The organism is Nocardiopsis sp. CNS-639 (assembly GCF_000381685.1).
Lineage (GTDB): Bacteria > Actinomycetota > Actinomycetes > Streptosporangiales > Streptosporangiaceae > Nocardiopsis > Nocardiopsis dassonvillei.
Genome location: NZ_KB906860.1, coordinates 115,344 through 173,014 on the forward strand (window position 1 = coordinate 115,344; position 57,671 = coordinate 173,014).

46 protein-coding genes and 2 pseudogenes (2 of these 48 cut by a window edge) are annotated in these 57,671 nt (G+C 69.4%); 29 read left to right on the top strand and 19 right to left on the bottom strand.

The genetic code is table 11. From position 1 onward, the window contains the following. Positions 1–1,870, top strand: partial view of a lantibiotic dehydratase gene (locus G011_RS0113195; RefSeq protein ID WP_231391472.1) — the 3' portion only. 1,076 nt of this gene lie to the left of the window's left edge; only the last 1,870 of its 2,946 coding nucleotides appear in the window; its start codon lies off the left edge, out of view; its stop codon occupies positions 1,868–1,870. Then, complete coding sequence (locus G011_RS0113200) at positions 1,857–2,993, top strand: lanthionine synthetase C family protein (RefSeq protein WP_019608872.1); 1,137 nt, start codon at positions 1,857–1,859, stop codon at positions 2,991–2,993. The genes G011_RS0113195 and G011_RS0113200 overlap by 14 nt, the downstream gene beginning before the upstream one ends. Positions 2,994–3,048: 55 nt before the next feature. On the opposite strand, the gene G011_RS0113205 is transcribed toward G011_RS0113200, so the two are convergent. Next, positions 3,049–3,639 carry an NUDIX hydrolase gene (locus G011_RS0113205; RefSeq protein WP_231391446.1) on the bottom strand — a complete coding sequence of 197 codons (591 nt, stop codon included), beginning with the start codon at positions 3,637–3,639 and terminating at the stop codon, positions 3,049–3,051. A 273-nt stretch (positions 3,640–3,912) separates the two neighbouring features. Between G011_RS0113205 and G011_RS0113210 the strand changes: the two genes are divergently transcribed. Further along, positions 3,913–5,214, top strand: a complete 1,302-nt coding sequence (locus G011_RS0113210; protein WP_026338266.1) for an aminotransferase class I/II-fold pyridoxal phosphate-dependent enzyme — start codon at positions 3,913–3,915, stop codon at positions 5,212–5,214. A 19-nt stretch (positions 5,215–5,233) separates the two neighbouring features. On the opposite strand, the gene G011_RS0113215 is transcribed toward G011_RS0113210, so the two are convergent. Next, positions 5,234–6,442, bottom strand: coding sequence for an IS110 family transposase (locus G011_RS0113215; RefSeq protein WP_026338267.1), 1,209 nt, complete (start codon positions 6,440–6,442; stop codon positions 5,234–5,236). 222 nt (positions 6,443–6,664) lie between these two features. Between G011_RS0113215 and G011_RS0113220 the strand changes: the two genes are divergently transcribed. Further along, positions 6,665–7,555 (top strand): dihydrodipicolinate synthase family protein, encoded by an 891-nt coding sequence (locus tag G011_RS0113220; RefSeq protein ID WP_019608876.1) that lies wholly within the window; start codon positions 6,665–6,667, stop codon positions 7,553–7,555. After that, entirely contained in the window at positions 7,552–8,796 is a 1,245-nt protein-coding gene (locus G011_RS0113225) for a hypothetical protein (RefSeq protein WP_019608877.1), read from the top strand. Before G011_RS0113220 ends, G011_RS0113225 begins: the two co-directional genes overlap by 4 nt. 384 nt (positions 8,797–9,180) lie before the next feature. Here G011_RS0113225 and G011_RS32450 read toward each other — a convergent pair whose 3' ends face one another. The 5 genes from G011_RS32450 to G011_RS0113250 all read right to left on the bottom strand — a co-directional run bounded on the left by G011_RS32450 (position 9,181) and on the right by G011_RS0113250 (position 14,241). Continuing rightward, positions 9,181–10,008: a hypothetical protein gene (locus G011_RS32450; RefSeq protein ID WP_036552666.1), complete on the bottom strand. Its 828-nt coding sequence runs from the start codon at positions 10,006–10,008 to the stop codon at positions 9,181–9,183. Between the two features lie 179 nt (positions 10,009–10,187). Then, on the bottom strand, positions 10,188–10,895 hold the full coding sequence (locus G011_RS0113235) for a 5-formyltetrahydrofolate cyclo-ligase (protein WP_019608879.1): 708 nt from the start codon (positions 10,893–10,895) through the stop codon (positions 10,188–10,190). Positions 10,896–10,910: 15 nt separating this feature from the next. After that, the gene (locus tag G011_RS31715; RefSeq protein WP_019608880.1) at positions 10,911–12,041 is read right to left on the bottom strand and encodes a helix-turn-helix transcriptional regulator; all 1,131 of its coding nucleotides are present in this window, start codon (positions 12,039–12,041) and stop codon (positions 10,911–10,913) included. A gap of 113 nt (positions 12,042–12,154) precedes the next feature. After that, a complete protein-coding gene (locus G011_RS0113245) occupies positions 12,155–13,036 on the bottom strand; it encodes a phosphotransferase enzyme family protein (protein ID WP_026338268.1) in 882 nt (293 codons plus the stop codon). 5 nt (positions 13,037–13,041) lie between these two features. Next, the gene (locus G011_RS0113250) at positions 13,042–14,241 is read right to left on the bottom strand and encodes a helix-turn-helix transcriptional regulator (RefSeq protein ID WP_155979761.1); all 1,200 of its coding nucleotides are present in this window, start codon (positions 14,239–14,241) and stop codon (positions 13,042–13,044) included. A gap of 278 nt (positions 14,242–14,519) precedes the next feature. Here G011_RS0113250 and G011_RS29810 point away from each other — a divergent pair, with 278 nt between their 5' ends. From G011_RS29810 to G011_RS0113345, 20 genes are all read left to right on the top strand, one after another. Next, complete coding sequence (locus G011_RS29810) at positions 14,520–14,930, top strand: roadblock/LC7 domain-containing protein (protein WP_081642961.1); 411 nt, start codon at positions 14,520–14,522, stop codon at positions 14,928–14,930. Then, a complete protein-coding gene (locus G011_RS0113260; RefSeq protein WP_019608884.1) occupies positions 14,927–15,295 on the top strand; it encodes a hypothetical protein in 369 nt (122 codons plus the stop codon). The genes G011_RS29810 and G011_RS0113260 overlap by 4 nt, the downstream gene beginning before the upstream one ends. Continuing rightward, complete coding sequence (locus tag G011_RS0113265; protein WP_019608885.1) at positions 15,279–15,890, top strand: hypothetical protein; 612 nt, start codon at positions 15,279–15,281, stop codon at positions 15,888–15,890. The genes G011_RS0113260 and G011_RS0113265 overlap by 17 nt, the downstream gene beginning before the upstream one ends. Further along, entirely contained in the window at positions 15,887–17,140 is a 1,254-nt protein-coding gene (locus G011_RS0113270; RefSeq protein ID WP_019608886.1) for a styrene monooxygenase/indole monooxygenase family protein, read from the top strand. Before G011_RS0113265 ends, G011_RS0113270 begins: the two co-directional genes overlap by 4 nt. Before the next feature lie 45 nt (positions 17,141–17,185). After that, positions 17,186–17,896 (top strand): class I SAM-dependent methyltransferase, encoded by a 711-nt coding sequence (locus G011_RS0113275; protein ID WP_026338269.1) that lies wholly within the window; start codon positions 17,186–17,188, stop codon positions 17,894–17,896. Further along, positions 17,893–20,784 (top strand): type I polyketide synthase, encoded by a 2,892-nt coding sequence (locus G011_RS0113280; RefSeq protein ID WP_026338270.1) that lies wholly within the window; start codon positions 17,893–17,895, stop codon positions 20,782–20,784. The genes G011_RS0113275 and G011_RS0113280 overlap by 4 nt, the downstream gene beginning before the upstream one ends. Position 20,785: 1 nt before the next feature. Then, positions 20,786–23,248 carry an acyltransferase domain-containing protein gene (locus G011_RS0113285; protein ID WP_019608889.1) on the top strand — a complete coding sequence of 821 codons (2,463 nt, stop codon included), beginning with the start codon at positions 20,786–20,788 and terminating at the stop codon, positions 23,246–23,248. A 133-nt stretch (positions 23,249–23,381) separates the two neighbouring features. Further along, positions 23,382–24,104: an HAD family hydrolase gene (locus tag G011_RS0113290; RefSeq protein ID WP_019608890.1), complete on the top strand. Its 723-nt coding sequence runs from the start codon at positions 23,382–23,384 to the stop codon at positions 24,102–24,104. Positions 24,105–24,140: 36 nt separating this feature from the next. Next, the gene (locus G011_RS0113295; protein WP_019608891.1) at positions 24,141–24,458 is read left to right on the top strand and encodes a WhiB family transcriptional regulator; all 318 of its coding nucleotides are present in this window, start codon (positions 24,141–24,143) and stop codon (positions 24,456–24,458) included. A 331-nt stretch (positions 24,459–24,789) separates the two neighbouring features. Further along, the gene (locus G011_RS0113300) at positions 24,790–25,080 is read left to right on the top strand and encodes a hypothetical protein (RefSeq protein ID WP_019608892.1); all 291 of its coding nucleotides are present in this window, start codon (positions 24,790–24,792) and stop codon (positions 25,078–25,080) included. A 183-nt stretch (positions 25,081–25,263) separates the two neighbouring features. Continuing rightward, positions 25,264–26,046, top strand: coding sequence for an SAM-dependent methyltransferase (locus G011_RS0113305; RefSeq protein ID WP_036552669.1), 783 nt, complete (start codon positions 25,264–25,266; stop codon positions 26,044–26,046). Next, positions 26,043–27,176 carry a Scr1 family TA system antitoxin-like transcriptional regulator gene (locus G011_RS0113310; protein ID WP_019608893.1) on the top strand — a complete coding sequence of 378 codons (1,134 nt, stop codon included), beginning with the start codon at positions 26,043–26,045 and terminating at the stop codon, positions 27,174–27,176. Before G011_RS0113305 ends, G011_RS0113310 begins: the two co-directional genes overlap by 4 nt. A gap of 52 nt (positions 27,177–27,228) precedes the next feature. After that, positions 27,229–27,945: a hypothetical protein gene (locus G011_RS0113315; protein WP_019608894.1), complete on the top strand. Its 717-nt coding sequence runs from the start codon at positions 27,229–27,231 to the stop codon at positions 27,943–27,945. A gap of 65 nt (positions 27,946–28,010) precedes the next feature. Next, on the top strand, positions 28,011–28,400 hold the full coding sequence (locus G011_RS0113320; RefSeq protein ID WP_231391447.1) for a hypothetical protein: 390 nt from the start codon (positions 28,011–28,013) through the stop codon (positions 28,398–28,400). Between the two features lie 72 nt (positions 28,401–28,472). Then, positions 28,473–29,786 (top strand): hypothetical protein, encoded by a 1,314-nt coding sequence (locus tag G011_RS0113325; protein ID WP_019608896.1) that lies wholly within the window; start codon positions 28,473–28,475, stop codon positions 29,784–29,786. 38 nt (positions 29,787–29,824) lie between these two features. Then, positions 29,825–31,057: a hypothetical protein gene (locus tag G011_RS0113330; protein ID WP_019608897.1), complete on the top strand. Its 1,233-nt coding sequence runs from the start codon at positions 29,825–29,827 to the stop codon at positions 31,055–31,057. Positions 31,058–31,062: 5 nt separating this feature from the next. Next, positions 31,063–31,605 carry a helix-turn-helix domain-containing protein gene (locus G011_RS32980; protein ID WP_369757360.1) on the top strand — a complete coding sequence of 181 codons (543 nt, stop codon included), beginning with the start codon at positions 31,063–31,065 and terminating at the stop codon, positions 31,603–31,605. After that, complete coding sequence (locus G011_RS0113335) at positions 31,605–32,420, top strand: type II CAAX prenyl endopeptidase Rce1 family protein (protein WP_231391448.1); 816 nt, start codon at positions 31,605–31,607, stop codon at positions 32,418–32,420. The genes G011_RS32980 and G011_RS0113335 overlap by 1 nt, the downstream gene beginning before the upstream one ends. A gap of 53 nt (positions 32,421–32,473) precedes the next feature. After that, positions 32,474–33,406, top strand: coding sequence for a hypothetical protein (locus G011_RS0113340; RefSeq protein WP_019608899.1), 933 nt, complete (start codon positions 32,474–32,476; stop codon positions 33,404–33,406). Between the two features lie 514 nt (positions 33,407–33,920). Continuing rightward, complete coding sequence (locus G011_RS0113345) at positions 33,921–34,265, top strand: hypothetical protein (protein WP_155979763.1); 345 nt, start codon at positions 33,921–33,923, stop codon at positions 34,263–34,265. A 234-nt stretch (positions 34,266–34,499) separates the two neighbouring features. Here G011_RS0113345 and G011_RS0113350 read toward each other — a convergent pair whose 3' ends face one another. Both G011_RS0113350 and G011_RS32780 read right to left on the bottom strand, forming a co-directional pair. Then, positions 34,500–35,411: a hypothetical protein gene (locus G011_RS0113350; RefSeq protein ID WP_155979764.1), complete on the bottom strand. Its 912-nt coding sequence runs from the start codon at positions 35,409–35,411 to the stop codon at positions 34,500–34,502. Between the two features lie 63 nt (positions 35,412–35,474). Continuing rightward, positions 35,475–41,252, bottom strand: a complete 5,778-nt coding sequence (locus G011_RS32780) for a DUF11 domain-containing protein (protein WP_155979765.1) — start codon at positions 41,250–41,252, stop codon at positions 35,475–35,477. A 675-nt stretch (positions 41,253–41,927) separates the two neighbouring features. Here G011_RS32780 and G011_RS32985 point away from each other — a divergent pair. The 3 genes from G011_RS32985 (at position 41,928) to G011_RS31730 (ending at position 44,368) form a co-directional block, all read left to right on the top strand. Next, positions 41,928–42,158: a winged helix-turn-helix domain-containing protein gene (locus G011_RS32985; RefSeq protein ID WP_369757361.1), complete on the top strand. Its 231-nt coding sequence runs from the start codon at positions 41,928–41,930 to the stop codon at positions 42,156–42,158. 250 nt (positions 42,159–42,408) lie between these two features. Continuing rightward, entirely contained in the window at positions 42,409–42,747 is a 339-nt protein-coding gene (locus G011_RS32990; protein WP_369757362.1) for a transposase, read from the top strand. A 106-nt stretch (positions 42,748–42,853) separates the two neighbouring features. Further along, positions 42,854–44,368, top strand: a complete 1,515-nt coding sequence (locus G011_RS31730) for a hypothetical protein (protein WP_155979766.1) — start codon at positions 42,854–42,856, stop codon at positions 44,366–44,368. 70 nt (positions 44,369–44,438) lie between these two features. Here the strand turns inward: G011_RS31730 and G011_RS0113380 are convergent, their stop codons facing one another. After that, positions 44,439–45,389, bottom strand: a complete 951-nt coding sequence (locus G011_RS0113380; protein ID WP_196808517.1) for an IS481 family transposase — start codon at positions 45,387–45,389, stop codon at positions 44,439–44,441. 46 nt (positions 45,390–45,435) lie between these two features. Further along, positions 45,436–45,771, bottom strand: a pseudogene (locus G011_RS32995) (transposase); the annotation flags it as partial. 128 nt (positions 45,772–45,899) lie between these two features. Between G011_RS32995 and G011_RS30600 the strand changes: the two are divergent. After that, positions 45,900–46,740 (top strand): annotated as a pseudogene (locus G011_RS30600) (IS5 family transposase). Between the two features lie 17 nt (positions 46,741–46,757). Here G011_RS30600 and G011_RS0113390 read toward each other — a convergent pair. The 8 genes from G011_RS0113390 to G011_RS0113425 all read right to left on the bottom strand — a co-directional run. Continuing rightward, positions 46,758–47,213 (bottom strand): hypothetical protein, encoded by a 456-nt coding sequence (locus G011_RS0113390; protein ID WP_019608909.1) that lies wholly within the window; start codon positions 47,211–47,213, stop codon positions 46,758–46,760. A 15-nt stretch (positions 47,214–47,228) separates the two neighbouring features. Then, positions 47,229–49,379 carry a hypothetical protein gene (locus G011_RS0113395; protein ID WP_019608910.1) on the bottom strand — a complete coding sequence of 717 codons (2,151 nt, stop codon included), beginning with the start codon at positions 49,377–49,379 and terminating at the stop codon, positions 47,229–47,231. Between the two features lies 1 nt (position 49,380). After that, positions 49,381–51,915: a hypothetical protein gene (locus tag G011_RS0113400; protein WP_155979767.1), complete on the bottom strand. Its 2,535-nt coding sequence runs from the start codon at positions 51,913–51,915 to the stop codon at positions 49,381–49,383. Between the two features lie 62 nt (positions 51,916–51,977). Then, positions 51,978–52,322 carry a hypothetical protein gene (locus G011_RS0113405; RefSeq protein ID WP_019608911.1) on the bottom strand — a complete coding sequence of 115 codons (345 nt, stop codon included), beginning with the start codon at positions 52,320–52,322 and terminating at the stop codon, positions 51,978–51,980. Next, positions 52,319–53,446, bottom strand: a complete 1,128-nt coding sequence (locus G011_RS0113410; RefSeq protein WP_019608912.1) for a DUF4417 domain-containing protein — start codon at positions 53,444–53,446, stop codon at positions 52,319–52,321. Before G011_RS0113410 ends, G011_RS0113405 begins: the two co-directional genes overlap by 4 nt. Further along, positions 53,443–54,717 (bottom strand): ParB/RepB/Spo0J family partition protein, encoded by a 1,275-nt coding sequence (locus G011_RS0113415; RefSeq protein WP_231391449.1) that lies wholly within the window; start codon positions 54,715–54,717, stop codon positions 53,443–53,445. The genes G011_RS0113410 and G011_RS0113415 overlap by 4 nt, the downstream gene beginning before the upstream one ends. 174 nt (positions 54,718–54,891) lie before the next feature. Beyond that, positions 54,892–55,806 (bottom strand): replication-relaxation family protein, encoded by a 915-nt coding sequence (locus G011_RS0113420; RefSeq protein ID WP_019608914.1) that lies wholly within the window; start codon positions 55,804–55,806, stop codon positions 54,892–54,894. Further along, on the bottom strand, positions 55,803–57,671 hold the 3' portion of the coding sequence (locus tag G011_RS0113425; RefSeq protein WP_231391450.1) for a hypothetical protein. The gene runs 399 nt beyond the window's last position; only the last 1,869 of its 2,268 coding nucleotides appear in the window; the start codon falls outside the window, past its right edge; its stop codon occupies positions 55,803–55,805. The genes G011_RS0113420 and G011_RS0113425 overlap by 4 nt, the downstream gene beginning before the upstream one ends.

The window sequence follows — 57,671 nt, forward strand, 5'->3', positions numbered from 1 at the left end:
GCTCACTCTGACCGGCCCCGCCGGGCTGGGTTGGCCCTCCTCCTTCACCGGCACCCGCCTGCCCCCGCCCGCCTCAGACATGGCACCCGATCAGGACCAAGAACTGGTCGCCGCAGCCCAGAGCGCTGCCCTGCGCGGCCAGGTGGAGGTGGACCTGGACGCTCCGGTCTGGGCACATCTGACCGCCCGAGCTCCCGAGCGGACACCCACGCACGCCGAGGTCCGCGCCCACCTGCTGGCCGATTCCGCTGCCGCGGTCGACGCGGGCGACTACCAACTGTGGATCACCGGGCTGTCCAAGGGGGTGGGAACCCTCACCGGCCGGTTCGCTCACCTGGACGGCATGGTGCCCACCGAGCCAGTGGACGCACACCTGCCCACCCTGACCGAAAGCGCGGTGCCTGTACAGGTCTTGGCCCCACCCCTGGCGCACAGCGCCGCCCACGTGGCGCGCACCCCGGTGATGGCCTCCCGGGTTCTGGTCATCGACACCCACCCGCCCGCGCGGCCTGATGTTGAGGTCATCGATCCCCGCGAGGTGGGTGTGCGCATCGACCCCGACCACCTACGCCTGGTGCATACCCCCACGGAAAGGATCCTGGAGCCCTTCCACCCCAGCGCACTGGACACCCGCCACTACACCCACCCCCTGGCCCGGTTCGTGACCGAACTGCCCCAGGCACGCACCAGCCTCTACCTCACCCCTCACCTATGGCCCCAGGCCACCGCACGCACCCCGTTCCTACCGCGGCTGCGCACCGGACGCGTGATCTTGTCCCCCGCCCAGTGGCGCCTGACCCGCGCCAACTGGCCCGTGGCGCGCACCCGCCCCCACCTGCCGCTCCCCCAACGCGTGTTACTGGCCGACGGTGAACGGCACCTACCACTGGACCTGGATCAGCAGGCCCACCAGTTCCTGCTGCGCGAGCACCTGGACCGGCACGGCACCGCTGTGCTCACCGAGGCACCTGACCCAGCCGGGTTCGCCTGGTGCGATGGCCACGCCCACGAGCTCGTCCTTCCCATGGGCACCACCACACCCCCCACGCCCCGACCCGGGCCCCCGCCTTCTCCGATAGCCCTGGGGAGCCGCGACCTGGAAAAGGCTGGCAGCGACACATGGCTGTCCGCTCACCTGTACACCGACGCGTCCCTGTTCCTCCACGTCCTGGCCGCCCTGCCCGACCTGCGCGAGCACTCGGACGCCCCGGTCAAGGCGTGGTTCGTGCGCTACCGCGACCACAACGGCCCCCACCTGCGGCTACGCCTGCAGGCTACGGCTCCGGCCGGCACCCTGGAATCGGCTCTGGGCCTGTGGGGGCAGGAGCTGCGCGCGTCGGGTCTGCTCCACACGCTGGTGGTGCACACCTACCGGCCCGAGTACGCCCGCTACGGGCCGGGCCCGGCCATGGACGCCGCCGAGACAGTCTTCGTCCACGACAGCCACACCGCGCTCGCACAACTGGACGCTGCGAACGAGCACCCCCACCAGCACCGAGCCTTGGCCGCTCTCTCCCTGCTGCGGATCAGTAAGACGATGGGCGCCTCCCCTGCCTGGCTCACCGAGCATCTGCCCCGCTCCACCCAGCCTGTGGACCGCGACGCCCTGGCGTTGGCCCGCCACCTGCGCGCCCACCCCGACGAACTCCCCCCAGACCTTGCCGCCGCGTGGGAGCAGCGAGACCGGGCCTTGGCCGCCTACCGCCGCCACCTGGACCACCCGCGAGCGGTCCTGCCGTCGCTGTGGCACATGCACCACAACCGTGTGCACGGCCCCGACCGCGAGGACGAACACCACCTGCTCGCGCTCACCCGCAGCCTGGTCCTATCCCAGCTCCACCACCGCCGGAGCACCCATGCCCTCACCTGACCCGCACTCCACACCGCAGAGCAGCGGCCACGCCCCCTTGTCCCTGGCCCAAGGCGACCTGGGGATCGCGCTGGCGCACCTGGCCCAAGGCAGCCCGCCTGAGATCGTGCACACCTGGCTGAGCAGGTCCCTGGCCGGTGGGGTCACCGACCCCACGGGCCGCGCCGGGCTCTTCCATGGCCTCCCCGCAGTGGCCTTCACCCTCGCCCACACCCCGCCTGGCCACTACCAGCAGGCTCGCGCCGCCGTCCGCGATTACCTGCACCAGATGACTGTTCAGCGGCTGGAGGCCGCACACCAGCGAATCGACCGGGGTGACCTCGCCTCTTTCACCGAGTACGACCTCGTCAGCGGCCTCACCGGGGTGGGGGTGGCGGTGTGGGCCATCGACCCAAGTTCCTCACTGCTGGAGCGCGTGCTGTCCTACCTGGTCCGCCTCACCAGACCGGTGCGTCACCGGGGCCGTTCCTACCCCGGTTGGTGGGTGCACCACGACCCGTGGGGCCGCCTCGACCCCGGCTTCCCCCATGGTCACGCCAACACCGGCATGGCACATGGCCTCGGCGGGATCTTGAGCTTGCTCGCACTCACCTACCGCAGCGGCCGCGCCGTGCCCGCACACCGGGAAGCGATGGAAACCCTGTGCGCAGCGCTGGACGACAACCAGCGCCGCGACGAGACAGGCACCTGGTGGCCCCGTTGGTTCGTCAGCAACAGCTCACGCACAGACATCCACTCTGGCCCTCCGTCCTGGTGCTACGGAACTCCAGGGTTGGCACGCGCCCAACATTTGGCCGCTCTCGCCTTGGCCGACGAGGTTCGACGTCGGGCGGTGGAAGATACCTTCGTGCGGACCCTGAGCAACCCGACCGCCCTGGGAAAGATCAGTGACGCCTCGCTCTGCCACGGCTGGGCCGGGCTGGTGAACCTCGCCCGCGCCGTCGCCGCTGATAGCCGCACCCCACAGCGGTTCGCCCCGCTGATCGAGGATCTACGCACACGCTTGACCGCCGAGATGGAGCAGCTGCTCGAACCCGGGCTTCTGGAAGGCCACGCTGGCACACACCTGGCCCTGAAAGACACCTACACCACCGGCTGGTCCCGGGTCCTGCTGCTCACCTGACACGACCCCGCCCCATGAACCGGAGCACCCCCAGAGCGTGTGCTTGAGGGACGGTTCACGCCAACGCGTGCACCACTCGCGCGATACGAGGCCCGACCAGACGCTCTGCCACCGGAAGCGGGTACCAGCCAGCACCGGTGACCTCGGACTCCTGGATGCGTCCGATCTCAGCGTGGACGGTCGTGAAGGCGTATCCGAAGTCGAGGTGGTAGTGCTCTGGCTCGTCCTTGTCGGGTCGTGCCGGGACCTGGCCGTACTCGACGTAGATGGGAGGCTGCGCCAGGGAGGAGACCGCGTCGGCTTCCACTCCGGTCTCCTCCACCAGTTCGCGCATGGCCGCCTCAACCAGCGTGGTGTCTTCGGGTTCGAGATGGCCCTCAGGCTGCAACAGCAACCCATAGGCGCGGTGCTCGATCAACAAGACCTCGGCCTCATCACGGACCAGGAGCGCGCCAACGGTCACGTGCATGGGGAAAGTACGCCGCGCGGCGAAATCCCGGCCCTGGCGCAACAACCGTGCTGGCTCGGCAAGCGCTGCGGCTTCTTCGGGATAGCGCTTGAGGTAGGTGGCCAGGGTGGCCCTGATGTGCGCGTCAGTGACCGCCACCGGCCACCTCCACACCAGTCCGGGGGCCACGTTCTCCATGGTCAAAGGCTCGCAGGCGAAAGCGAGGAAGGGGCACAGGTCAGCTCCAGAGGACGCGTGTGGCTGCTTGCCGCTGGTTCGCAGCTTACAAGCGGTATCTGTTCAACGAGCGCGTATTACACGGAACAGTCTCTCCCCATGGGAGTGGTCGGCCAACGAAGCAGCGCCATGTCCGGACCGGGATTCGCGCCCGGCGCAGAGCGTCGGGTCTGACCGCACCCGACCAGACACCCCCTTTTTTTGTCCTAGGACATAAATATGTAGGGTGGAGGCATGCCTGAAGAGCCGTCCATCACCGGAGACACCGCCGCCGCGATCGCCGACTCGGTACGCGCTCTGATCGCACAAGGGGAGCTGCGCCCGGGGGAGGTCCTGCCTTCGGTCCGTGGACTTGCAGCCCGGAGAGGGGTCAACCGCAACACCGTCGCAGCCGCCTACGCCGGACTGGCAGCCGCAGGTGTGGTCGAGACCCGCCGCCGCGGGGGCACGGTGGTGCGCGACGTCGTCTCCGTCCCCGGTGAAGGCGCTTCAGCGCCCGTGAACACGGTCAACCTCGCTGACGGCAATCCCGACCCGGCGCTCCTGCCGCCGCTGCCCGATCTTCAGGGGTACGAGACCGTCCTGTACGGTGCTCCCGGTATCGATAGGTCGCTGGACCACTGGGCTCGGCGGCGCATGCTCCCCGACACCGAAAACTCGGGGGCCCTCGTGCTGACCCACGGGGCCGTGGACGCGGTGGAGCGTCTGCTGAGCGCGCACCTGACACGCGGGGACGCCGTCGCGGTCGAGGACCCGTGCTTCTTGTCGAGCATCGGCACGTTCCGCCTCAACGGCTACCGTGCTCTGCCAGTGCCGATGGACGAACACGGCATGAGCGCCGAGGGGTTGCGGACCGCCCTGGAGACCGGGGCGCGGGCGATGGTGTGCACGCCTCGGGCACACAACCCGACCGGTGCGAGCCTGACCGAGCAGCGCGCCCGGGAGTTGCGCGCCGTGTTGGCCGATCACCCGCACGTGCTGGTGATCGAGGACGACCACTTCTCGGCGCTGGCCCGCACCCCTTACTGGCGCATCACCCCGCCCGAATCCACACGGTGGGCGCTGGTGCGTTCGGTGTCGAAGTTCCTGGGCCCGGACCTGCGTCTGGGCCTGACCGTGTGCGACGCCGACACCGCGGCCCGGTTGCAGGCCCGCCTGGAGGCGGCCACGTGGGTCAGCCACCTCCTGCAACACCTGGTCGCCAGGGTTCTCACCGACCCCGCCACACCGGCACGTCTGGACCACGCCGCCCAGGTGTACACACGTCGCCGTCGGCTGCTGACCGACGCGCTTCACGCTCACAGCGTGCCCTGGCTGGCCGGTCCGGACGGTCTCAACGTGTGGGTCCCGCTGGCCGAGGACGCGGAGGCGGCCGTGGTGCAGGAGCTGGCCGCACACGGGTGGGCCGTGCGCCCCGGATCACTGTTCACCCTGACCCACCGACCGGCCATCCGCATCACCACCGCGACCCTGGCCCCCGAGCACGCCGAGGCCTTCGCCGCACGCCTGTCCACCACCCTTGCCTCGATCAACTAGGAGAATCTCAATGACCGTGTCAAGCCGCCACGGGCCTGACCGGTGCCGTGCGCTCGAAGAGCCTCCCATCGCGCAGCAACGCCCACAGCACGTCCACAAGCTTGCGCGCCAGGGCGAGCAGGGCCTGCTTGTGCAGCATCCGCTCCCCGCGCTTCTTGCCGTAGAAGGCCCGCGAGGGTCCATCGGCCTTGATCGAGGACAACGCAGCCAGGTAGAACACCCTGCGCAGGCGCCGGTTATAGCGCTTGGGGCGTCTGAGGTTGCCGCTCACCCGCCCCGAGTCCTTGCTCACCGGCGCCAGCCCGGCGTAGGAGGCCAGGCGGCCCGCGTGGGCGAACGCGGCCAGGTCCCCGCCGGTGACCGTGATGAACTCCGCTCCCAGGATCGGCCCCATCCCGGGCAGGGACTCGATGATCTCGGCCTGGGGGTTGGAGCGGAACACCCCGGTGATGGTCTTGTCCAGGTCCTTGCGCTCGCGGTCCAGCTCCAGCAGCTTGGCGGCCAGGCGCTTGACCAGGGCCGCGGTGCTGGCCTCGCCCGGAAGCACGATGGTCTGGGCCTGGGCGGCCTCGGTCGCGGTGGCGGCGATCTTGGCCAGGCTGGGCCGGTGCGCACCGTGCCCGCGCAGGTGGGCGAGGAGCCCGTCCTCGCCCGCGTCGCGGATCTCGGCCGGGGTGGCGAAGCCGGTGAGCAGGATCAGCGGGGACCGCTGGGTGTAGTCCAAGGCCCGTTCCAGGCCGGGGAAGATCGCTCCGAGCAGGTCGCGGAGCCGGTTCACGCCGCGCACCCAGTCCGCGGCCAGGTCCGCTCGGTGGGCGGTGAGCCGGGCCAGCTCGGCCACCTGCTCCGGCGGGGTGGTGACCGTGGACAGATCCGGGCGCATGCGGGCGGTCTGGGCGATGACCAGGGCGTCCTTGGCGTCGGTCTTGGACTCGCCGAACGTGCTGGTCATGGTGTTGACCATCCGGCCCGGAACGTAGACCACCGTCTGGCCGGCGGCTCCGAGCACGGCCAGGAGCAGAGCGGCGTAGCTGTTGGTCAGGTCCACCGCCCAGTGGACCTGGGCGCCGGTGGCGGTGGCGGTGGCCTTGTCGATGAGGGTCTCGATGGCGGCCTGATCGTTGCGGACCTGCTTGGACCAGACCACCTCACCGATGCTGTTGATAGCGGTGGCGTGGTGGTTGGTCTTGCCCGCGTCGATCCCGATCCACATCGGCCCTGTGCTCATGCGATGCCGCTCCTCGCTGTCGGTGGTCCCCGTGGACAGCCCCGCCACCAGGTCCCTAAACAGCGACTTCTTCGCAGATCTCAATCAGAGGTCGGGGAGTCCCGGACGGTGGGGCGGCCATTCTCCTCGAGCCATCTGGGCAAACACCCCATCAGCCACACCCCACCGTCCTGGGCATCCAGAACATCCCGTCCTGAACAACTACAACCTTAGGGAACCCCCATGTTCACCGGACTGAGCGCCTTCCCTCTGACCCCGCTCAACGCCGACCGCTTCGACGAAGCCGCACACGCCCGGCTCATCACCCGCCTGGTCGACGCCGGTGTCGACTCGATCGGTGCGCTGGGATCGACCGGCTCCTACGCCTACCTCGACCGCGACGAGCGCCGCCAGGTCGCCCGGGCCAGTGTGCGCGAGGCAGGTGGGGTGCCGGTGGTGGTCGGTATCGGCGCGCTGCGCACCTCCCACGTGCAGGCTCTGGCCGAGGACGCCCAACAAGCCGGGGCATCGGCCGTGTTGTTGGCCCCGATGAGCTACCAGCCGCTCACCGACGAGGACGTGTTCGGACTCTATGAGGACGTCACCGCAGGGCTGTCGGTGCCGTTGGTGGTCTACGACAACCCGGGCACGACGCACTTCACCTTCTCGACCGAGCTGTACGCGCGCATCGCCGCCCTGCCTAACGTGGCCGCGATCAAGATCCCCCCGGTCCCGCTGGACGAGACCGCCGCTCGTAGCCACGTCGAGGCGATCCGCGCGGTCGTGCCCGACCATGTGAGCATCGGCGTGTCCGGGGACAGCGCCGCCGCCACCGGTCTGAACGCCGGCTGCCAGGCGTGGTTCTCCGTCGTGGGCGGCACCGTGCCCGAGGCGGTGTTGCCGATCGTGCGCGCCGCACGCCAGGGCGACCCCGAGGGCGCCCTGGCCCACTCCGAGCGCCTGCGGCCGTTGTGGGAGTTGTTCGCCGCCCACGGCAGCCTGCGGGTGACGGCGGTCATCGCTGAACACCTGGGGTTGGTCGCCCCGTCCTGCCTGCCCCGTCCACTTCTGGGGCTGACCGCTTCCCAGCGGGAGCAGGTTGTGCGCGTGGTGGAGGAGCTGCACCTGTCATGAGCCAGGCCACCGCGCCTCCCAGAGGGGGCCTCGCACGCTACGTCGTGGCCGCGGCGCTGGCCCGCTCGGCCGATGCCGGGGGCGTGGTCGCCGTGGTGCTCATCGTGAGTTCCGGCGGCGGACCGGCCTGGGTGGGCGGGCTGCTGGGGGCGTGCATCACCGCCCCGCATCTGCTCGGTCCCTTCGTGGCTCGCCCCCTGGACACCGCCGCCGACGGGCGAAAGGTCATCGCCCTGGCGGCCCTGGTGCACGGGGCGGCCCTGGCCGCTGCGGTGCTGGCCTACCCCCACACCCCCATAGCGGTACCGGCTCTGCTGCTGATCGCCTCCGGTCTGGTGGGCCCCTTCCTGACCGGCGGGATCAGCAGCAGGCTCCCAGCGATCGCCGGGACCACCCGGCGCGGCCAAAGGCGCGCCCAGGGCTGGGACGTGGCCACCTACGGGCTCAGCGGGACCCTGGGGCCGACCATCGTCGCGCTCATCTCGGCCTGGTCCTCCCCGACGGTCGCGGCGCTGGTGCTGGCCGCAGCGACGTTCGCAGCCGCCGGCCTGGTGTTCCTGCTGCCGTTCGCACCCCCCGCCGTCCAGGACACCCAGGTGCCGCGCCCGCTGCGGACCCTGCGCATCATGCTGGTCTCGGGGCGGTTGCGCCGCACCCTGTACCTGACCATCGTGGTCGCCTGGGCGGTCGCGGTCCTGCCCATCACCGCGGTCCACTCCACCACAGGGCTGGGTGCTGCCGCTGCCGCCGCCGGAGCCCTGACCGCCGCCTACGGCGCCGGAAACCTCGTCGGCTCCGCGGGGGTGATGCTTCGTCCCCCGCGTGGGGAGGCCGATCGCCTCATGAGCCTTCTGGCCTTGGCCGTGGCCGTTGCCCTGGCCTTCGCGCTGGCGGCGCCGAACCTGTGGGCGGCGGTACTCTGTTACGCGGCCGTGGGGGTCGCCAACGCCTACTTTTTTGCCGCGACGCTGGCTGCCCGCACCGAGTACTCCCCGCCCCAGGCGCGCGGGCAGATCTTCGTGTGGATCGGCGCGCTCAAGATCACCGCTGGATCGGCTGGGACAGCGTTGGCTGGGGCGATCATCGGCGTGTGGGTACACCTGCCCTTGGTGTTGGCCACCGCATTCACACTCCTGGCCGCCCTGGTCTCCCAACTCGACCGTCTCGCCCACCGTCCCGCCGCCTCAGCGGAGAAGCGCGGCACACCTGCGGACCCCGACCATGGACGACACCGTCCCTGACGGCGGGTGCTCGAACACGAAACACAGATCTCATGCCTGGGTTTGGCACCCGTGGTCGTGTCGTTCACTCATGCCCTCCCCGATGGAGCCGTTGCTGAATCTCATCGACATCTCCGGGCCGATGGCATGGACGCTGTTGCGCGAACCCGTGAACAAGCGTTCCTGCTTCTGATCGACGTAATCAACCAAGCGTAGACGCGCTGCCCCGGGTTTGGTGAAGTTCGTCGATCCAGCCACGGTCCTGGTAGGTGAGCAGGAGGGTCATCGTTATGCCCCTCAGCGGCGCTGCCGTGGAAATGGCCTTGTTTCGGCTGGCTGCACCCACCCGGCTGAGTCGGTGTGCCCCCGGGCGCTGGGCGGGCCCAGCCGTGGGTGAAGGCGGGGTCAGTCGGCGAGCAGGTCGAGCGCGAACGCGCGCGCATGCGGGGCCAGGCGTGCGTGCAGTGCGTCCCGTGGGGCAGCTTGGATGATCTCGGCGCAGATGACCAGGTGCGCGAGCCTGCCGTCGGCGGTGTCGAGCACGTCCGCGAAGACCTCGCGGACCTCGGCCGCGGTCTCGGGGTGGGTGAGGGCGTAGGCGTGCAGGACCGCGGCATCGTACCCCAGCGGTGCCGCAGCCCACCCCTCCCAGTCCAGCAGGGTCAGCGGGGTGCGGGTGAGGTTGGCCCAGTGCAGGTCCGCGTGCGAGGTCACCCAGGTGCGAACGGCCAGGTCCACTCCTGCTCGGCCGACTTCGGGAAGGTGGGTGGGCAGGCGTTCGATGAACCCGGGGGTATGGCTGTGTCGGCCCGCAGGGGCGGGGACCTGTCGGAGCTGGTGCAGGGTTGTGCGCAGGACACTCCACCAGGCGGAGTCGACGGCGGGCGGACCTTGCAGGTCCGGTGTCGGGGACACCGCGAACGCGTTCAGACGGGAGAACACCAGCGCTTGGAACACCGGCCCCGAGCCCCACTCGTGTGCGGCCAGCAACCGGGGTCGGGGAATGTGGGCGGGCAGGGTCTTCTCAGCCACGAGGTTGCCCTTCCACATCCGGCCGCCCGGCCGGGGCGCTGACGCCACACGCAGCCACGCCGGAGACCCGTCAGTACGGGTGACGGGGCCGCTCAGGGTCCGGCCGCCCACACCCTGACTCGGTGTGTGCGCAGGCGGTGTGGTCAGCTCCAGGGCGCTGAGCGCGTCCTGCCAGGCCTGGTGCAGGTCGGGTGAGGTCACTGGTGCACTTCGCCTTCTGTGTTTCGACTGGCTGAAACTCCGGCTGAGGTAACAGCCGCGCCCGGCCGAAGCAGGTCAGCAAGTACCCGTCGGCGAAGCGGCCCACCGTCATCGAGATGGAGAAGACAGCGTCGGGATAGTTCAGGGCAGAGGACGAGCACGTGCACCCGTGCCGCGTCTCACTGGGCTTGGAGGTAGGGGCGCAGCGCCGGGATGGTCGTTTTCTGCTTGGTGTTCAACGCGTCAACGAAGATGCCCTGGGGGCGGCGTCGGGGTGGGCAGGTGATGGTGCGGGTCGGTGTCACGATGAGGTCGACGCTGGCGTCATGGGGCCCTTCGGGCAGGTCTTCGTCGAGGACTTGAAGATCGTGCACGGTAGTAACGATCAACGTCTCAGGGCCCAGGAGCCCGACGTCGGCGAGCAGGCCCATCTCGATGTCGCTGTAGCCAGCGCCCTTACCGAGGCGGACCCCTGCGGAATTGACGGCCACGCTTCCGCACACGACCACATCCACGGGACGCATCTGGGGCACCGTGACCCGCGGGGCGTGTTCAGCGGCCCACGCCTTCGTCGCGGAAACACGCCCTGGCACTCCCAGGGCAAGGTCCAGGGAGTAGAAGGGCTGGAGGCTGGCCAGGCGGGGCACGGCCATGTACACCTGCTTGCCCGCGTCGATCGCGGCCTCTCGTACTTCGGCCTGGGCTTTGTCGGGGTTGGACTTGACCACGTGCGCGGCGCGCCACCGTTCATGCTCGCTCAGGCGTTGAGCGGCTTGCGGTGCGCCGTGGAAGTCGGGGATCTTGCCTTGGACGCTACCGGTCCGGCCGGCACCTGCGGTGTCCATGCGTTCCCAGACGCGCTGGCGCACCTGCTCCTTGGTGTTCATGTGCTGCTTTCGGTGTCAGGAAGCGAGGAAGGTGAACAGCCGGTCGTGGACGTCAGCGACCCAGGGCTCGCGGCGCCACGGTCGCAGTTCGCGTGAGGCTGTGGCGACCAGGGGGAGGGCACCGCCAGCCCGGGTGCTTTCGACCATGCCCAAGGCCTGTTGGAGGGACTGTACTGCGTGATCGGGGCGACGTTGGCGTATGTGGGCCAAGGCGAGGTTGGCGACCACGATGGCTTGGGATTTGACACGCCCATGCAGTAGAGGAACGGCCTGCTCCAGAAGGGCTTGAGCCCGGTCAGGACAGTTCAGGGCGAGGTAAATGGAGCCGGCCATGCGCAGACGGCGCCCCGACCATTCGTCGGTGTCGAGGTCGGCTCGTTGCGCGTAGGTGTCGGCGGCGTCCAAGTGGTGTTCGGCCTCGGCTCGGTTGCCCATGCGGGCGTGGGCCTCGCTGATGTGCAGGGCCACCGAGGCTTGGGTCGCGGGGTGGCCCTCGGCAGCGTGGGAGGCGCGTTGCGCGCTGGCCAGGGCTTCGTGAAGGTCTCCGCCGCTGCTGTAGAGAGGAATGAATGCGCGTCGCAGAAGCGCTTTCGCGGCAACCGTGCGGTCCCTGCTCTCTTGGGCTGCCAGGACCGCTTCGTTTAGATACATGGCTGCGGTGGAGCCGTCCTTGCGGTGGGAAGCATCCCAGACGAGTTGTCCCATGAGCAGGGCTGACCTGCCTCTGAGACCCAGCAGCGTGTGAAGTTGGGACGCAGAACTGGTGCTGGTCCTGATGAGGGCACCGTGGAGCTGTCCGGCCTCGGCGAGCACGGAGGCGGAAGGCAGCACGTCGTAGTCGCGTTCCAGGCGTTGGAGTTCGCTACTGAGCCAGCCCACAGTGCCGGTATCGGAAGCCAGAGGCTCCCGGACAGGGCCGCGCTGCTGGGACCGAGACAGTTGCGGGGAAAACGCAACGTGGTCCCAGGCGCCGAGTCCTTCAAGGGCACGATGGATACGGTCGATGCTCTTCAGCCCTGGCTTGTGGCTGATGATGTTGGAGATCATCGCCTGGGACACCCAGGTCATCCGCGCCAGGGCGTGCTGGGACAAGTCGGTGTGGCGCCGGACCAACCGGATGAGGGCGTCGACGTCCTTGGCCTGCACAGCCTGCCGCGTCTCGGGCAGTTCCCACAGCCACGTCGGGATGCACCCGCACCCGGTGCTGGACAGAACTTCTCGGGGTCTTCCGCAGTTGCGGCACAACGGGCTCATCTGGGTTACCGGGTGATCCAGCTGGTGGTGGTCTCGTCCAGAGTGGCGATGCGGTGCAGCAGCTGGTCGCGGGCAGCAGTGTCCCCGCGGTCGGCGGCGCGCACGTAGGAGCCCAAGGTGTGCAGGTCGCGGATCCGGATCAGGACGTCCATGCCCTCCCAGGCCGACAGGTCGTAGCCGTAGGCGCGGGAGAAGGCATCGAGTTCGGCCGGGGTGCGGCCGAAGCGGCGCCCCTGCCAGAGGTTGGCCAGGTCGAGTTCGCGGGGCCCGTGGGCGCATTCGTCCCAGTCGCCCAGGATGGGGGTGCCCTGGTTGTTGTAAAGCACGTTGCCCAGCCAGGCATCGCCGTGGATGAGCCCGGCCCCCAGTGGGAAGGTGAGTTCGGCGTAGGCCGCCAGCAGGTCCTTGATGCGTGCCTTGAGGTCGGCGGTCAGCTCCGGTGGGAGCGTCGTGGTGTGGTCCAAGGTGGCGTTCAGGGGGGCCAGAGGGGCGAACTCGGGCAGCGTGGTGCTCAGGGAGGGCGGCGGGGTGCCGAGCCGGTGCAGCTGGGCCAGCAGGTGGCCCAGGTCGGCCGGGGTGGGGGCGGCCTCGGCGGGCTGAGCGTAGTAGTGCCAGACGGTGGCGACCTGGTCCTGGTGAGCAAAGAGGGTGTCGACCAAGGGTTCGGTGACGGGCAGGCCCTGGTCGTGGAGCCAACGTGTGAGGGTCAGCGCCCTTTGTGCGGCGTCGGTGTGGGCGGTGGCCATGATGCGGACGATGGCGTGGGGGCGGGGCAGGAGCCAGACCTGGGTGCCGTGGTGGCGCACGAGCGTGCCGTCAGCGACGGGGGTATCCAGGTGGGCAGCAACCGCGGTCAGGAGGGCCGGCGGGGTCGTGGGGGCGCTCATGGCCTTCACGGTATCCGCAGCTGCGCCAGCGCGTCCTGAATCTGGCGGGACTCGGCCGCGGTGACTGGTGCCCTCGCCAGGAGGCGGACGCAGGAGGCCACGGCGGAGCGCAGTTGTTGGATGCGCGCGGGCGAGGGTGTGCGGGCCAGGTCGTCCAGGACGGCCAAGGCCGAGCTGGCGTCTCCCAGGAGCAGGTGGGCGCTGATCAGGTCGGCGCGGGCCAAGGTCAGGTCGCCGTAGCTGCGGGCCGCGGTCGGGCCGCTTTCGTAGGCGGCGATCGCCGCGTGGGCGTGGTGCAGGGCTGGTTCGGCGTCGCCGAGCAGGACGAGGGTGGAGGCGGTGTAGTAGTCGCGTTTGGGGGTGGGGAAGGTGAAGATGCCTCCGACCTTGACGCTGAGGTCCTCGGGATCCTCGGGGGCGTGCAGGGGGTGGCTCTGGAGCTGGTCCAGGGCGGTGCGGGCGGTGGCCTGGTCGCCGCGTCGGGCGGCGGCGCGGGCCTTGATGGCGGTGATGCGCGCCAAGGCCTGCGGCCCGTGTGCCAGGCGTTCGACGTGGTCGGCCAACTCCAGGGCTTGGGGGGTGGGCTGCCAGTCGGCGATGAGGGTGCGGGTGCCCGCGGCCCAGCTGTGCAGGTGGAGGTGTTCGGTGTAGTCGGCGCACTGGTGGGCGCGTTCCAGGTGGGTTCGTGCGGCGGCGCTGTTGCCGCTGTCGTGGGCGGCGTAGGCGAGCAGGAGTTCGCAGGTGCCGACCATGACCAGCAGGTCGCGGGCGTGGCGGGGGCGGGCGCCGGCCTGGTAATGGCCCAGGGCGGTGTCGCGCAGGGCGTGCACGCGGGGCAGGAGGGGAGCTGAGGGACTGCTGACGTAGGCGCTGGCCAGGCGGGCGAGTTGGTGTTCCAGGGTGGCCAGTGCGTAGTCGTCGGCGCTGTCGGTGAGCAGTGCGGCCAAGTCCGTGGCCGGTGCCCGAGGCGCTGACGGAGCAGCTGGGGCGGGTGTGTGCGTCGTGGGTGAGGAGTGGTCGTGCTCAGGTGCTCCCAGGCCCGCCAGGGCCTCGTGATTGCGTTTGACCGAAGCGAGCGTGCCGCCTTTTTCAATGTCGCTCACTTTGGGTTGGGAGATCCCGGCCATACGGGCGATGGGGACCTGGCCCAAGTTGGTGTGCTTGCGCAGGGCGCGGATCACCGCGGCGGCGTCGTGGTCAGCCACGGCCTGCCTTACGTCGGCAAGCCCCCAGAAGTAACCGGGAATACACCCACATGCACCTTTTGGCCTATTGTGTCCGCAGTTGCGGCAGAGCGTCATCGGCGACCATCCTTTCCGTGCCCAGTCATGGTCTACCGGCGCAGGTGAGGCCGCATATCAGAAAACTAATATTCTTTATCACGTATCTGATTGGTTGGTGTTGTACCAGGTCGTCACGCTGAAGATATGAACAACAGCCCTTCGCTGGGAGCGTTTCTTCCTTCGAGAAGGACGAAACGCCGATGACAACTCTTCTTGCGACCGCACCCCTGGCCACCACGCCCGTGACCAGTCCGCTGCTGGATGAGGTGCTCACCCGCCTGCCCGGCGCTCGGCAGGTGGTGGTGTGCACCGACGCTGGTCTGGTGCACACCCTGGCCCCTGGCGCCGACCGCCGCCAGGCCGACCAGCTCTCCGCGCTCGGCGCCCAGCTGATCAGCCTGTCCGGCCAGTTGGGCAAGCTCGGCTATGGTTCCACCCGGCGTTTCCTGACCCGCGTGCCCGACGGGTGGCTGCTGGTCTTTCCCATCGACTCCCGCCTGTGTGCGGTGCTCGTGGCCGACGCCGCTACCAAGCTCAAGGACGCCCGCGCCCAACTGGACCAGCTCGTGGCCCGCTTCCTGACCCTCTACCTGGGTGGAGGCCAGCTGTGAACGCCCCGACCGATCCCCGGCGCGGCCGGCGGGCGGTGCCGCCGTTTCGTTCCCCGGACGACCCGTGCCCGCGCCTGCTCGTGGCCGACCACGCCCTGGTCCTGTGTACCCCCTCCCCCTCCCCTGAGGCGCTGGAGGGGTTGGACGACGTCGCGCACGCCATCTACCGGCTGTGCGCCGAACAGGCCCGAGGGGCGGCGCCGCTGGTGGCCATGGAGATCGCCGCCCGGCTGAGCTACCCACGAGCGGCGACCGCCACCCACCTGGAGCGTCTGGCGCGCCTGGGCCTGGTGCGGCTGACCAACCCGCACGCGGCCACCACCCCCCACCACCTGCAGGAGGTGCTCGATGCCCTGCGCGCCTGAGCCCGAAGCCAGCCCGAAGACCCGCGCCCCCCACCTCCAGGGCCTGGGCCAGCCCGCGTCCGTGGACTACGCCCCCGGGCCCTGGACCAGCAGCAAGGTCCTGGTCACCGGAGCCGCCCGCGTGGGCAAGACCGCGTTCATCGGCGCGGCCAGCGACATCGCGCCGGTGCGCACCATCGAGACCATCCCCAGCCCGCGCGGCGAACAGGCCCTCGTGCTGGACCTGGGCCGTATCGCCATCAGCGACCACCACATCCTGACCCTGGTCGGGGCGCCGCTGCCCACGGTGTGGGACGGGCTGTGGCCGGACGTAGCCCGCGGCGCCCTAGGCGCGGTGGTGCTGGTCCGCCCCGACGCTCCTGAGGACGGCTTCCCCGCGGTGGAGGCCTTGGAGGAGGCGCACGTGCCCTTCCAGATCGTCATCGCCCACCTGCACGGCACCACCCCGGACGCGAACAAGGTCGGCCAGGTGCTGGAGGTGGAGCCGCAGCGCATCACGGTGTGCGACCCGCGCAGCCGCGTCGCGGCCCGCTTCGCCATCGGTGACGTGGTGCGCTGCGCGCTGACCCAGATGTCGGGGCAGGTGGCGCTGTGAGCCTCAAATGCCTGATCGTGGGCGCGGGCCAGTCCGGGCTGGTGCTGGCGCACGCCCTGCTCTCGGCCGGCGCGGACGTGACCGTGGTTTCCGGCCGCAGCTCCATGGACCTGCGCAAGGGCCGGGCCCAGATCACCCAGCTGACCCTGCCGCACGGGCTGGCCGTGGAGTCCTCCCACAACCTGTCGCTGTGGACCGGCATCGCGCCCAGATTCGACCAGGTGTCGCTGTCGGTGGTGACCGACGGCGGCGGTCAGGTCGGCTTCACCGGGGCCCTGCCCGGCATCGGTCTGGCGGTGGACCCGCGGGTCAAGCTCGCGGACTGGCTGGAGTTCTTCGAGGACCGGGGCGGCAAGGTCGTCATCCACGGGCTGACCGTCACCGATCTGGAGTACTTCACCCGACCCGGCATGTACGACGTGGTGCTGCTGGCCGTGGGCGATGGCGAACTCGGCCAGATCCTGGACGATGACCACACCCGCGCCGCCGGTACCCGCCGCGGGCGCAACGTCACCCAGGCCTACGTCACCGGCCTCCAAGCCCCCGAGGATCAGGTGGGGGTCTACTCCGGCGAGAAGGGCGAGGTCTACGCGGTGCCCACCCTGACCGCTCAGGGCCAGGTCCACTCGGTCATGCTCATCGGCCGCGCCGCTGCCCCCTCCTTCGACGGTAGGACGCCCACCCTGGACGCCGTCGCTCTGGGGAAAGACCACGCCTCAATCCACCATCCCAAGATGCTCCTGCATCGAATGTGCGACATGCTGCGCCTGAACCACATCCCCCTCTGGGAGCAGCTACGCGAGGCCGAGCTGCTGGACCCCTTCTCCGTCCTGATCAAGGGCGTCACACCCAAGGTGCGCCGCCCGGTCTACACCTTCGACCACGGCGGATCCCTGCTGGGTGTGGCAGACACGGTCATCACCGTGCCCCCGCAGTGCGGGCAAGGCTGGGAAGCCTCGGTGCGCTCAGCGCAGGTCTACGCCGACCGCATCCTGGCCCACGCCCAGACCGGCAGAGCGTTCGACGCCAGCGTGCTCAACTCCATCTTCACCGCCTACATGGAGCACAGCGGCGCTTACATCGACGTGTTCGAGCAGTATGTCGACAACTTCTGGACCGGCCAGCTCAGCGAAGCCGAGCAGGACTTGTTCCAGCGCGCATGCGCCGACCAGGCCGTGGCCGACGACTACGTGGCCGGATTCGCCAACCCCGAACGGCTCGTGCGCATGCTCCGCCCCACCCACACCTGACCCCACCTGCGCTTTCTCCCCCTGACGCGAAGGGCTTGGTTCGTCATGCCTGAGAACACCCCCCCAACCGCCTCCTGGGTGTCCGCACCCAACCCGAAGTTGTACAGCCCCGACAACATCGACCGCTACTCCCGGCTGGTCGTGGACAAGTCCCACCGCTACGCCTGGAAGCTCGACAACGACGCCCTGCAGGACCCGTACCTGAAGCACGTTTCGGACCGCCACCTGGAGATTGGTCCTGCCGATCTGTACTTCCTGCACCACACTCCCGCGCCAACCCTGGCGCACCTGTGGCACGTGGACGTGCTCGACATCAACTCGGCCCCCTTGGCGGCGGCCAAGGTCAGGCTCGCCGGGCGGGCCCAGGTGCACACGCACGAGCACGACATCCTCGTCGCCCCGTGGCCTCTGGCCGACCAGTCGGTCGGCTCGCTGGCGTGTGGCAACGTGCTGCATTGCCTGCCCGGAGCCGGGTTTCGCGCCAAGGCCGCAGTGTTCGACGAGATGGCGCGCGTCCTGACCGATGACGGTGTGGCCTGGGGCTACACCCTGCTGGGAGCCAAGGACCCGGCGATCTCCCCCAACCCGCTGGCCCGCCTGCTGATGCGCTCCTACAACAGGGCCGACAACGTCTTCCACAACACCGGCGACCGCTACGCCGACCTGAAGCGTGAGCTGGGCCTGCGCTTCGCCGAGGTGGAGCTGTCGGTGATGGGCTGCGCGGCGGTGTTCGTGCTGCGGGGGCCCATCCGATGAGCGCCCACAGAGTCGCCCTGCTGGGCATGGGGCTGCGCCTGCCCGGCGGCATCACCACCCCCGCCGACCTCGCCCACGCCCTGGAGCAGTGCCGCAGCGTCGTGGGGCCCGTGCCCGAGCCGCGGTGGCAGCGCATGCGCCAGGACCTGCACCCCGGCGATGTCCCCGACCAGCCCTGGACGCTCGGGCTCGTGGACGACATCGACGCCTTCGACTCCGCCTTCTTCTCCATCTCGGCCGACGAGGTCTCCGAGATGGACCCCCAGCAGAAGAAGCTGCTGGAGGTCGTCGTCGAGGCCCTGCAGGACGCCGGGATCCGCCCCTCGTCCCTGGCTGGAACCCGCACGGGCGTCTACACCGGAGCCGCCTCCTTCGACCAGGCCGCCCGCGCGTTCGCCGCCGGGTCGCGCTCCTCGGTGCACGCCGGGTCGGGTGCGTCCATGTCGGTGATGGCCAACCGGATCAGCTTCTACCTGGACGTGCACGGGCCGTCGCTGAACTTCGACTCGGCCTGCTCGGCCTCAGGCAGCGCGGTGCACTACGCGCTGCGCGACCTGCGCTCGGGCGCGGTGGACACCGCCATCGTGGCCGGGGCCAACAGCCTGGACGCCGCCCCCATCACCGCGGGCTTCCACAAGCTCGGCGTCTTGGCCCCCGACGGGATCTGTGCTCCCTTCGACACCGATGCCCACGGGTACGTGCGCTCCGAAGGCATGGTCGCGGTGGTGCTGCGCCGCGCCGCCGAGGTCGACCCGCGCGCGCATCGCGTCTACGCCCACCTGGTGGGCAGCGGCCTCGCCCACGGAGGACGCGCCCGGCACCTGGTGGCACCCCGCGCCGCCTACCAGGCGCGTGCTATCGCCGACGCCCTGGCCGACGCCGGACTCACACCCTCTGAGGTGGGGGCGGTCCACGCTCACGGCACCGGCACCAAGGCCGGGGACCTGGAGGAGGCCCGCGGCCTGGCCCAGGGCTACACCGATCACCGCCCCGACACTCCCGCCCTGCTGATCGGCTCTTCCAAGGCGGCGCTGGGTCACACCGAGGGCGCCGCTGCTCTGGTGGGGGTGTGCGTGATGGCGCTGGGCCTGCACCAGCGAAAGGTCTGGTCCACCGTGCACCACACCCACCCGTTGCCGCTGCTGGACAAGCGCGGCATGCGGGTGCCCACCCGCATCGAGCCCTGGCCGCAGACGGAAGGCAACGCGCTGGCGGGTGGGGTGTCCGCGTTCGGGTTCGGCGGCTCCAGCGCCCACATCCTCCTCGCCCCCGCACCCCAGTCGCCCACCCGCACCAGGCCGTCCTCACACGGCCTGGTTCCGGCGCTGCTGCCCCTCTCGGCGCACACCCGCCCCGCGCTGGCCGACACCGCCCGCCGCTGGGCCCAGAACATCAACGGCCTCGACGCGCACTCCCTGGCCGCCGCCGCGTTGGAAGGACGCGACCACCACCGCCACCGCGCTGTCGTCGTCGCCACCGACCCGGCCACCGCCGCCCACGCGTTGGCCAGCCTGGCCGCCGGTGCCCCGCACCCGGCATTGGTGGGCCCCTACACCACGACCGCGATGGTGCCCGAACGCCTGGCGTTCGTGTTCAACGGGCACGGCTCCCACCACGCGCGCATGGCCGTTGAACTCGCCGCCGCCCTGCCCGAGTTCGCCGAGGCCATCGAAGGGGCCCGGCGCGCGCTCAGCGTCTGGGTGGGGCGACCGGTGTGGGCACCCGGCGACGCGCTGGAGGGCTTCGAGACCATCCAGCACGCCGGATGGATCGTGCAGGTGGCGCTGACCGACACCCTGGCCGCATTCGGTATCCGCCCGGCCGCGGTGGTCGGCCACTCGGCCGGGGAGGTCGCCGCCGCCTACGCCGCCGGCGCCTTGGACCTGGAGCAGTCCGCTCGCGTCATGGCCGCCCGCAGCGCCCAGTTGGCCACGCTGTCCGGTGCCGGGGGCATGCTCGCCGTGGCCCTGGGCGCCCAGCAGGCCCACCAGGTCGCCTCGCAGGCGGGGTTGGAGGTGGCCGTGGCCAACAGCCCGCACCTGTCGGTGCTCTCTGGCCCGCCGCCGGGGCTGGAGCGCGCCGCCACCCAGTTGGCCGCACAGCAGGTGTGGTGCAAACCCATCGCCGACGTCATCCCCGCGCACAGCCGCGCCGTCGAACCCCTCCAACCCGTCTTGGCCACCGCGCTGGCCGACCTGGCCCCCTCCCCCGGCCACGCCCTGTTCGTCTCCACCGCCACCGGCGCCCTGATGCAGGGTCAGAACCTGACCAGTGCTTACTGGGCCGAGCAGATACGCCTCCCCGTGCGCTTCAGCGACGCCATCACCGCCCTGACCCGCGACCAGGTGACCGGGTGCGTAGAGATCGGTGCCCGCTCCGTCGTCGCCGGACACATCACCGACGCCGCTCCCGGCACCGCCATGGCCACCGCCACCACCGACCCTGGCCTGTTCGTGCGGGCCCTGGCAGGACTGTACGTACACGGCCACACCCCCATCCGGCCCGTGTTCCCCAGCATCATGCCGACCATTCCCCCGCCACACTCCTGGCACCACCGCTCCGACACCGCAGCCCTCGCTCCGGTGCCCGCCATGCCTGAGCAGACCACGGCCGAAGACGCCCTGGCCCTGCTCACCACGCTGATCACCCGCACCAGCGGGGTCCACATCGACCCCGACCGCGACGCCACCGCCGACCTGGGAGCGCTCGGTGTGACCTCGCTAGACCTGGTGGCCATCACCGGACAGCTGCGAGGAGCCCACCCTGGCTGGGCGCACCTGACCCACACCGACCTGGTCCAGGCCCGCACCCTGACCGGGATCTGCGACCTGCTCACCCACCCCACGACACCCGCCCCGAGCACCCTCGTGAACTGGAAGAACGCCTGAGATGACGTCCCGGGTTCAGCAGCAGACCGCCACCAACGCGGCGCTCATCGGCATGAGTGCGCGTCTGCCCGGCGCGGGCACCCCGGCCGGGCTGTGGCGGCTGCTGCTGGACCCCACCCAGGCGCACCAGCCGGGGGTGGCGCACGGGCCCATCACCGCCGAGCTGTTGCGCCAGGTGATCGCCGAAGCGCTCGCTGATGCCTCCCTGCCCACGCGCACACTGAAGGGCTCCCCCACCGGGGTGTACGTGTGCACCCACCCCGACTCCTACGCCGACCCCGACCTGGCCGCATCCCTGCGCGACTACCTGGGCCTGGCCGGGCAGGCGCGCACCGTCTCCGCCACCACCGCGGTGCCGTTGCTCCACCAGGCCCACTACGACCTGCGCGTCCACGCCGTGGACCGGGCCATCGTCGTCGCCCTCGACGAACGCGACGACCTCACCCGCGCGATCGCGCTGGTGTTCACCGCCACACCCCTGGTCGCTCGGCACCGGGCCTACGCACACATCACCGGCACGTGGAACACCGCCACCCCGCTCCAGGACGGTGGGCACGTGCAGGTGATCAGCCACGCCCTGTACCAGGCCCGGCACGGCTTCGACCGGGTGTGGTTCTGGCACTCCCCCACCACCGACCCCCTGCTTCCCGGTTCGGTCGTCTTGGCATCCGACCAGCGCGGGCGCCGCCCCCAGCTGTGCGCCCTGCCCGAAGCACTGTCCACCCCGGGCAGCATGTCCGGCTTGGTCTCGGTGGCGGCCACAGCGCTGGCTCTGCACCACCGCGGTCTGCCCGTTCCCGACGGCGCGGTCGACGGTGCCGTGCCCCCTTTCGATCCCTGTGAGGTGCATGTGGCCGGGTCCTACGACAACGCCGACCCGCGGCTGTCCGCGACCGTGCTCACCAGCGCACCCCGCCTGCCTCTGCCCGCCCACCACGATCCGGTGTCTCTGCCTCGAATGTGTCCCGTCTCCGCTTCCTCCCTGACCGCCCTGACCCAGGCCGCCCGTGCGCGCGCCGAAACCACCCCAGCCGCAGGCAACATGGCCGCGCTGGCCGACACCGCCCTGGAGCACACCGACCACCACCCCCTGCGTGCGGCCGTGATCAGCGACAACCTCGGCACCGCGATGCAGGGCTTCCGCTCGATCGAGGACGGCGCCCCGAACACGGACGTGATCGGCCCGCGGGCGGTGCCTGCGGTGCCGCCGCGGCTGGTCTACGTCCTGACCGGACTGGCAAACGTGTATCCCAACGCCGGCACCGAACTCATGCGGCTGAGCGAGTACGCCGAGGCGGTGGAGGAGGCCCGTGCGGCGCTGGCCGAGCACACCAACGCGCCGGTGTGGGGCCCAGGTGAGCGCATGACCACGGTGCAGCACCGCCACCAGGCCACCTTCCTCAGCCAACTGGCGCTCACCGCGGCCTGGCAGGCGCGCGGCCTGGCTCCGGACGCGGTGGTGGGGTGCGGCGCCGGGGAACCGGCCGCCGCCGTGGTGGCCGGGGCGCTGTCGGTGCGCGACGCCGCCCGGGTCGTGGTGGCGCGCAGCACTGCCCTGGCCAGCCTGTCCGCAGCCTCGGTGCTGCTGGTGTACGCCTCGCGGGAAACGGTCGCGTCCCTGCTCGCGCCGGTGCGCGAGCGGGTCCATGTGGCGCTGCATCTGCACGCCCGGGCCTGGTGCCTGGCCGGTCCCGCCACCGACCTGACCGCGCTGGCGCACACGCTCCAGGGCCGGGGCGATCACGCCCGGCTGCTGCGCGGGGATGCGGCCCACACCCCGGCCGCTCTGGGGCTCGGCCCTCGGGTGCGGCAAGCCCTACGCGGGCTGCGCCCCCGCCTGGCCGACCGAGCCCACCTGGTCACCGCGACCCCGCGCCCGGCCGGACGCCTCGTGCTGGACGCCGCCTACTGGGCCAGTCAGGTCGCCGCTCCCGCGCACCTGGGCGCGGCGCTGGGCCTGGCCACCGAGGCCGAGCACCCCAGCTTGCTGGTGGAGGTCGCCGCCCGGCCCACCCTGTCCCGCGCCGTGCTGGACACCGTCGAGGCCCGCCACGACGTCACCGCGTTGACATGCGACCCGGGCCAATTCGCGCACGCCCTCGGCGAGCTCTACACCCGCGGGCACATGCCCCAGCCCGCGCACAGCCGCGCCAACGCCCACCTCGTCTTGCCCCCCGAACCCGGCGCAGCCGACGAAGACGCTCCGCTCCTGGGCGCGCCCGCCCCCGAGCACACGCAGGACCATCTGCTGGACCTGATCAGCCGCATCGCCGACGCCGACGGAACGGTCACCCCGGCTCGGACCTGGGCCGGGCTGGCGCTGGGCGAGTACGACCTGGTGCGACTCGTCTGCGACCTGCGCCAAGTCTGGGCCTGGCGTGATCTGACCACCGCCGACCTGGACCCCCACCAGCCGCTGGCGGTGTGGGCCAAGGACCTGGCCACTCGCCTGGAGGCAGCGTGAGAACACCCCTGACCACCTCTGAGAGGGCGCTGACCGTTCTCCCGTGACCCCGGACGGCGCCCCGGGTGTCCTCGCCCCGACGTGGGATCCCGGGGCGAGGACACCCACCACCCACTCCCGCTGGAGGTAGACCATGACCCGGCCCCTGGCCGTGAACACGCTCGTGTTCGGCTACGACCGCACCCTGAGCGCAAAGACCGACCACGACTACCGACCACACGGCGGCCACCTGCGCGCGGTGCTGGCCGCGCACGACGTGGACCTGCCCGCCCAGGTGCTCTCCGACTACGACCAGCACCTGGTCATCTGGCAGCGCCTGGCCAACGCCACCGCTCTCACCGACCTGATCGGCCTGGTGTTCACCCGCCACGGCATCGCCTGCCCCCTGCCGGTCGCGGAGCTGGCGGTGCAGGTGTGGGAGCGGTCCGGAGACGCCCCGGTCACCCCGCAGGCCGCCTACCTGCTCGCCCGGCTGGCCGAGCAGGGCTACCAGGTGCTGGTGGCGACCAACACCTGCCGCCCCCACACCCAGCGCTCCAAGTCCCTGGCTGACGCCGGGCTGGGTGACCTGGCCCTGATCACCTCCAGCCAGCTCGGCGTGGCCTCCCCCGACCAGGCGTTCTACGAGCACGTCCTGCGCCGCTGCTCCTCGGCGCCGTCGCGGGCGGTGTGGGTGGGCGCCGACCCCATGCACGACGTGGCCGGGCCCCGCGCCCACGGCATGCACGCCATAGCCCTCCTGCCAGCGGACGCCACCGCCGAGCGCCAGCAGGCGATGCGCTGCGGCGCCCACACGGTCCTGACCGACCTGGCCCACCTGCCGGACCTGCTCCTGCCGCACCCGGCACGCCCCTAACCCCCGAGCCCCTTCTCCCCCAGGATCTGGACAGCCATGGACGCACCCTTCACCGCAGAGGCCAAGTGCAAGGACCTGGACCCCGACGCCCTGTTCGTGCGGGGAGCACGCCAACACGATCTCAAGCCCTTGTGCCGCAGATGCCCCGTGCAGACCGACTGCCTGGCCGAGGCGCTGGACGGGCGGGTCGAGTTCGGTGTGTGGGGCGGCATGACCGAGCGCGAGCGCCGCGCCCTGCTGCGCCGCCGCCCCGAGGTGGCCAGCTGGCAAAACCTGCTGGAGCGGGCACGGTCGGCCTACGAGCAGACCCACCCGGCCCAGACCCGCAGTCCGCTCTCCGCCACCGCTGTCTGAGAGGAGCCGAAGCCGTGACGCCGCGCCCTACCACCAGGACCCACGTCCGCCGCGTTCCCTCCCGGGGGAGCGCACGCTCGATGCCGACCAGTACCACCACGCCGAAGACCTGGGTGCCGAGTACCCGCACTGGTGGATCCTGTGGGCTCCCTACCAGCGCGCCTACCTCGCCTTCTTCCTCGGCCCCCACCCCGTGCACCCGGTGGACGCTGCCGCGGTCGAGGCGCTACGCGAGCAGTTGGCGCGCGCTGAGCACCAAGCAGCCCTACCACCGGCGGCTGTGTGGCGCTTCGGCCCACAACAACCGTTCGTCGAGGGTGGGTGAGTGGTGATGGCCGGCTTCAACCAACCCCAACGGCACCCCACGACTCCACTGGCCTCCGCCGCCTACCGAGCCGGACTGACCCTGCACCAGGACGGCGGCCAGTTGTTCTTGTCGCGGTTCGGACACCACGTGCGCATCCGCCAGAACGCGGGCCAGTGGTGGATCGACGCTCCCGACGCCCCGAACGGTAAGGCTGTTGGCCCGATCCAGGACGAGGACGCGCTCATGGTCGCCGCCTCTGAAGAGCTCGCCGCCGCCAGCGCGCGCTCGCGCCAGTCGCTGGTACAGGGCCGGTGACCCCATGACCACGTCTCCTGCGCCCGCATCCGGGAGCGCCCACGATCGCCGCGCGGCGGCCCACCAACCCCTTGTCGGGTTGCCGCGCGGCCTCCAACCTGCCCCGGCGGTCGCCTGCCGAGCCGTCCTGGAGGATGCGCGCACGGTGTGGGGCCGCCCTGGCTACACCGAGGCGGCGCCCCGGTGAACGCGCACACAACCGCACCCGAGCCCTGCAGCGTCGCCGAGGTACAGGCAGCGCTGCTTGGCGCCTCCACCACACCACGCGCCGAGGCCTACGCCCGCATGATGCACCAGGCTGTGCCGCGGGCATGGGGCCTGGCCCATGCCGGACGCGACTGGGTCGGCGCCCTCCTGACCCAGCTCCGCCCCTGGGGCCTGACCCAGGTCGCTGATCTGGGATGCGGGATGCCCCGCCGCACTCCGGCGACCGCGCCGCACCCGGTCGACACCCACGAGTACGCGCTCGCAGTCCGGATGCGCCGGTGCGCCTACCTGGACATCGACCCAGCCGTGGTTGAACACCGTCGATCAGGCGTTGCCCACTACCAGGGCGGCGCCGCGCTGGCCGACCTCACCGATCCCGCCCAGGTGCGGGCCGGGCTGGCCGCCTGCGGCATCGACACGCATCAGCCGACCGTGCTCATCCTGGGGTGGGTGCTGGCCCTGCTCGACGACGACCAGGCACTCAGCGTGTTGGCGTCCCTGCCCACCCTGGTGGCCCCCGACAGCTACGTGGCCGTGTCCCATCCCACGGGACGGGGGCCGTGGTCGGCGCTGATGACCCGCACCACCGGCGCGCGCGTGCAGTTCCGCTCCGCCCCGCACCTGCTCGATTTGATGGTGCGAGCTGGGCTGGCCCCACACCAAGGGCCCACCCCGGTGGCGGCCTGGCCAACGCCCGCCTGCCCGACACCAGGCACCGACGTGCTGTGCGCCCTGGCCCGGATCGGAGACCGGCGGTGATCGACGAACGAAGGCTCAGCCAGGCCTTGGCCGGGTTGCACCGCAACAGCACCGCCACGGAGTTGCGACTCGTCTACGAACAGGGCGCCACCACAATCCAGGTAGCCGCTGCCACGGGCCGCTCCCTGGGATGGGTGCACAAGCGGCTGCACGCGGCGAAAACACGGATGCGTCCGAGCGGGCCGCAGGGACGAAACCGCCCGCTCCCCCACTCCGCCCACACGCCTGCGGAGCAGGGCCACACCGATTCCCTCGCCGGGCCCTCGGCCACGGTGCAGCACCATGTGCTCACCCACCGACTTCGTGAGCTACGCACCCAGGCCGATCTGACCCAGGTCCACGCCGCCCGCGCTGTGGGCGTCTCGCACGCCACCCTCATGCGGGCCGAGAACCCGCAGGCGTCCGTGACCTTGGACGTGCTGCGCTCGCTGTGCGCCTGCTACGAGGTGCCCCAGCAGGTGCGCGAGGAGCTCATCCGGCTCTGGTGGGGCAGTCGTGCCCCCCAATGGTGGGAGGTGCAGCGCCTGCACGTGCCCGAGGGTGAGCGCGCCGCGGTGGGGTTGCGGGGCGATGCCCGCCAGGTCTACGGCTGGGCCGACCTGCTCATTCCCGAGCTGATGCAGACCGAGGGGTATGCGCGCGCCATCGAGCGCTTTTTCCACGACGACCCGGCACACGTGGAGATGGCGGTGTCGGTGCGCCTGGCCCTGCAGCGGCACGTGCGCCGACGCGGTATCGACCAGCGCTACGTCGTCGACGAAGGCGTGTTGCGCCGCTGGGTGGGCGGAGCCCAGGTGATGGCCGAACAGCTCATCGCCCTGCGGGGCCTGGCCGAGCGCGGTCGGCTGCGGGTGCTCTCCGACGCTGGCGGCCATGTGCCCTTCAACGGGGCCTTCGAGGTGTGCGAAATCCCCTCTCTCCCTGACACGGCTCTGTACTTCCCCCGCGGTAGGGACATCTACGTCGGCGATCCGCCACCGCCCACCTACTCCACGGGCTTCCTCAAAGAGGTCATGGCACGGCTGTGGGGGTGGGCCGAGGACACCACCACCAGCGTCGCCCTGATCAACGACGCCCTGGCCCGGCTACTCGCCACCCCAGCGCCTACGACCCAGGACGCGCCGACCTGACCAGACCTTGTCCTGGCCCTGATTATCTTCGCGACAACGAACGGCACCAACGATGAGCACCGAGTTTCCCCGCGGCCCTTGGTGGCTGCCCCAGCCCTCACCGGTCAAGGCCATCACCCCGCCCTGGTACCTACCGGCGTGGGTGGCCTACAGCCTCATCGCCCTGCTGTGGACCATCAGTGGCGGTTACCTGGTGGCCTTGGCCTGGCTCGACCTGAGCGATGTGCCTGGCCTAGCTCTCCTGCCGTTCGCGGGAATCACCTTGGCCACGATGATCATGGCGCTGCTCATCACCAGCCACGGCCACTCGGGGTTCACCGCCCTGGGCATCCTGCCCTCCTGGCCCGCCACCCACCGCCACCAGGGACGCTGGCGCCTGCAGTGGTGGCTGGTACTGGCCTACGGCACACTCGCCGTCCTGGCGGGCAACGCGCTCTACGCCCTGGCGGCACCGGTGCTTCCCGCAGCTGTGCCCATGAGCCACTTCTTCACGCGCGAGCCGTTCATACACGCCATCACCGTGGGCGCCGTGGTCGTACTCGCCGGTGCCGCACGACGCCCCGGCTGGGAGAAGTACGTGGTCGCGGCGACGCTGACCGCGGCGTCGTTCCTCGTCCCCTTCGGAGCAGGAGCCGTGATCGCCGCCCTCCCGGCTCTGGCGCTGGTGTGGCTGTACGAGCGCACCCGCCGACTCACCCCACTCCTGCTCGGTCAGCTCATCGCAGCCCTGGCCAGCACAGCCCTGGCCGACAGGGTCTTCCTGCACTGACCCGGCGACATAGCACCACACCTACACATCCGCTTGGCCCTGACCGACCGCCCGTTCGCGACCCGATGAGAACGATGCACTCCTCCCAGCACCGCACCTTTGCCCCCGCGACCGAGTCCCCCGCCGACATCGCCGCGTACACGCACACCACCCTGACCCGATGGTGCCTGCCCGCACCGCAGGCCGAACTCCTCACCGCGCGGGTGCGCACCCTGGCCACCCTCCTGATCGCGTGCTCGGCCACCGAGGTGCGCCTGCACCTGCTCTGGGCCGACGACCGCGTCCGCGCCGAGATCACCACCCCCGCCATGGTGCTCTGCCACCGACTGCCCGCATGGCAGGGACGCCCTGGTCAGGCGCACACGCGCTACGCCACCCAGGTGGACTCCCAGACGCGAACCCGCAAGGGCACCGAGCCCGCTCCCCCACTCGCCCAAGACCTCAGGAGCGCGTGAACCACCGCGACGACGCCCGAGACGCAGATCCCGCCAGGCGCCCGAGCGCCCCGTACCAAGGACTCCTCCACCATGACCCAACCGCCACCCGCGCCGGACGCCGACAGCGCGGCCCGCCTCATCCGCCACCTGGTCACCACCGACCGTGACGCGGCCGTGCTGCTCACCGCACACCCGGGCCCGCACTGGACCCTCGACCTGGCCGCCGCCGTGTGGGCCCTGCCCGTTCCCGAGACCCGGGCTCGGCTCGACCGGCTGGTCCATTCCGGTGTGCTCACCCACCATGACGACGGCCGCCACACCATGCCCGTTCAGGTGCGCGCCGGTCTGGAGCGCACCGCGTCAACGGTGCTGTTGCCCGGGTGCCGTCGTGCTCGCGCCCGTGTGGTGAGCCACTACGCCGAGCACGCCATCGCCGCCGACCTGGTCCTGGACCCGGGCCGGTGGCGGTGGCACCCGCCCGCGGCCGAGCAGGTGCGCCTCGCCACGCAGAGCCGGTTCCCTTCCCTGGCCCAGGCCCAAGCCTGGTTCGAAGGCGAACTGGCCAACTTGCGCGCGGTGACTGACCTGGCTCATCGCACCTCCCACCACCAGCAGGCTGTGCTGATCGCCGAGACCCTCAGCGCCTGGGACGAACTGCACCATCCCCGCGGTACACGCACCATCATCGACCTGGGTCTGGCCTCGGCCGAATCCCTGGGTGATAGCGGCGCCCAAGCCGCGATGCACCAGGCGCAAGCCTCCTGGTTCCTGCGCCGTGGCGAGCACAGCGAAGCGAGGTCCCTGGCCCACTACGCGTTCGCGCTGTGGGCCAGCGACGAGCCCCGGCGCGCCCACCCCTACCACGGGCGGGGGCTGGCCCACCTCTACCTCCTGCTCGGTGAGATCTACAGCCAGGGCTTCGCTCCCCTGTTCCTGGCTGTCCGGTACGCCGACCTGGCCCTGGCGGTGAGCGAAAGGCTCGACGACCGCCGCGACATCGCCCTGGCCCGGTACCGGCACGCTCTGGCTCTGAGCGTGAACGAACACTGGAGTGAGGCCGCCGCCCTGCTGCGTTCGGCCCTGCCTGCGCTGATCGAGGGTGGTGAGCAGCTGTGGACGGCGCGCGTACACCGCCAACTGTGCGAAGTACTGCTGAATCTGGGCCACTACGAGGCCGCACACGAGCACGGCCACGCCGCCCTCGCCCTAGCCCCGCAGGAACAGGCGCCGCTGGTGTGCGGGCAGGCCCACGAGTCGTTGGCCTGGGTGGCCCACCAGCAAGGTCGCCTCGGCCAGGCCCGTGAGCACTTCGAGCGGGCACGGTCCTGCTACACCCCTTTGGACCCGGCGCGTGCCGAGCACATGCGCGCGGCCAGCCGCGAGCGTCTGCACCCCTCCCCATGAGCTCCCACTCATCCCACCGGCCCTGACAGGACCCTGCTGTGACCCCATCACGCGCCTACGCCGCGCTGTCTCCTGCCGCCCGCACCCTGCACCAACTCCTCACCCTGCTGCCCGGTGAGTCCTTCACCGCGGAGGCTGCCGCTGCCCTGGCAGGCACGCCCAACGCACGCACCCATCTGCTGCTGGACGACCTCGCCGCCCAGGGCCTGCTCACCCGCGCCGCGGGCCGCTACCGCCAGCACGCCCAAGCGCGTGCGCACGCGCTTGGCGCGCGCCATGACCCGCACGCCTCCGACGCCGGCGCGGCCCTGCTGCGGTTCCTGGACTGGTACCTGCGCACCGCCAGGGCCGCCGCCCAGGCCCTGGATCCACACCACTGGCACACCGAGCTGTCCCCACCTGCGGCACCACCCCGGGTGTTCACCGCCCACCGCGCCCGCACGTGGTTTGCCGAGGAACTGGACGCGCTGCACCTGGCGGTGCGGTTGGCCGCCGGCACTGGCCACCTTCGGCTGTGCTGGCACCTGCACGAGGCGCTGGAGCCCTACCTACAGCTGCGCCGAGCCCACACCCTGTGGGGGGAGACGCTCTCCTGGGCCCGCAGCGCCGCCCGCACGGCCGCCGACCCGGTAGGCCTGGCGGTGACCGCCACCAGCCAGGCCACCCTGTCGCGGTACCTGCGCCACCTGGAGGGCGCGGCGCAGCACTACGCCCACGCCCTGGAGCTGTGGGAGGCCACCGCGCACCTGCCGGGCTACACCAACGCGCTGATCGAGTACGGGCACCTGGAGTTGCACGCCGACCGCAACAGCCGAGCCCAGACGAAGTTCACCGCCGCGCACGAGTACAGCCGTTCTCTTCCTCAGGACATGCGCACGAACCTGGCGTTGCGGGCGCGGGCGGGGCTGGGGCAGGCCGCCTTGGGCCAGGGCCGACCCGGCGTTGCGCTGGACCATTTCCACAGCGTCATCGAAAACCCCGCCGCCTGCCCGGATCTGCGGCTGCAGGCGCTGACCGGCATGGCCAGCGCCCACCTGCTGCGCGCCGATCCGATCGCCACCGCGCAGGCCCTGCAACGCGCCGACCTGCTGATCCCGCTGGTCGCGGACCCGGTCGCCTCCGCCGAGCTGAACTTGGTGCGTGCCCATCTGCACGCCCACGACCCCGCGCGTCGGCGCACCCACCTGGTACGCGCCCACAGTGTGCTGCGCAGCGTCGGTGACTGGCGCGCGCACGCCATCCAAGCCCAGCTCGACACGTTGGATGTGTGATGCCGATGCCGCCCTTGGCTCCCACCGGCCAAAACTTCGAGCTGCACCACACCACCGCGAAGGCCCCACCAGTCTCGGCGCTCCCACCGTGGGCTGGGTACTGCACTCTGGCCCAGGCCTGCGCCCGGCTCGGTATCTCCCGAGACCAGGTCATCACCTGGGAGCGCCAAGGTCTGGTGCGGTGCGCCCGCGATGCCCGCGGTCACCGCCGCGTGCGGGTGGCCGACCTCGACACCCTGGCCGACCACCACCCCGGACCGCTGCTGGCTCCGGCCCAGGCCGCGCTCATCGTGGGAGTACAGGTCGAGTCTCTGACCCGCATGGCCCGCCGCGGCCTCGTCGGCTGTGTGGTGCTGCCCAGCGGCCAGCGCCGGTACTGCCCCGACGAACTTCAACAGCTGGTCACACACCGCTCAACCTCTCCCACGCAGGCACGTCACACCCCGCAGGAACCCCTCTCACCTGCGTCACTAGGTGAACTCACCCGTCCCACGCCGAGGCTGGTCCCTGCACCAAAGGCCCGGGCCACGTCGAGAAAGGCCAGTTGATGCGTGCCCGCCGCCCCGCCTTGAGTACCTACGGGCTGCTGCTGGCCACGCTCGCGGTGGTGTTCTTCCCGGCCTGGGCTCTGGGGGTGTGGGGAGTGCTGGTCACCGGCGGCTCCACCACCCTCTACCCCCCGATCCGTGAAGAGGCCTGGCGCGTGCTCGTGCCGTTGTGGACGAGCGAACTCCTCATGGGTCTGTTCGCCGCAAGCGCGATCTGGTGGTGGTGCCAACGCCTGGGCATCGGTGTGCGTGATGGGCTCGGCCTGCTACGTCGACGCTCCCCCCATCTGCCCGACTACAGCCGTTTGCGCGCCGAGATTGAGATCGGCGCGTCCTTTCTCGCGATGCTCGTGGCCTTCGCGTTGAGCTGGGCCGCCTTGGTCGTGGCCGCGTCCTGGTGGCCTGAACTGGTGCGCATCGGGTTCACCATCGACACCACCCACGAGGCGTTGTGGACGCTGGCTATCACCGGGCCTGTGCAGGTGATCACCGCAGCGGTGGAAGAGACCGTGCTCGTGGGCCTGGTGGTGGTCGTTCTCGGCGCCACACGCCGCCCCGCCTGGGAGGTCTACACCGTCGCCGTGCTGGCCCGGATGCTGCTGTATGCCCCCTACGGGTGGGGGCTGGTGTTGTTCGCCCCGGTGGCGGTGGTGGGCGTATGGGTCTACCGGCGCACCCGACGTCTGGTTCCGCTCATCCTCGCTCACCTGTGTGCTGGCCTGTTCTACGCCGTGATGGTCGCTTGGTGGCACTGGATGACGGCCGCACTCGCCCCCTGGCCCCTCGCCCTGGCCCGCCTGCTGCACGTGCTGTGAGGTCCAGCGCCTGCGAGTCCTTCTCACCCGACCCACCCCTCAGGAGGGAATCCATGTCCACCACCCGTGCGCCGTTGCGGATCGCCACCATCAACGTCCAAAACGGCGGCACCAGAAACCCCCAGGGGATCGAGCACGTCATCACCGAGCTGTTCGCGCCCGTGGAGAACGCGCCGGGCCTGATCGTGGTCAACGAGGCCAAGCACTGGAAGCGCGACGCGTACCAGGCCGGGCTGGGCGTTGCCGCGCTGTTGTCCGACATGTACGGGCCCTCCTACCAGATCAAGGTCGGCCACATGGGCCGGGCTCCGGCTCCGCCTGCGATCATCTGGGATCCGGATCTGCTGACCCTCACCCGATGGGACAGCCCCGAGACCGCACCCGACAACGCCGACACGTGGAACAGGGCCCTGTTCCGAACCCCGTGGTGGAGCGATCCGGTGACGGTCATGCCGTTCCACTGGCACCCCTGGGACCGCGCCGACCGGATGCGGGCAGCTCGTATCTTGTCCGGGCTCCTGGGCGGGCAAGAGTTGGTCATCGCCGCGGGGGACGCGAACTGCCAACCTTCCGGCCCCCACTACCCCACCGTCGACTTCACCCGCCTGCCCGTCCACCGCCGCCACCACAAGGCCTGGCAACCCGATGGGGCGGCCGGCCCCTGGGTGGCAGACACCGCCCCGCTGGACCACCTGCTCGGCGTCGCCGACTCGATCACCGGGGCGCGCACCGGCGGCATCGGGTGGGAGAGCGCGATCGAGGCCGCATGGCGGGCTCAGGGGTGCCCCGACACGGTGTTCCCTGCGACCGTCAACGCAGGCATCGACAACGGTGCGGAGCTAGTCATAGACCAGATCCTCCTGTCCGAGCGGCTGGCCGACATGGTGGTACCCGCAGAAACCGAGATCCTCGTGCCCCCGAGGCCGCCAGTCTCCGATCACAGGGTGGTCATCACCGCTCTGGACACCGGAGCCGACGCGTCATGACCGACCCCACGCACCCGATCGCGGTCGGGGTCGCCGTCGCTGCGCATGTGTCCGGCACCTGGACGTGGAGCGTGCACACCGACGCCACCCGCTGGTGCGGCAACCACCCGGACGCACGACAGGTCAGCGACCTCGCGCCCCACATCCTGGACCAGATCCACGACCGCCTCGACGAGCAGGTCTGCATCGTCGACCCGCCCGAGCTGGGTCTAGCGCTGCCCACCGGGCGGGAGGAGACCTTGCGCCGAGCCGCCGAGCACGCCCGCCGCCCAGGATCTGACCACCGGACACCTGTGCACCCTGGCAATACGCCGCCTGCCCGCAGAGCACCACCTACTACCCGGCCAGGAGTGGACGGTGAGCGTGCACGCCGTGGTGGACGATGAGGGCTCGGACTGGGCCTGGGTCACCGGCGCGGGCTGGTACGCCACCGGCCGCTCCTCCTCCCCTGGCCTGACGCAGGTGGCGTTCGAGGCCATCGACGCCGCGGCCACCGTTTCCCCGTTGGGTGAGCGTGGAATGCGACGAGCCCGTCGCCGTCAAACGGGCCCAAGCCCTGCTGGAGGCCATGCGTCAGGCCCAGCGCAGCGCCACCACCGGCATCGTGCCCGACCAGGTCGAGATCACCCATGTCCAGGTCGGCTCCACCCCGCGCCATCGGGCCGTGGTGGATCTGTGCGCCCAAGCCCTCGACCTTGCGCTGGTCAGCGACCGTCCCGGAGAGCTACGCCCCTACCAGCAACGCAGCGTGGACGCACTCATCCGTGTCTGGGAGAGCGGCGACCGCGGCCAGCACGTCGCTTCGGGTATTGGTCGCCCCGTCGGTAAGCACTGTGGCGTACCGGCGCCCCTCGCGTAGGGCGAAGTCGTCCACCCCAGCACCGACGAGCTGGGTGGGGGGGCAGGCGCCTCAGCGCCCGCGGCGCGGTCTTCTTCGAGGCCCGCACGGCCACCTGGTGCCCGCCCGGACAGCCAGCTCCCGCACCAGAGCGCCGATATGGGCGGCCGTTGCGGGGCAAGGGTTACCGTGGCCGTGCCAGCGGGATTCCAGGCCCGGTATGCGCACATACGGTTGGGCGCCAGGCTAACGGTGTCATAGGCCGATTCCGCAGTAGGCCACCGCATAGTGGTCGGACGCGATGTCTTCGTCGACGATCCCGGCGACGGGATCCGATAGCGGGTCGCGCACCATGTAGTCGAGTTGCCGGTCAGGACTGGCCGTTAGCGGGTTTTTGGCTTTGGATTGCTTGCTGGGGTGTGTGTGGGAGTTGGGTGGGCACGAGACGGCGTCTAGTCGCTCGTCTGGGGGCAGGCTCTCATCTCCCAGGAGTCCATCGGTCCAGCGCCGTGGCGGATTGCCCCGGGTGGAGTCCGGGGTCCGGTTGAAGTCCCCCAGGGCGGCCCAGTGCACATCGTCGGCGTATTCATCGATCGCCCGGATGAGGAAAGGACTGTTGAAGCCACCCCCAGAGGCGGCGTGGATGGAGTAGAAGCGCATGTCGTCTTCGTAGAGGCCAGCAGTGTTGCGCTTTTGGACGCGTATGCCCAGTGCCGGCCGAAGATCGGTGCTGTTGTGGGTGTAACGCAGGGGTGTAGCGATGAGGTCGATGTCGGTGACGCGTATGTCCTTGGTGGCGATGATCGCGATGTCGACGCGGTGCCGGTCGGATTTCAGCCACACGATCCTGTGGTGATGGGTGGCCCGGCCCTTCGACTGGTCGGGGTGCCAGATGTATTCGCTGACGTCCCAGCTCAGCGTGGGTTCGTTTCGGGCGTTGACCGCCGTCTGGGCCAGTAGGGGGCGCCGGTCTTCGTTGGGGTCGCCGGGGTCGGGTGGGTAGGCGCCTCCCGGAGGAGTGGTCCCTGTCTCCTGGAGAGCGATGATGTCGTATCGGCCCAGGAGTTCTCTGCGGACCTCCTCGTGCCACTTCATCCCTTTTCCCGCGTCATCGGGTAGGTTACGCGTCTCGCCTTGCATGTTCCAAGTGATGGCCGAATAGGGCATGGCGGTCCTTTCGTAGCCTGTGCGGCCCGCAGGAGGTTCTGCGAAGCCGACCTGGTGTGGGCGTTAGCGGTCTTTGAGGTCCGGTTTCACGTTGGGCGGTGCGGCGTTGGGTGCGAGGCGAAGGATGAGCGTCGCAATGGCGCGCTGACCGGGTGCGAGTGCGTCGATGTCCCAGGAGACGGTGGATGCGTTGGGTGTTCCGCCGCTGCTGTAGGCCAGCACCGTGGTGCCCGTACCGGTGACGGTGACGGTGAGTTTCTTCTTGTTCGACGTGGACGGGCCCGGATTGGCGGCGGTGAACACGTAGGTGAGCGTCTGCCCGGCCTCGGCTGGGTCGGGCCGCACAGCCTGCGACAGCTTCATGCCGGTCGGTCGGGTCACGGTCACCGTGTCCTTGCAGGTGGCCTTGGGACTCGACGGGGTGGTCATCTTCGCGGTGGCCGTCACGTTCAGGGAGGTTGCCGTGGTGGAGGCGGCGAGCACCCCGGTAACCATCACCTGTGCCGGGTTGTTCGGGGCCAGGGGCGACACGGTGACGGTGTGGGTGCCCGAGGAGAACGTGGCGGAGACAGGCTGGCCGTTGACGTGGGCCTGGGTGAAGGCGATCTCCTTCGGTAGCGTGACCGTGAATTCACCGGCGGCCTGTGAGGGGCCGGTGTTGACCAGGGCCCACTGGAGTCTCACGGGGCCGCCGGCGGCGGCGGTGGTCAGCTGCTGGGCCAGGGTAGGCATGTGGGCCTTGGTGGTGGTAGTGATCGTGTGGGTCTGGATGGTCGAGAGGGAGGCGCTGGAGGCCTCCGCTCGGGCGGTCAGGCCCAGCTTGGTGCCTGCGGGTGTGTCGGCGGCCACCCGCCAGGTGATCTTCGCGGTGGCTTTCTTGTTGGGGAGCAGGGTGCCAAGCATGACGCGCCAGCGGCCACCCACGCGTTCGACGTCGTAAGGCGTGTTGTTGACGGTGGCTTTGACCGGATGCAGGCGGTGGTCGGCGTCGATGAGCAGGTGCGGGGAGCAGCAGACCTGGGCGCCGGTCTTGGTGGCGTCCCAGGTGAGCGTGTGTTCGGCGCCGGCGTTGGCCGTGCTGGCGCTCGACGTTTGCTCCAAGGTCAGGGCGGCGTCGCTGTCGATGACCGCGGTGGCGTGGGCGGTGGTGTGGGTGGTGCCGGTGGGCAGCATCGCGGTGGCGCGCAGGTGCCCGGTCCCGCCCGCATTGATCTGGCACTCCAGGGTGATGGTGGTGGGTGTGGCCCGGGGGGCCAGCTTTCCGATGGACACGACCCGGCGGCCCTTGTCGTCGGTTCCCGGCGTGGTCGCTTTCCCGTCGACCTTGGTTGCCACGAGTTTGAGCGTACGCGACAGTGCGACGGTGAGCTTGGCGTCCTTCAGCGTTGATGGGCCGCGGTTGGCGGCGGTGAAGGTGTAGGTGGTCGTCGTGCCGACGCGAGCCGGGGAGGGGGCGGCGTGGCCGCGTAGGTCCACCGTCGCGGCCCGCGCCAGGCGGGCACTCACGCCGTGCGAGGTCACGGTCTCCTGGTCTTTGGCTGAGGCCTCGGCGGTGATGGCCGGTGTGAGGTCGCCGGTGGTGTCGGTGGTGTCGGTGGGGACGGTGATGGTCGCGGTCGCGGTGTAGTATTCGTTGGCTTTGAGCGTGCCGGGTTTCCAGGTTGCCTTCCCGGCGGAGAAGATGCCGCCGGTGGAGAGCACCGGTGTGGCCTGGTAAGGGATGGTGGCTTTGAGGGCGGCATCGGTGAGTTCGCTGCTGCCGGTGTTGGCCATCGTCCACACGTAGGTGATCTGCTCGCCCGGGGCGGCCTGGGGCCCCTCGGTGTAGCCCCAGATCTTCAGGTTTTTCTTGGATGCCGCGAGTTCAGCGGTGGCGGTGTCGGACACTTGGGTGGCGCCGAGCGCCTCGACGGTGGTGGTGACGGGGATCGGTCGGGAGGCATTCTTTGAGACGGTGGCCGCCACCTCGACGGGCACCGACGTCTTCTTGGCGGTGAGTGGTCCGGGCAGGGTGAGCGTCGCGGTGGTGCCGGTGATGGCGACGTTCTGGTTGTTGATCTTGACCTTCGCGTTGTCCAGCCCTTCACCGGGCAGGGTAACAGTGGTCTTGAGGCTGCGGGCCGCCGACGGGCCGGTGTGACCCACCGTCCAGGAGTAGGTGACGGTTTTGCCCTGATCGACCGGGCGGGGCCGGACCCGTCCCGCCGGCAGCGCCAAGCACACCCGGGGACGCAGCTCGGTGTGGATGCTGTGGGAGACCGGTAGGGCCCGGAACGACGTGAGTGAGGCCGTTGCGGTCAGGGTGGCGGTGGCCGCAGGATCGACGAGGGCCACCACGCCGAAGGTGGTCGACTTGCCGCTCTGAAGTTTGCCGATGGCGTGGATCGCGGTGCGTCCCGTCCCGCTCTTGGCCCCGGAGACGTAGTCGGTGTGCTCGGGCAGGGTGATCATGATCGCGATCGAGGTCGCGTCGTTCTTGCTCGTGTTGGTCAGCTTCCACCTCCACTCCACCTTCTCGCCTGGCACCGCCGGATCGGGGGAGACCTTCTCGCGCTTCAGCTCAAGCCGGGCGATCTTGTACTTGTCCTCCTGTTTCTTGTCGGGGTCCTTGGTGTCGGGGTCCTTGGTGTCGGGATGGGAGCCTTCGCCGCTGGAGCCGGGCAGCTTAGGCAGCGCCCCACCCAGGGCCCCCACCAGCGACAGCAGTCCCCCCAATACCCCTGCGCCGAACCCGAACAGCGAGCCCAGCCCGAACAGGGCGCCGAATCCGAAACCGAGGAAGGAGAACAGGCCGCCCACAGCCGCAAGGACACCGCCGAAGAGGCCGCCGATCCCGCCGATGAGCTTGCCCCTGCTGGTCTTCAACGCGCCGAACCCCGCAGCAGCGATGTTCACGTCCTCTTCGATGACCTCCCACTTCAAGCCGACGGGGGCGACCTGGACGTCAGCGCTCACCCAGGTGGTGTTGTCCTGTTTATCGGCGCTCACGTTGGACTGGACCTTAAAGGTGCCGGACGGCGTCTTGGCGCCGACGGTGAGGATGACGGTGAACCACCACGAGGCCTTGCCTTTGAGCTCGCCCGTGGTGGTCTGAAGCTCCCGCGCGCCCGGGTTCCATACCCCGCTGAACTTTCCGGTGGGCTCCAGCCCTTGAGGAATCTTCACCTTCACCTTGATGTTGGTGGCGGTGGCCTCGTCGGTGTTGACGATCTTGAACGCTACTGCGACGTTGCCCCCAGGCAGCGCCTTGTCGGGGAAGGTCCGCCACTGTGAGAGCCCCAGGGTGTGGGAGGGCACCACCTGCACTGCGACGGGGAGCTTGGCGCGGCCGGTGCTGCCATCGGGTTCGGCGGTGGCGGAGGTGGGCTCGGCGGTGACCTCTACACTCCGCTCACCGGACTTGGGTGTCACCTTCCCGGTGAAGCGCACCGTCTTGGCCGCTCCCGCCCCCGGCGCTAGATCGCCGAAGTCCCACTCCGCCCGCCGTTTCGCCGCGTCGACCTTGGTCGGCGCGGGGACGGCCTCGGTGTAGGTGATGTTGTCGGGCCAGGTGCACACACTCCCGGCTTTGCGCGCTGTGGAGGGGCCCGTGTTAGTCACTGTCCACCCGAAGTCCACACTGTGTGTACCAGTGGCACGAACGGTGCCTGGCCGGGTAGTGGGGGCACCAGCCCGCATCGCGGCTCGGGCAACGACGGGCACCTTCATCTCCACAGCTGAGGTGCCGTGTGCCGGGGACAGTTCCGCGGAAGCGGACACCGGTGTCTGCGTCGTCTCCGCTGGCACGGTGGCCGTGACCTCGACAGTGCGCGTGGCGCCGTTGGCTCCCACCGTGACACGGTCCCATTCGACCAAGCGGCCCTCGTCCTTGGGCCTGCCGCCCGCAGAGGCGCGGCGGAAGGTCAAGGGGGCGGGCAGAGTCGCGGTGACCTTCACCGTCTGCGCGGTGGCGGTCGTGTTGGTCACCGTCCACGACCAGGTGGCGCCTTCGGCGGCACCAGCCACCATCTGCGGTGAAGCCCGGCCGCTCAGGGTGAGGGCACCGGACTTGACGACCGTGATCGTGACGGGCCGCGGCGGCACCGGCCCGGCCTGGTTGGTGCACGAGGGGGCGGCCTCTACTGTGAGCGAGCCTGTGGACGACGTCTCGACGTCGACATCCACCCACACCGTCGTGGACGAGGAGGAGGGCACGCGCCCCAGGTCCCACTGCACGCGATTGTCCGCGAGTTTCTTGCCACCGGTGGAGGCAGCGTGGAACGCCACTCCCGACGGCAGAGCACTCGTGGTCACCTTGGTGTTCTCTGCGTCAGCCAGCTCGTCGTTGACCAGCCTCCACGACAGTCTCACCCGTGTTTTGGTGCCGGTGTTCACCTGCGCGGGCTTCGCTGAGCCCTCGGGCAGGGATAGGCGCGCGCCGATGGTGGCGATCAGTCCCGCGAACGAGGTCCACGACCACACCGGCTGGGTGGTGCCGGTCTCGGTGGCGCGTACCCGCGCTGGAATCAGCAGCGGGCCCGCGGCGGGTGCGGTGACACGCATGGTCACCAAGGGGTGCTTCTCATCACTGACGGGAAGGTCACCGATCGGCACGGTGACCGTGCGGCCCGCCACCGTCCCATGCGGCAGGCTTTTGACGTACTCCACTCCCTCGGGCAGGTCGATGCACACCTGCGCTCCGGTCACCGCTCGGTCGCTGTAGGCCGTCCACGACACCTCCACCTCCGCAGCGCGGCCGGCCACGACCCTGCGCCGGTTCACGGCCACATCCAGGAGCGTGACCGGCTTGTCCACACCCACGATCTTGCGGACCCGGTTGTTGCCATAGTCGGCGATGAACAGGTCATGGTTGTGAAATGCCGTACCCCGGGGGGAGCTGAGGCGAGCATCGACAGCGGGCCCACCGTCGCCGGAATACCACGACTCCATATACTTTCCGGCGATCGTCTCGACTCCGGCGGAACCAGGAGTGCGCACGAACACGGTCGACGACGTCAATGTGCCGAATACCACCGCGCCATCGGTGCAGACGGCCTCAACCCCTCCAGGCAGGACTTGCTGTTCGAGGGCGAAGGGCAGGACCGTCGTGATCTCCGTGCCCGAAGCCAAAACCTTGTAGACAAACCCTAGGCCGTTGCTGATGTAGAGGTTTCCCGACCGGTCGAAGGCGAGCCCCCCTGCGCGCCCGATGGAAACCTCCTGCGGCTTGCCCTGCACCCATCGCGCGTGCATGCCGCCATTGCCAGCCACCAGCCGTGCCTTGGTGCCCGCCCGGTCCACGCTCCACACACGGCCTCGGCCCTTGTCCGCGAAGTACACGTAGCCGCTGGTAACGACGATCCCCCATGGGATACCCAGGCTCAGCGCAGTGGGGTGCTCTCCCTTCCCTGTCCCGCCGCCAGCGAACGTGGAGATCTTCTGGGTCGTCCCATCGATCCTGGCCACCCGGGGCTCTGGGTTTACATCGGTGCAGAAGTAGATGTTGCTGTCGCTGTCAACAGCGATCCCCGCTGGCTCCCCAATGCCCGCATTGAGTGCGGCGCCCCCCTCGCCTGACCATACGCTCTCCCCGTTGCCAGCGATGCGTGTGATGGTCCCCGAGGCGTCGATCTTACGGATGCATTTGCTGCGACGGTCGCTGAGGTAGAGGCTACCGTCGGGGCCAAACACGACCGCCCGCGGTTCCATGCCTGCGTTCAGGGCCGCTCCGCCGTCTCCACCACTGGGCTCTCCGTTTCCGGCGACCCGTACGATCGTGCCCGGCTTCCCAGTGGAGACTGCTTCTTCGCGGGGGTCCGGGACGGCGGCGGTCGTGGTGTCGTGGCGGGTCCTGGAGTCCATGCGGGTCGCCCTCCCGGGATACCGGTGTCGAAGTGCAGCCGAATGCGTCCCACATCCATCACTCAGGCCAAGGCCGCGCATGAGGATGCTGACACACGGTGCGAGTCATTACCTCCCTCCTGCTGGTTACACCGGCACTGTGAAGGGTTTGCGCAGTAAAGGGAATTCGTTTGCCCTGGACCCTGTCAGCGGTGACGCTGATGCAAATGGCGGAGGCGTGTCCATCCCAGGATGCGTTCGGTCAGCACTTGGAACAGCATCTCCACTTCGCGACGGTCCAGCTACACATGACTAGTTTGCCGGTGCAAAGTGAGGCGCATCATCCCTATTAAGGTTTGTTTGTCTGTTTCAGGGTGGATGATGCTCCCGTGAAAAGCAGTTTCGGAAGTCCACCATGGACGCCACCGACAAACAGCACCGCCGGATGCCCGCCGCTCTGTTCGAACAGGGCCAGCTCCGCGGCAGCCAGATCGCCCAGACGCTCAGCGTCACTACCCGCGCGGTCAACCACTGGCACCGTGCCTGACACCAGACAGGTGCGGACGCGCTGGACAGCAAGGGCGCACCGACCTGCACTGCCTGCTCACCCAGGACCAACAGCACCAGCTGCGCCAGGTCCTGCGCCGGAGCACCAAGGACTACGGTTTTGCCACCAATGCTTCGGCCCTGGCCCGGATCCGGCGAGGGACCAACGAAACCTTCGACGTGGCCTACACCGTCCTGTCAGGGGTGTGGCGGCTGCCGCACCGGATGGGCTGGACCGACCAAATGCCCACCCGCCGCGCCATCGAACGCGATGAGGACGCCACCGCAGAGTGGATCGAACGCACCCGGCCCGACATCGAAAAAAGGGTGCCGCGAGCGGGGCATGGATCTGCTTCGAGGACGAAGCCGAAACCTTGCTGACCGGCGCGGTGGAACTCCCGGCCGGGCAGACCTCGCTGTTGTACGTGCTCAAAGGGTCGCAGCCCAAGCTGTCGATGGCCGCGCTGTGCCGCTACCGGGCCGGGACCCAGCCGCGGATGCTCTACCGGCCCCGGCCCGGCTGGTACCACGACTGCGAGCTGGTCGCTCTGCTGGACCAGGTCCACCAGAAGTTGACGACTTCGATCCTGTTGTGGTGGGGGACAGCCTGTCCGGGTACCGCAGCGGCCGGATGCGATGGGCCATCGCCTCCCGTGCTTGGTTGGAGGTGGAATACCTGCCCGCCTACGCCCCCGAAATCAACCCCGTGGAGATGCTGTGGTCAGCGATCAAGACACGGGAGTTGGCCAACGTGGCCGGTGGCCATCTGGCACACGTCGCCGACGCAGCCGAACGAGGCATCAATCGGGTCTGCGCGACTCTCCCGGGTCCTTCCTTACTCATACCAGGCTGGAGATCCACCCTCCAACCCCATACAACTAACGAAAAACTCAGCAAGGAGAAAAATCCCGCAGTGGACCGGCATCCTGATGCTTCCCCTCAATTCCAATGGGCAAATGGGGTTCCGTGATTCCGCAAACATCTCCACAATAACCGTTCTTTCGGTGGGCAGCAGGGTACAAGCTTCGGAGCCGGGGCCACCGCTCAGACACCCCTGAGAGCAGAGGGTGTCCAGCATGCAGGTCGATTCTCAGGAGGAGAACATCATGGGCCGCAGAACCCACAACCAAACCGAGAACATGACTGAGGAGGCCGCTGTCCCCGAACCTCGCAGTGAGCAACCACAGACGCCGACGCCAGGAACAATCTGGCGCGTCGCAGGCAACGGCCAGGAGAAGGCAAGCGGCGACGGTGGGCCAGCACTGGAGGCGGGCATGCACCCGAAAGCGATTGCGTTCGGGCCAGACCGCTGCCTATACCTGTGCGACAATCTCTACGTGAGCGAGCATACCCGCAACTGCTCCGTGCGCAAGATTGACACATCAGGAAAGATCACGCGCGTCGCAGGAAATGGAGAGCCGCAACTTAGCGGGATGGGTGGCCCTGCAGTAGACGCTGGCATCGGATGGCCTCGTGGAATCGCCGTCGATACCGACGGCGACTTTTATTTCAGCACCGACCCCGACGAAACGGGCAATGTCGTGTTGAAAGTCGACGGTAGTGCAAACCACACGATCTCCGTCTTCGCCGGCGGCGGGCAAGGCGAAGGGGATCATCCCACCGACCTGCGTCTCGAATGGGTCGAAGCGGTTGCCATCGGACCAGACTCCCACGTGTACTTTGCAGATCGAGCTGACGGCCGAGTGTGGAAGGTGAACAAGGCCGGGACAACAGCAACGGTGGTGGCCGGCAACGGCGATACAAGTTACCGGTGGGTCCAAGGGCGGCCTACGGAGGTCCCCATCGGCAAGCCCTACGGGCTCGCCTTCGACACCTCCGGCACACTTTACATTAGCACCGGACGGGGGTTCGTTTACAAGGTATCCCCTTCAAGGGATAAGCTTACGACGGTCTTTCCTTTCACTCCTGAATATGGGGAACCAAAATCCGGAGTCTATGGAATCTGCATGGGCCAACATGGAGTTCTGTTCGCGTCACTGAGCCCTGAAATCGTCGGTGTACTTACTCCCGGATCCGCCGAAATCGAAACTATCGCCGGGAAGCACATGCAGTCTGGATACGAGGGCGACGGCGGTCTGGCCACCAATGCGCTCCTTCGAACTCCCAGAGACGCGCGTCTTCTCGGAGGGGATCTGTTCATCGTTGACCGGGGGAACGATCGCATCCGCAAGATAGTGGGGGTGGACAAACCGGTTACCCTTGTCGACCCCACCGTGGCCCCGAAGAAGATCGCACCTTTCCAATCGACAGAGGTGGTGCTGTCGTGGCAGGTCGTCTGCGACAGGAACGTCTCGGACGCGTTGGTGAGCGTGGAACTCCCCACCGGAATGGAGTTCATCACCAGCGATCGGAACGGGTCAACTTCGGGGCGCGTCGTCACCATCCCCCTCGGGGACCTCGCCCAAGGGACGTCCACGACGGTGCAGGTGACCACACGGACAACGGCGACCGCTGCGGGTGTCCTCACGGTCCCGGCACGGGTATCGGCGACCGACACCGAGAAAAAACCCGTGCGGTCTTGGACATCGTTCGCCGGCCTGATCGTCGCGACAGCGGCCTCAGTCTATTGAGGTTTGTTTATTGGGTTTAGTGCTGGAGTCCGGTATGGGTCAGGAAAGCGGACACCAGGTCCGGGTGGCGCTAGCTGTACTGACCTGAGAGGTTAGGAACGCGGGAGGCGGGAGGGCCGCTGATCGCGGTGTGGAACCGGTGGTGATTGTAGTGATGCAACCACCCGGGGAACGCCTCCCGCCTTTCGCTCTCGGATTGGTAGGGGCGGACGTAGGCCCATTCGTCGGCCAGGGTGCGATGGAAGCGCTCCACCTTGCCGTTGGTCTGGGGCCGGTAGGGGCGGGTGCGTTTGTGCTTGATGCCCTGGCCACAGAGCAGGTCGCGCCACAGGTGGGAGGTATAGCAGGCCCCGTTGTCGGTCAGCACCCGCTCCACCACGACCCCCGCTGAGACGAAGTAGGCGTGCGCTCGCTCCCAGAACCCGGTGGCGGTCTCCTTCTTCTCATCGGCCAGGATCTCGGTGTAGGCCAGGCGGGAGTGATCGTCGATGGCGGTGTGCAGGTAGCCGTAGCCCAGCTTGGGGTTGCCGTGGTTGTTGCGTGGGGCGTGCGCGGTGGCGGTGCGATTGCGGCGCCCCTGGGCGCGTCCCTGGGTGCGGTGTCCGCCCCCGGCGGGGATGTTGCCGAGCTTTTTGATGTCCACGTGCACGAGCTCGCCCGGTCGGGAGCGCTCGTAGCGGCGTACTACCCGGTGCGTGGCCCGGTCGGTGTGGGACAGGCGGGGCATGCGGTAGCGGGTCAGGATCCGGTGCACGGTCGAGGGGTGCATGCCCAGGTGGCCGCCGATGCGGGCCGGGCCCCACCGGCGTAGGTGGCGGAGTTTGATCACGCGGCGTTCGCGGCGGGTGGGGGTGCGCTGGGGTGAGCGGTGCGGGCGGCTGGAGGCGTCGACCATCCCGGCCTGGCCTTGGGTGCGGTAGCGGTCGGCCCAGCGTTTGGCGGTGGTGGTACTGGTCTGGAAGCGTTCGGCGGCGCGTCTGAGCGGCCAGTCGTCCTCGACCACGCAGCGGGCCAACGCCAGGCCCCCTGCGGGTGAAGGACAGAGCCGCCAGGTTGGCCAGACCGGTGGCGCGCAGATGAGCGTATGCCCTCTCGGTCGGGTTTAGTTCGGGGGCGTAGGCGGGCAGGTACTCCACCTCCAACCAAGCACGGGAGGCGATGGCCCATCGCATCCGGCCGCTGCGGTACCCGGACAGGCTGTCCTCCACCACGACAGGATCGAAGCCGTCAACTCCTCCCTCTCTGTCTGGGATGTTTCGTCCCCAACTGACAGAGAAGGACCGTCTACCTACGCATGTGACCTGTGGGCGCCCAGGCCATACTGAGCTTGTACAACGATCGCAGTGTTGTGCGCGTCCGCGGTGTCGACTTCGTCTTTCACAATCCAGCGGTTCAGTGACCATGGCCAGTTGAGAACTGAGCTAGGGCGATAGTGGAGCGTCTGCCTCGCCCTGAACAGCTAGAGGGCGTCTGAAAAGGGTCAGAGCAGTGCAGACTGGAGGAGTGAATCCCCTGCGTTCGGAGGCCGACGGTGCCCGGACGTCCCCCGTACCCCACTGACCTGTCCGACACCGAGTGGGAGCTCCTCGCCCCTGTCATCCCCGCACCCAAGCCGGGTGGACGCCCCGTCCTGCACGAACGGCGCGAAATCATCAACGCACTGGCCTACTGGATGAGAGCCGGTTGCGCGTGGAGGCTGCTGCCCCACGACTTCTCTCCTTGGCAGAGGGTCTACCACTACTGGAGGCTGTGACGCCTTGAGGGCCGCTGGGAGCAGATCCTGGACCACCTGCGCCGACACGAACAGATCCAGAACGGCCGCGGTCCCACTCCCAGCGCGGGGATCATCGACTCCCCAAGCGTCAAGGCCACCGACCGCGGCGGATTCCACGGCTACGACGGAGGCAAGAAGGTCAACGGGATCAAGCGCCACCTGCTGGTCGACACGATAGGCACCGTGCTCACAGCCTGTGTCAGCCCCGCGAACGCGGTGGACGGCCAAGGCGTGACGGTGCTGTTGTCCCTGGCGGCGGACCTGTTCCCGCGGCTGCGGCATGTCCGGGCCGACCAAGGGTAGCGCGGGCAGGCCCTGGCGAAATGGGCGCCGGGCGGTGGACGTCACCGTCCAGATCGTCCAGCGGAGTGACGGCGGCTTCCGGAGCACCCGGGCTCTGCAGGATGCTCCTGCACGTGAGGTGACCCGGTTCGCGGTGGTGCCTCGCCGCTGGGTCGTCGAGCGCACGTTCGCCTGGTTGGGTAAGTACCGGCGTACCTCGAAGGACTACGAGTACCCGGCCGCGAACTCCCAGAACGTCATCTACCTCGCGATGAGTATGACCCTGCTGCACCGCCTAGCCCGAACACCGCCCTGACCCTTTTCAGACACCCTCTAGGAGTAGCGTCCCCACCAGGAGTCCTCGCGCAGCTCTTCCAGCGCCTGCTCCTCCTCCGCGGTCAGCTCCAGCTGGAACGCGTCCCAGCCACGCAGTTCGTCGAGCTCGGCGCCGTGGGCCGGTTCGATCCGGGCGACCTGATCGTTGACCAGGGTGAAGACCACCCTGTCCTCATTCACCTGGAGGTGGGTCCAGGCCAGGGAGCGGCGCCTGCACAAGCTCAAGCTGTAGATCCGCTGCCCGGTACGGGGGTCGGGGCCGCCGGGGACGATGGGGCGAATCCACAGCACGTCTTGGTCCTTTTCCAGGCGGCTGTGGCGGGCCAGCGCGGCCCGGTAGGCCTCCTCGCCACTGGGGTGGTCGACGACCAGTTGGGCGCCGGCGTCGAGCTCATCCCCCGTGCTGGTGTGGGATCCGGCCAGCAGGCTCTGCATGGTGGTGTGCCAGTCCATGTTCTGCTCCTTCGCTTACTGCACGACCTGGTCGATGGGCTTGCCGCCCAGGTGCTCGATGCCCTTGGCTTTGAGCACGGTCAGGACCTGGGTGCGCTCCTTGGCGGTGGAGCACAGGATGCGGCTGGGGGCGTGTTCGCCGAGCAGGTCCAGGCCGTGGCGGATCATGACTTCGTTCTGGCCGCTGGTGTGGAACTTGGCGATCTTGGCGGGGTCCTTGGTCATCTTCGTGGCCGAGTAGTGGTAGTGGTCGGGGTTGATCGCGCCGTAGGAGTCGGAGTTGTAGCCGTAGACGCTGGTGTTGTCCACGATCTTGAGCGGGTCGTCCCACACCAGTTGGGGGCCGTGCTTGACCTGGGCGCTACTGCGGACGCGCATGAAGATCGAGCTGGCGCCGCCGGTGTACTTGTCGTCGCTCTCGCTCATGCCCAGGCCTAAGGAGATGCCCATGGTGGCGCGGCGTTCGGTGGAGGCCAGTACCCCGGTCGAGAGCATCGCGGCGAGTTTGCCCTGGTTGATGCTGTGTGTCAGCGCCTTGCCCTTCCACGCCGTGGACAGGTCGGCCTTGTTGTTGCCCAGGTCGAACCGGCCCCAGGTCAACCACCCACCGGTCTTCTTGGGTGTGGGGTCATAGCCCGCGCTCGCGGCCAGCTCGGCGCCGTCGGCGAAGCCGGTGGAAGTGGCGACGGCCTCACGGACCAGACGCACCTTCTTGGGCAAGCAGGCGGCCGCGGCTTCGAGTTGCCACGTCTTGGCCAGACCCGATAACTGCTCGGCGTCCAGCCCCACCGCCTGGTGAGCCTGGGTGTGGAAGAACTCCTGCAACTGCAGCTCCTCCAGGTGCGAGGCCTGGGCCAGGGCTTCCTTCACCGCGGATTTGCTGCCCAGGCCTTGGGCGTCGATGTTGTTGACCAGGTAGGTCCACTCGGCTTCCTTCTGGTTCATGGCGCGGTTGACCAGGTGCAGGTCCCCCAGTCGCTGGACCAGGTCCTGGCCGTGTCCGGCGCCTTGGGGTGCGTGGATCTCCAGTTGGCCGCGCATGCTGTACTCAGCGTGGCTTTCTGAGGCGTTGGCACCGTAGGGCCGGTAGACGGCGGTGTAGCCCTGGCCCAGGTCGATGGCGTACTCCTTGCCGTTGGCGTAGGAGCGGGAGGCGCCGTCCCAGCTGGTGGTGCCGGTGGTGGTGTCGATGCTGGCCTCGATGCGACTGGCGTCGCGCACCGTGGCAGCCAGCAGACCGGAGGCTGACCCATCGCTGGGCGCGGGCATCATCTTGGTGACCAGCGCCGTGCCGGTGTGCTCGTAGGGGTCGATCTTGGGCACCTTGCCGCCCTCGTTGTAGGGCACCTGCCCGGCGGTGTCGATGCGGTGCTGCATCCCCTCCAACCACTCCTGGTAGGTCCCGGCCATGGCCAGCTCGTCCTGGGTGGAGTCGGGGTTGACCAGCACTTCCTTGACCGCTCCCTGGGCGGTGGCCAGGTAGTCCAGGGTGTGCGGCGGGATCGGCTCGCCCTTCTTGAGCCTGCTGTTGATGGAGATCGCGGCCTTGGACGCCAGCTCGTAGAGCTGCTTGTCCTCATCGATGGGCAGACGGCCGTGGACCTCCTCCTCCACCTGCACCGGGATGAGCTTTTCCTCCGACAGCGCCAGGGCGTCCATCAGCTTGGCTTCGGCGTCCTCGGTCAGCGTGGTCAGCAGCACCTCGCGAGGCCCACCGTCGTCGGTGCTGGTGGGGCTGTAGGAGATGAGGGTGGCCGCTGAGTCCTGCAGGTCCGCGCCCCCGACCAGCACCGGCACACCGGCGGGCTCCCCTTCGGGCGGTGTTTCGGGGATGGGCAGCGCGGCGTCGGCCATCTCAGCAGGCGCAGCCTCCGGGGACGTCTCGGGGACGTCTGGGGACTCCCCCTGGACGGGTTCGACGTCCCCCGCCACGTCCCCCGGCGCGTCTTCCTCCTTTTCCTGTTTCTGGTCTTGCAGGACCGTTTCGACCGCGTCCTCAACGGGGCTTTCGTCCAGCACCGGGGCCTGCGGTTCGGGGACGAGGAGTTCGGTGACGTCCTCACCCCACGCCTCCTGGCCCTGCTCGACCTCGATCTCCTCAGGGGCGAGCGGGTAGGTGGGGGCGGTGGTGTAGGTGGTGTGGGTGGTTTTTCCCGAGCTGCCCATGTCAGGCCCCGTACTTGAGCGCGTCGGCACCGGGCAGCTTCAGCTCCTTGGCGAAGAAGTCGGTGAAGGACTGGCGCAGGGTGTTCTTGCGCTCGCAGGCGTGGTCGAGGAAGGCCTCAGCGATCTGTGTGGTGGTGACCTTGTCGGCGGGGATCTTGTGCTGGGCGGCGGCCCGCTGGCGCATGTGCGGCACCCAGCCGATCTCAGGGTTCTTGGCCCCTTGGTGGGCGGTGGTGTGCAGCATGGCCCTCCACTGGGAATCGGGGATGGATTCGAGCTTCTTGATCACGGGGTGGGCCACCGCGGGCTTGACCGTCACCCCCGGCGCGAGGCCGCCGGAGGTGGCGGCCTGGTAGGCCTGCTGGTAGGCCGGCCGCGGGGCGCCGAAGCTGGCGTTGGGGTGGTAGTCCACGGAGAGCTTGTCGGCGCCGTAGTGCTTGAAGGCCTGACCGCCGTCGATGTTGGCCAACCCGCCGGACGGGGTCTTGAGCACGTTGCCGGGGTGGCCGTCGTGGTCGCCCATCAGCCACTGGGGCACGTGGGCACGCACCAGGTGGTCCACGTCCGCCTGCGTCCACGCTTTGGGGTCGGCGGCCAGGGCGGAGGCGCCCTTGACCATGGGCTGGACGGCGCCGGTGTGGCCGCCGACCGTGGCGGTGTAGACGGGCACGGCTGAGACCCCGGCGGCCTGGAAGACCTGGGAGGCGGCGGCCTCGGCCGCTGCCCGCGCCCCCTTGGTCTTCTTGTCGGGTTTGAACAGCCACTGGCCGCCATCGGGACCGGTGTGCAGGGACTTGGAGTGCACGCCGCCCAGGCCTGCGGCGGAGGTGCCGGCGCCGAAGTCGTGGGCGGCCACGACCTTGGCATCCACCGGTTTGGGCACGTCCACAGCCGCGCCGCTGTAGTGCTTCAGGGCATCCAAAAGCTTGGCGTGGTGCCCACCGAAGCTGGTCTGAGCCGCCGCAGACGCAGCGGAAGGTGCTGCTGCCTTGACCGGGGCCGCGGGCGCCGCCGGGCTCGGGGCAGGCGCGGGTGTCTTCTTCTCCGGGGCGGGGGGTACTTTCACCGTGCTCGCGCCGACGAGACCGCCAGAGGCGCCGGTGCCCCACACCTCAGCGATGTACTTCTTGGCCTGGGTCTTGGTCGCTGAGGCCGCACCCTCCATCCCCAGCTTCTGAGCGGCCTGGACCAGGGTGTCCTTGTCCTGCCCCACCGCCCAGGCCTTGAACTTCTTGGTCAGATCGTCGGGCGCCAGCGGGTCGCCGTGCGCAGCGGCTCCGGAGATCTGCGCGTACAAGCCGACGGTGTCGGAGGCATTGAGCATCCACCCTGAGGTGTCCTTCTTGGCCGCGAAGTACTTCTGCGCGGCCGTGGCCAGCAACACCACTTCCTCCGGCTGAGCTTTACCGTCCGTGGCCGAGGGCATGGTCAGCTTGCCCTCGTCGGTGAAGGCAACGAGCCCGCCGGGGGCCATCAGGGTGTCGTGCCACATCTTGGCCTCGGCGACCTGGGCGATGCGCTTGTCGGCGACCGCGACGATGTCGTCCTTCTCCACCTGCGGCACCGAGGCCCGGCCCATCTGCACGGCCGCCGCACCGGGCAGAACCTGGGCCTGCTCCGGGGTGATGTGCCCCTGCTGCTGGGCCGCTTGCACGGCGGCCTTGAACTCGGTCGAGGTGGGAAAGAACCAGGTCATGGCCTCGTCGACCTTGACCGTGGCCTCGGCCTTGGAACCACTCAACGAGGCGGTGTCGATTCCGTCGATGGAGGCGGTGAAGATCTTGTTCTCGGCGTCGACCATGTCGGCCAGCGCCTGGGCGCGCTCGGCGGAGGTCAGGGAGGGGAAGTTCTCGGCTTGCTGGGCCAGGGTGGAGCACAGGGCCGTGTACTGCTCCTGGGACACCGTCCACCCACCGGTGCCGTACCCGGTGTGGTCCACATCCGCCAAGGTCTTACCCGCGACTGTGTGGCCCGCGCACAGCTGGGTGAAGCGTTCCTGGGCTTTGGCCTGGATCTTGGCCTTGGACTCCCCCTCGGGCAGGTAGTGCGGGTCGAGCCAGTGCACCAGCGCGTGGTTGGCCCCCGGGGCGTGGTTGAGCCCGACCAGCTCCGGATACAAGAACCCCTTCGCCTTGGCGATCTTCTGAAGCTGTTCCTCATCCAGCTCGGCCAGCGCCTGCATGGTGGCTTTGCCCTTGAGGTCGTTGAGCGCCTCACCCTGCTCACCCGGCAGGCCTTGGGCCACGGCGTTGATCAGGTGGTGGCCAGCCGCCTCGTTGGTCTTTTCCAACGCGGCGTACCAGGTCAGTGCGTCGTCCTCGTCGGAGGGCTGGACCATGCCGTAGTACTCAGGCCCCTCCTGCTGCAGGGTCTGGAGCTCTTCAAGGAGTTCGTGGAACTTCTCCAGGTGCTCCGCGCCCGCCTCGCTCAGGCCCTCGGGGAGCCCGGTTTCGGTTCCGTCCGCGCCGACCTCGCTCTTCTGTTCGTTGAGCACCTCCACGAGCTGGTCGACCTCGGGCCCCAGGTCGGCAGTCACCGTTTCCTGGACGGTGGGGGCGGTGGTGTAGGTGGTGTGGGTCTGTGATCCGCCCGAGCCCATCAGCGCCCCTCCCCCACCGCCAGGTCCACCAGCACCTGGTCCAGGTACCCCTCGACCAGGTGCGACAGCGACAGAGCCTGGGGCACCTGCTCTTCCTCGATCAGGTGCGTGGTGCCATCGCTGTGCAGCCAGTACTCCAGCGTCTGGGGGGTGAGCAGGTCCACGGCGCGCAGGCGCTCGCGCCAAGGCCAGGCTCGCCCGTCACGCGCGGGCACCCAGGAGACGTAGGAGTCCCACTGCTGTGCGTTCTCTTCAATGCCGAGCACGCCCACCGGGTCGGCGGGCAGGCCCAGCTCGGCCGACCACACGAGCAACACGAACAACCGCCGCGTGGGGGTGGTCATGAGGGCACCTCCGAGGACCGGGGCATCAGGGATGCGAAGTAGCGGACGGTGGAGCGGAAGGCGTCCGGGGTGGTGGCGTGCACGCGCTGGCGGCCCTGGGGACCCATGACCTCACCGTGCAGCCCGTAGGCCTGGGCGGTCTGGTTGAGCAGGGTCAGCCGCTCCCCGAACAGCTCGACCGCGGTACTGATGCGGTCGGGGCGTGACAGGCCGGTGATGATCACCGGCATCTCTGCGGGGATGTGGGCGGCCAGCCAGTACAGGCCGGGCAGCAGCCAGCTGTCCCAGTCAGCGGCGGTGCGCATGGTCTGGGCGTTGATGGCGACCGCGGGAGGGCGCGTCTCCTCGATCCATTCAGCCCACCGCTGCAGGTCCTCCAAGCGGAACCAGTAGATGTTGGGCACGGTGGGCAGCCCGGCCTCGGCGAACTCAGTGGCCAACAGCAACGACCGGCGCATGTTGATCAGATGTTCCATGCGGGGCCAGTTGCCGTAAATGCTGTAATTGCAGGCCAGCACCAGGTCCCAGCCCTGGGCGGCGATCTGCTCGATGAGGCGGTCGCGTCGACGCAAGCTCCAGAACGCCTCCACCAGCGGGTCCTCCCCGTACCCGCTCAACACGGCGAGTTGGCCGGGCGCCAGGCCGAGTAGGTCGTGGGCGCGGGCGCCGTCGCGCCAGCGCGGGTAGATGGTGTGTGAGCGCGGGGAGAAGACCCGGCGCAGACCGACGGCGTAGGCGGGCCAGGTCAGGTGTTCGTCCAGGGCGGTGACGGCGGTGCCGTCCACCTGGGGGATGTAGCCGGGCAGGCGGGGCAGAGCGCGGTCGGGCAGGGCGATGTCGTCGAAGGCGAGTGTGCCGCCGACATCGGCCATCCACGCGCGCAGGTTGTCGCGCGAGGGGCAGCGGATCGGGCAGGTCCCGCACGCCCCGGCCGGGGCGTCGGCCTCAGAGCACGCACAGCCGCAGTAGGAGCAGTCGCTGTTGGCACCCGAGCACAGGGGTTCGACGGTGACCGGGCCGCCGGTGCCGTCGGGCCCAGCCCACCAGGGGCAGGCGGTGCAGTCGCAGCCGCGGGTGGGGACGGGGATCTGGGTGGTGGGGAGGGGTAGGTCGATGGGGCTCACGTCTGGTCGTCCTCCTCGGAGCCGTCGTTGTCCAGGTGCGGATGGAGTTCGTCCAGGAGCAGGCGCAAAGAGCCGCGGGCGTAGCGGCCCAGGACCTGACCGGAACGCAGCTCGGCGAGCAGAGAGCGCAGACCGTTCAGGCAGGCGGTGGCATCCGCCTCGCTCTGGCCGCCGCCAGCGCCGGAGGGCGGCGTGGGCGGTGTGGGCACCGGAGCGGCGGGGCCCTCGTGCTCTGCGTGTGCTGGAGCTTCGTCCGGTCCAGGAACAGAGCCGTCGTTGTCGACGGCGGTCTGCTCGGCCTGGAGGAGCTCTTCGGGCAGACCCACGTGAGCGCGGCTGAGCGCCTGGGCGCGTGCGTCGTTGGCCTGCTCGCGCTCCTGCTCAGCCTGATCAAGCGCTTGCTGGGCCGACAGCTGCGGATCGGTCATGGCCGCTTGCACGGCTGCGGCGAGCACCGGCGTCTTCTTGGCTGCTTTGACCGCGGCCCAGATCTCATCGGCCGCCTCCGCCCGCCCCGCCCGCAGGCGCGCGAAGCGGATCCGGGTGGCCAGACGGACCTTCTCCTCGTCCATCTCCTCGGACAGGTGCGCGGGCAGGGCCTTGAACGCCGCGACGAGCTCGCGGGCCTTGCGCGCGGACAGTTGCAGTCCGAGCCGGTTGAGGACCTCGGTCCAGGGGGCAGCGCAGGAGGAGTCCTGGCCGCGGATCCGCTCCAAGGCTTCCCACCGCTGCACCGGGTCTTGGAGGGCGTCGACCTCAGCCGGGACCGGTTTGCCCGCGTGCAGGAGCTTGGCGGTGAGCACCGCGCACCGGTGCCACAACAAAGCGGCGGCCTGCTCGCCGGGACGCAACGGCTCGCGGGCCAGGTTCTCCACGATCTGCCAGGTGCGGCGCTCGGACTCCGACAGCGGTCCCGGGCAGATGATCGCGGGCAAGGCGTCGAAGTGGGGGCTCTCAGGCAGGTGCGCCGCGCCCCACCGGCACGCGCGCAGGCGCCGCTCCCCCGTGACCAGCTGCAGACGCGGCGGGCCGTCCTCGGTCTGGATCTCTTCGGCCAGGACGGGCTGGAGCACCCCTACGGTAGCGATGGAGCTGATCAGGTCCGACAGTTCGGTTGGGGTGGTGGTGTCTCCGGGTTGGCGCCCCTGCACGAGGGTGGTGGGGGCGCTGGGCCCGCGCAGGGGGATGGAGTCCATCCGTCGTTGCCGCAGGCGTGGGGAGGCCATCAGGGCCGAGATGCCGCCCAGCACGGTGGTGTCATCAGTGCTCATACAAGGGACAAGCCCGACAAGCACCAGCATGTGACAGCTCCAGCGCGAAACCGTCCACAAGCAGCGCAGAGCGCACCGACAGGCACCAGCGGAAGGCAGGCAACGTCTGGGGCCTGTGCATGGCCATAACCAGGCACAGGCCCCAGACGTTGCGAAAAGCGCGGGTGGCTGCGGTTAGGGGTCGCGGTGCAAGAAGCTGGTGTAGCCCTCGTCGGGGCGCAGCAGGTTCAGCCAGATCGGCTCGTGCGGACCGTGCTCCTGCAAATCGTGCATGGTGGCCGCACCGATGTAGAAACCCGGCCGCGGATGGGCCAGGTGCATCATGTGGGAGGCGTAGACAGCCAGGTCAATGCGTCGGCGCTCCTGGAGCTGTCTTTGCCCGCCGTCCAACACCACCAGCACGCGAGGCCACTGGGGGTAGCGGGTGCGCCAGGCGGGCTGGGCGGCGCGTTTGGCCGCGGAGCGCTGTCCCTTGGGCAGGGGCGCGTAGTCGTAGTAGCGGGCGTAGGCGCCGAGCTTGCTGGCCAGGCGGGGCACAGGCATCGTCGCCCGGTCCACCTCCACCAGGGCCTGGACCGGCAGGCGGCTGCCTTTGGCGGTGACGCGGGTGTAGTGCACCAAGGCGTCGCTGATCAGATGGGTGTCCTCAAAGCGCATGTCGCCTCCGCGATAGCGGTGCGCCACCTCCGGCATCCAATCCAAGGGCCCAAAGTCATCGCCCTGCTGTGCGGCTCCGGCGATGAAGGCCAGGCCCACGTCCACGACGGCGAGCATGTGCTGCTGCAGGGGCCCGGCCGCGCGCTGGGCGCTCATCCGAAAATGGCGTGCGCCCCCGGGAACAGCTTCCTCCGCGGCCTCGGCGCCTGCAGCGGTCAGGTACCAGCGGTGGTGCTCACGGGGACGGGGGATGACCCGGTCGGCCAGACCGTAGCGGCGCAGCTCGTTGAGGACGCTCCAGACGTACTGGCGGTTGGGAGAGGTGGGAGAGATCAGCCGCCTTAGCTGATAGGTGGTGGCCAGACGGTGTTGGTAGAGCACGCTCAGCGTCGTGCGAGCAACACCGCTGAGCTGCATGGGGGCGATACTCATCGCGTACCTCCCGACTTGTTGGACCTGTCTTCGTTCACAGGTGCGGTCGAGACCTGGTCGAGCTCGGCCGAATCGGCGAAAGACGTGGTGTTGCCCTCTCCTGCGGCTCCGGAACGGCGGCCCGGGGTGTTGCGTTCGGTGCCTGTGCTGCTGCCGTTGTTGGGTTGCGCAAGATCGGGGTCGGGCAGGTCCAGAGCCAGGTGGATGCGCCTTTCCAGGGTTTCCATCTCTTCCAGTACCTCCCCCACGCGGCGTCGTTTGAGGTTGGTGTCGATCGCGCTCTGTTGCAGGCCAAGCCGGTCGGGGCGGCTGTGCTCGGCGAAGAGTTCGTCCAGCAGGGGGCCGCGGATCCGGAAGGGCCAGGTGGTCTCGCCGTCCACCGTGGTGGTCACGACGTGGTGAAAGCGGGGCAGGTCGACCAGGGTGTCGGGGTGGACCCGGTTGGCCCACTGGCGGGTGACGACCCGGACCGCGTCGACCTCGCCCGCGGTGGAGCTGAGCAAGCTCTGGTTCTGCAGGAGGGCGTCGCGGGTGTGCTTGGACAGGCGCTGGGCCATCTGGGTCATGGCGTGCAACCGGATCCCGAACTTGCCGAGCTGTTCGAGGATCGAGGCGATGTGGCCCTTGGAGGCGCCGTCGATCGCGGTGAGCTCATCGACCATGACGTCGTAGCGGCGGCGCTGCTGTGGCGGCACGTCCCCGCGCGACTTGCCCGCGCGGAAAAGATCGAAAACCAACAAGCAGTTGACGATCCTGCCGACGTCACCGCCGGGAGGGCACAAGAAGACGACCTTGCCCTCGTCCATGGCCCGGCGCACGTCGTAGGCGCCGTGCGAGGAGCCAAAGAACGCCGCCAGCGTGGGCGAGGCCGCCAGCCGGTCGATGATGTTGGTGACGGTCGGCGTCGCCTCATCCGGGTAGCGCGAGTAGGTGTCCTTCCACCACCGTCGCAGACTCGCGGGCACGAAGGTCAGCAACGGGTCGCGCCACTCGGCATCGGTCAGCAGCCGCGGGATCGTGAACAGGGTCGGTTGGGCCTGGCGCGGCAGGAGCAGTCCTAGGTGGCACAGGGTCTGGCACGCCTTGGTCAAGATGGTGCGGGCGCGTGAGGCGGTGTCGGACCAGGACAAGGCGCTGGCGATGGCGGTGACGACCGCGTCCACCCGATCCTCGATGTGCTCGGCTCCCAGCATGCTCAAGGGGTTGTAGCCGGCGACCTTGGCGTCGGTTCCGCGCACGGTCAGGTCGATCTCCCACAACCGGGAGAGCACCTCCGGGCTGGTCAGCATCGCCGCGGCCCGGCGCCAACCGTCGGCGTGCGGGTCCAGGAACCACACGCCGTGCCCGCTCAGGGCCAACGCCACCGCCTGTACGAGGGCGACCTCGGTCTTGCCGTACCGGGACTTGCCGATCCGGAAGGAGAAGAAGAGATCGTCCAGCGGTGTGCCCAGGAGGCGTTCGGTGCCGTCCTGCATCCGGGCATAGCCCAGCGGCAGCACGTCGGGCTGGCCCTGGTAGGTGGGCAAGGTGGTAGGCGGCGCGGGCACCAACCCTCCCGAGCGCAGTACGTTCTGACCGTGGCAGTGCCGGGTGGGGGGCTTGAGCAGACCCATGATCTCGCGTGCGGTCACCAGGTTCTGCGCGCGCGGCGCGAATCTGGCGGTGGTGATGCGCTCGTCGAACCTGCGGCGCCAGGGCCAGGCGTCCGAGCCCAGGTGGAGGAAGCCGAGGTTGAACCCGGCGGCCTTCCAGTAGTTGTCGCCAGCGTAGGTGTCCAGGGCCGACATGATCTGGTGCAGGTGGGCCTGGGCCCGGCCCGGGATCTCGCTCTCCACCCGGATGAGGACCTGGGCGGAAAAGACCGG

Bases quoted from the DNA above. Each gene is read 5' to 3' on its own strand.
- G011_RS0113200 (WP_019608872.1), top strand. From the start codon at position 1,857: ATGCCCTCACCTGACCCGCACTCCACACCGCAGAGCAGCGGCCACGCC.
- G011_RS0113205 (WP_231391446.1), bottom strand. From the start codon at position 3,639: ATGGAGAACGTGGCCCCCGGACTGGTGTGGAGGTGGCCGGTGGCGGTC.
- G011_RS0113210 (WP_026338266.1), top strand. From the start codon at position 3,913: ATGCCTGAAGAGCCGTCCATCACCGGAGACACCGCCGCCGCGATCGCC.
- G011_RS0113215 (WP_026338267.1), bottom strand. From the start codon at position 6,442: ATGAGCACAGGGCCGATGTGGATCGGGATCGACGCGGGCAAGACCAAC.
- G011_RS0113220 (WP_019608876.1), top strand. From the start codon at position 6,665: ATGTTCACCGGACTGAGCGCCTTCCCTCTGACCCCGCTCAACGCCGAC.
- G011_RS0113225 (WP_019608877.1), top strand. From the start codon at position 7,552: ATGAGCCAGGCCACCGCGCCTCCCAGAGGGGGCCTCGCACGCTACGTC.
- G011_RS0113235 (WP_019608879.1), bottom strand. From the start codon at position 10,895: ATGAACACCAAGGAGCAGGTGCGCCAGCGCGTCTGGGAACGCATGGAC.
- G011_RS0113245 (WP_026338268.1), bottom strand. From the start codon at position 13,036: ATGAGCGCCCCCACGACCCCGCCGGCCCTCCTGACCGCGGTTGCTGCC.
- G011_RS29810 (WP_081642961.1), top strand. From the start codon at position 14,520: ATGACAACTCTTCTTGCGACCGCACCCCTGGCCACCACGCCCGTGACC.
- G011_RS0113265 (WP_019608885.1), top strand. From the start codon at position 15,279: ATGCCCTGCGCGCCTGAGCCCGAAGCCAGCCCGAAGACCCGCGCCCCC.
- G011_RS0113275 (WP_026338269.1), top strand. From the start codon at position 17,186: ATGCCTGAGAACACCCCCCCAACCGCCTCCTGGGTGTCCGCACCCAAC.
- G011_RS0113280 (WP_026338270.1), top strand. From the start codon at position 17,893: ATGAGCGCCCACAGAGTCGCCCTGCTGGGCATGGGGCTGCGCCTGCCC.
- G011_RS0113285 (WP_019608889.1), top strand. From the start codon at position 20,786: ATGACGTCCCGGGTTCAGCAGCAGACCGCCACCAACGCGGCGCTCATC.
- G011_RS0113290 (WP_019608890.1), top strand. From the start codon at position 23,382: ATGACCCGGCCCCTGGCCGTGAACACGCTCGTGTTCGGCTACGACCGC.
- G011_RS0113295 (WP_019608891.1), top strand. From the start codon at position 24,141: ATGGACGCACCCTTCACCGCAGAGGCCAAGTGCAAGGACCTGGACCCC.
- G011_RS0113300 (WP_019608892.1), top strand. From the start codon at position 24,790: ATGGCCGGCTTCAACCAACCCCAACGGCACCCCACGACTCCACTGGCC.
- G011_RS0113315 (WP_019608894.1), top strand. From the start codon at position 27,229: ATGAGCACCGAGTTTCCCCGCGGCCCTTGGTGGCTGCCCCAGCCCTCA.
- G011_RS0113320 (WP_231391447.1), top strand. From the start codon at position 28,011: ATGAGAACGATGCACTCCTCCCAGCACCGCACCTTTGCCCCCGCGACC.
- G011_RS0113325 (WP_019608896.1), top strand. From the start codon at position 28,473: ATGACCCAACCGCCACCCGCGCCGGACGCCGACAGCGCGGCCCGCCTC.
- G011_RS32980 (WP_369757360.1), top strand. From the start codon at position 31,063: ATGCCGCCCTTGGCTCCCACCGGCCAAAACTTCGAGCTGCACCACACC.
- G011_RS0113335 (WP_231391448.1), top strand. From the start codon at position 31,605: ATGCGTGCCCGCCGCCCCGCCTTGAGTACCTACGGGCTGCTGCTGGCC.
- G011_RS0113340 (WP_019608899.1), top strand. From the start codon at position 32,474: ATGTCCACCACCCGTGCGCCGTTGCGGATCGCCACCATCAACGTCCAA.
- G011_RS0113350 (WP_155979764.1), bottom strand. From the start codon at position 35,411: ATGCCCTATTCGGCCATCACTTGGAACATGCAAGGCGAGACGCGTAAC.
- G011_RS32780 (WP_155979765.1), bottom strand. From the start codon at position 41,252: ATGGACTCCAGGACCCGCCACGACACCACGACCGCCGCCGTCCCGGAC.
- G011_RS32990 (WP_369757362.1), top strand. From the start codon at position 42,409: ATGCGATGGGCCATCGCCTCCCGTGCTTGGTTGGAGGTGGAATACCTG.
- G011_RS31730 (WP_155979766.1), top strand. From the start codon at position 42,854: ATGCAGGTCGATTCTCAGGAGGAGAACATCATGGGCCGCAGAACCCAC.
- G011_RS0113390 (WP_019608909.1), bottom strand. From the start codon at position 47,213: ATGGACTGGCACACCACCATGCAGAGCCTGCTGGCCGGATCCCACACC.
- G011_RS0113395 (WP_019608910.1), bottom strand. From the start codon at position 49,379: ATGGGCAGCTCGGGAAAAACCACCCACACCACCTACACCACCGCCCCC.
- G011_RS0113405 (WP_019608911.1), bottom strand. From the start codon at position 52,322: ATGACCACCCCCACGCGGCGGTTGTTCGTGTTGCTCGTGTGGTCGGCC.
- G011_RS0113415 (WP_231391449.1), bottom strand. From the start codon at position 54,717: ATGAGCACTGATGACACCACCGTGCTGGGCGGCATCTCGGCCCTGATG.
- G011_RS0113420 (WP_019608914.1), bottom strand. From the start codon at position 55,806: ATGAGTATCGCCCCCATGCAGCTCAGCGGTGTTGCTCGCACGACGCTG.